Annotated in this window: 44 protein-coding genes; 3 read left to right on the forward strand and 41 right to left on the reverse strand. The window is 44.1% G+C overall.

The genetic code is table 11. The features are described 5' to 3' along the window. Positions 1 to 88: 88 nt before the first annotated feature. The 28 genes from BMW61_RS17565 to BMW61_RS17700 form a co-directional block, all read right to left on the reverse strand. Positions 89 to 829, reverse strand: coding sequence for a GNAT family N-acetyltransferase (locus BMW61_RS17565; RefSeq protein WP_091824641.1), 741 nt, complete (start codon positions 827 to 829; stop codon positions 89 to 91). Positions 830 to 850: 21 nt separating this feature from the next. Beyond that, positions 851 to 1,774: a ketopantoate reductase family protein gene (locus BMW61_RS17570; protein ID WP_091824644.1), complete on the reverse strand. Its 924-nt coding sequence runs from the start codon at positions 1,772 to 1,774 to the stop codon at positions 851 to 853. A gap of 1 nt (position 1,775) precedes the next feature. Then, the gene (locus tag BMW61_RS17575) at positions 1,776 to 2,300 is read right to left on the reverse strand and encodes a methyltransferase family protein (RefSeq protein ID WP_091824647.1); all 525 of its coding nucleotides are present in this window, start codon (positions 2,298 to 2,300) and stop codon (positions 1,776 to 1,778) included. A gap of 37 nt (positions 2,301 to 2,337) precedes the next feature. Next, positions 2,338 to 2,811 carry a hypothetical protein gene (locus BMW61_RS17580; protein ID WP_242876790.1) on the reverse strand — a complete coding sequence of 158 codons (474 nt, stop codon included), beginning with the start codon at positions 2,809 to 2,811 and terminating at the stop codon, positions 2,338 to 2,340. 19 nt (positions 2,812 to 2,830) lie between these two features. After that, entirely contained in the window at positions 2,831 to 3,658 is an 828-nt protein-coding gene (locus BMW61_RS17585) for a class I SAM-dependent methyltransferase (RefSeq protein ID WP_026499132.1), read from the reverse strand. Positions 3,659 to 3,676: 18 nt separating this feature from the next. Then, positions 3,677 to 4,303 carry a GNAT family N-acetyltransferase gene (locus tag BMW61_RS17590; RefSeq protein WP_091824650.1) on the reverse strand — a complete coding sequence of 209 codons (627 nt, stop codon included), beginning with the start codon at positions 4,301 to 4,303 and terminating at the stop codon, positions 3,677 to 3,679. Between the two features lie 20 nt (positions 4,304 to 4,323). Next, positions 4,324 to 4,827: a hypothetical protein gene (locus BMW61_RS17595; RefSeq protein WP_091824652.1), complete on the reverse strand. Its 504-nt coding sequence runs from the start codon at positions 4,825 to 4,827 to the stop codon at positions 4,324 to 4,326. A 14-nt stretch (positions 4,828 to 4,841) separates the two neighbouring features. Further along, on the reverse strand, positions 4,842 to 5,462 hold the full coding sequence (locus BMW61_RS17600) for a class I SAM-dependent methyltransferase (RefSeq protein ID WP_091824655.1): 621 nt from the start codon (positions 5,460 to 5,462) through the stop codon (positions 4,842 to 4,844). Positions 5,463 to 5,464: 2 nt separating this feature from the next. Continuing rightward, positions 5,465 to 6,229, reverse strand: a complete 765-nt coding sequence (locus tag BMW61_RS17605) for a class I SAM-dependent methyltransferase (protein ID WP_091824658.1) — start codon at positions 6,227 to 6,229, stop codon at positions 5,465 to 5,467. Between the two features lie 838 nt (positions 6,230 to 7,067). Further along, positions 7,068 to 8,123 carry a zinc finger Ran-binding domain-containing protein gene (locus BMW61_RS17610; RefSeq protein ID WP_022762463.1) on the reverse strand — a complete coding sequence of 352 codons (1,056 nt, stop codon included), beginning with the start codon at positions 8,121 to 8,123 and terminating at the stop codon, positions 7,068 to 7,070. A 574-nt stretch (positions 8,124 to 8,697) separates the two neighbouring features. Continuing rightward, the gene (locus tag BMW61_RS17615; RefSeq protein WP_091824661.1) at positions 8,698 to 9,462 is read right to left on the reverse strand and encodes a hypothetical protein; all 765 of its coding nucleotides are present in this window, start codon (positions 9,460 to 9,462) and stop codon (positions 8,698 to 8,700) included. 97 nt (positions 9,463 to 9,559) lie between these two features. Then, entirely contained in the window at positions 9,560 to 10,201 is a 642-nt protein-coding gene (locus BMW61_RS17620) for a hypothetical protein (protein WP_091824664.1), read from the reverse strand. Positions 10,202 to 10,219: 18 nt separating this feature from the next. Beyond that, positions 10,220 to 10,543, reverse strand: a complete 324-nt coding sequence (locus BMW61_RS17625; protein WP_091824667.1) for a WXG100 family type VII secretion target — start codon at positions 10,541 to 10,543, stop codon at positions 10,220 to 10,222. Positions 10,544 to 10,554: 11 nt separating this feature from the next. After that, positions 10,555 to 10,863 (reverse strand): WXG100 family type VII secretion target, encoded by a 309-nt coding sequence (locus tag BMW61_RS17630; RefSeq protein WP_091824669.1) that lies wholly within the window; start codon positions 10,861 to 10,863, stop codon positions 10,555 to 10,557. A 15-nt stretch (positions 10,864 to 10,878) separates the two neighbouring features. Continuing rightward, positions 10,879 to 11,169: a WXG100 family type VII secretion target gene (locus BMW61_RS17635; protein ID WP_175475284.1), complete on the reverse strand. Its 291-nt coding sequence runs from the start codon at positions 11,167 to 11,169 to the stop codon at positions 10,879 to 10,881. A 13-nt stretch (positions 11,170 to 11,182) separates the two neighbouring features. Further along, positions 11,183 to 11,506 (reverse strand): WXG100 family type VII secretion target, encoded by a 324-nt coding sequence (locus BMW61_RS17640; protein WP_091824674.1) that lies wholly within the window; start codon positions 11,504 to 11,506, stop codon positions 11,183 to 11,185. A 64-nt stretch (positions 11,507 to 11,570) separates the two neighbouring features. Continuing rightward, on the reverse strand, positions 11,571 to 11,873 hold the full coding sequence (locus tag BMW61_RS17645) for a WXG100 family type VII secretion target (protein WP_091824677.1): 303 nt from the start codon (positions 11,871 to 11,873) through the stop codon (positions 11,571 to 11,573). Between the two features lie 35 nt (positions 11,874 to 11,908). Beyond that, a complete protein-coding gene (locus BMW61_RS17650; RefSeq protein WP_091824680.1) occupies positions 11,909 to 12,163 on the reverse strand; it encodes a ubiquitin-like domain-containing protein in 255 nt (84 codons plus the stop codon). Positions 12,164 to 12,200: 37 nt separating this feature from the next. After that, entirely contained in the window at positions 12,201 to 16,793 is a 4,593-nt protein-coding gene (essC, locus tag BMW61_RS17655) for a type VII secretion protein EssC (protein WP_091824685.1), read from the reverse strand. Between the two features lie 12 nt (positions 16,794 to 16,805). Beyond that, complete coding sequence (locus BMW61_RS17660) at positions 16,806 to 18,161, reverse strand: hypothetical protein (protein WP_091824688.1); 1,356 nt, start codon at positions 18,159 to 18,161, stop codon at positions 16,806 to 16,808. A 15-nt stretch (positions 18,162 to 18,176) separates the two neighbouring features. Next, positions 18,177 to 19,544 (reverse strand): hypothetical protein, encoded by a 1,368-nt coding sequence (locus BMW61_RS17665; protein ID WP_139176431.1) that lies wholly within the window; start codon positions 19,542 to 19,544, stop codon positions 18,177 to 18,179. 14 nt (positions 19,545 to 19,558) lie between these two features. Next, complete coding sequence (locus BMW61_RS17670; protein ID WP_091824693.1) at positions 19,559 to 19,816, reverse strand: hypothetical protein; 258 nt, start codon at positions 19,814 to 19,816, stop codon at positions 19,559 to 19,561. A 92-nt stretch (positions 19,817 to 19,908) separates the two neighbouring features. Next, a complete protein-coding gene (locus tag BMW61_RS17675; protein WP_091824696.1) occupies positions 19,909 to 22,407 on the reverse strand; it encodes a helix-turn-helix transcriptional regulator in 2,499 nt (832 codons plus the stop codon). 319 nt (positions 22,408 to 22,726) lie between these two features. Continuing rightward, positions 22,727 to 23,626, reverse strand: a complete 900-nt coding sequence (locus tag BMW61_RS17680; protein ID WP_091824699.1) for a carbohydrate ABC transporter permease — start codon at positions 23,624 to 23,626, stop codon at positions 22,727 to 22,729. A 15-nt stretch (positions 23,627 to 23,641) separates the two neighbouring features. Further along, positions 23,642 to 24,580, reverse strand: coding sequence for an ABC transporter permease (locus tag BMW61_RS17685; RefSeq protein WP_026499136.1), 939 nt, complete (start codon positions 24,578 to 24,580; stop codon positions 23,642 to 23,644). 140 nt (positions 24,581 to 24,720) lie between these two features. Next, positions 24,721 to 26,475, reverse strand: coding sequence for a type 2 periplasmic-binding domain-containing protein (locus tag BMW61_RS17690; protein ID WP_022762460.1), 1,755 nt, complete (start codon positions 26,473 to 26,475; stop codon positions 24,721 to 24,723). 90 nt (positions 26,476 to 26,565) lie between these two features. Then, the gene (locus BMW61_RS17695; RefSeq protein WP_091824702.1) at positions 26,566 to 28,146 is read right to left on the reverse strand and encodes a response regulator transcription factor; all 1,581 of its coding nucleotides are present in this window, start codon (positions 28,144 to 28,146) and stop codon (positions 26,566 to 26,568) included. Positions 28,147 to 28,171: 25 nt separating this feature from the next. Continuing rightward, entirely contained in the window at positions 28,172 to 29,734 is a 1,563-nt protein-coding gene (locus BMW61_RS17700; RefSeq protein ID WP_091824705.1) for a sensor histidine kinase, read from the reverse strand. A 178-nt stretch (positions 29,735 to 29,912) separates the two neighbouring features. On the opposite strand from BMW61_RS17700, the gene BMW61_RS17705 reads away from it, so the two are divergent. Continuing rightward, positions 29,913 to 32,393, forward strand: a complete 2,481-nt coding sequence (locus BMW61_RS17705) for a methyl-accepting chemotaxis protein (protein ID WP_175475285.1) — start codon at positions 29,913 to 29,915, stop codon at positions 32,391 to 32,393. A gap of 80 nt (positions 32,394 to 32,473) precedes the next feature. Here BMW61_RS17705 and BMW61_RS17710 read toward each other — a convergent pair whose 3' ends face one another. The 11 genes from BMW61_RS17710 to acpP all read right to left on the reverse strand — a co-directional run bounded on the left by BMW61_RS17710 (position 32,474) and on the right by acpP (position 41,619). Then, entirely contained in the window at positions 32,474 to 33,535 is a 1,062-nt protein-coding gene (locus BMW61_RS17710) for an NAD(P)H-dependent flavin oxidoreductase (RefSeq protein WP_091824711.1), read from the reverse strand. A 1-nt stretch (position 33,536) separates the two neighbouring features. Then, positions 33,537 to 34,001, reverse strand: coding sequence for a MarR family winged helix-turn-helix transcriptional regulator (locus tag BMW61_RS17715; RefSeq protein ID WP_022762455.1), 465 nt, complete (start codon positions 33,999 to 34,001; stop codon positions 33,537 to 33,539). A gap of 36 nt (positions 34,002 to 34,037) precedes the next feature. Further along, a complete protein-coding gene (gene fabZ, locus BMW61_RS17720; protein WP_091824738.1) occupies positions 34,038 to 34,493 on the reverse strand; it encodes a 3-hydroxyacyl-ACP dehydratase FabZ in 456 nt (151 codons plus the stop codon). A gap of 84 nt (positions 34,494 to 34,577) precedes the next feature. Beyond that, entirely contained in the window at positions 34,578 to 35,852 is a 1,275-nt protein-coding gene (gene fabF, locus BMW61_RS17725) for a beta-ketoacyl-ACP synthase II (protein ID WP_091824714.1), read from the reverse strand. 29 nt (positions 35,853 to 35,881) lie between these two features. Beyond that, on the reverse strand, positions 35,882 to 36,619 hold the full coding sequence (gene fabG, locus BMW61_RS17730; RefSeq protein ID WP_022762452.1) for a 3-oxoacyl-[acyl-carrier-protein] reductase: 738 nt from the start codon (positions 36,617 to 36,619) through the stop codon (positions 35,882 to 35,884). 29 nt (positions 36,620 to 36,648) lie between these two features. Beyond that, positions 36,649 to 37,602 carry an ACP S-malonyltransferase gene (gene fabD / locus BMW61_RS17735; RefSeq protein ID WP_091824717.1) on the reverse strand — a complete coding sequence of 318 codons (954 nt, stop codon included), beginning with the start codon at positions 37,600 to 37,602 and terminating at the stop codon, positions 36,649 to 36,651. Continuing rightward, on the reverse strand, positions 37,599 to 38,498 hold the full coding sequence (locus BMW61_RS17740) for a DUF561 domain-containing protein (protein WP_091824720.1): 900 nt from the start codon (positions 38,496 to 38,498) through the stop codon (positions 37,599 to 37,601). Before BMW61_RS17740 ends, fabD begins: the two co-directional genes overlap by 4 nt. A gap of 5 nt (positions 38,499 to 38,503) precedes the next feature. Further along, the gene (locus BMW61_RS17745; RefSeq protein WP_091824741.1) at positions 38,504 to 39,451 is read right to left on the reverse strand and encodes a beta-ketoacyl-ACP synthase III; all 948 of its coding nucleotides are present in this window, start codon (positions 39,449 to 39,451) and stop codon (positions 38,504 to 38,506) included. Positions 39,452 to 39,455: 4 nt separating this feature from the next. Further along, positions 39,456 to 40,460: an acetyl-CoA carboxylase carboxyltransferase subunit alpha gene (locus tag BMW61_RS17750; protein WP_091824723.1), complete on the reverse strand. Its 1,005-nt coding sequence runs from the start codon at positions 40,458 to 40,460 to the stop codon at positions 39,456 to 39,458. A gap of 69 nt (positions 40,461 to 40,529) precedes the next feature. Beyond that, positions 40,530 to 41,378 carry an acetyl-CoA carboxylase, carboxyltransferase subunit beta gene (gene accD, locus BMW61_RS17755; RefSeq protein WP_022762447.1) on the reverse strand — a complete coding sequence of 283 codons (849 nt, stop codon included), beginning with the start codon at positions 41,376 to 41,378 and terminating at the stop codon, positions 40,530 to 40,532. Positions 41,379 to 41,391: 13 nt separating this feature from the next. Further along, complete coding sequence (gene acpP / locus BMW61_RS17760; RefSeq protein WP_026499145.1) at positions 41,392 to 41,619, reverse strand: acyl carrier protein; 228 nt, start codon at positions 41,617 to 41,619, stop codon at positions 41,392 to 41,394. Between the two features lie 378 nt (positions 41,620 to 41,997). On the opposite strand from acpP, the gene BMW61_RS22130 reads away from it, so the two are divergent. After that, positions 41,998 to 42,162, forward strand: a complete 165-nt coding sequence (locus tag BMW61_RS22130; protein ID WP_022762445.1) for a hypothetical protein — start codon at positions 41,998 to 42,000, stop codon at positions 42,160 to 42,162. Positions 42,163 to 42,289: 127 nt separating this feature from the next. On the opposite strand, the gene BMW61_RS17765 is transcribed toward BMW61_RS22130, so the two are convergent. Beyond that, positions 42,290 to 43,573 (reverse strand): putative bifunctional diguanylate cyclase/phosphodiesterase, encoded by a 1,284-nt coding sequence (locus BMW61_RS17765; protein ID WP_175475286.1) that lies wholly within the window; start codon positions 43,571 to 43,573, stop codon positions 42,290 to 42,292. Between the two features lie 28 nt (positions 43,574 to 43,601). Then, the gene (locus BMW61_RS17770; RefSeq protein WP_091824730.1) at positions 43,602 to 44,918 is read right to left on the reverse strand and encodes a GGDEF domain-containing response regulator; all 1,317 of its coding nucleotides are present in this window, start codon (positions 44,916 to 44,918) and stop codon (positions 43,602 to 43,604) included. A gap of 949 nt (positions 44,919 to 45,867) precedes the next feature. On the opposite strand from BMW61_RS17770, the gene BMW61_RS17775 reads away from it, so the two are divergent. Then, a partial coding sequence (locus BMW61_RS17775) for a transposase zinc-binding domain-containing protein (RefSeq protein WP_091824744.1) occupies positions 45,868 to 46,066 on the forward strand: 199 nt, incomplete at its 3' end.

Here is a 46,066-nt window from a genome sequence, read left to right on the forward strand (position 1 = left end):
GCGCACGGATGACCACAAAAGAAAATATGAAAGAACAGGACGATACAGCAAAGCGAAACGCTGAGGGCCAGCGATTCATCCCCACCGACTATGTCAGAAGGAGTTTTCTCGCTGATACATCATAATCCGTAGCTGTCATCTTTTTTGCTTCATCTGCAACCTGCCTTGCAATAACTCCGGGGCCTGTAGCAAGTTCAAGTACTTCTTTATCCGTAATCACTGCTTTTATGCGCTTGTACATGGACTCATATGCTCGCTTATTTCCGGGAGTTCCTGTGACGAAACTGCTGTAAACCGGTGCAAAGCGATCCCATACATTTTTATTAGACGAAGACAGTATTCGCATGTCCTCGAGAACAATCTCACTCTTCCACTCTTTCGGGATATTATCAGGCTCATATACCATTCCGTAAAGCTCGACCCCATCGGTAAAGTGCTGAGTCACTACACATTTCATTCCCAGATGCTCATATTTATTTTTCTTCAGCACCGCATCCGTATCCAATACCACAGGAACTGCCTGTCTTCGACCTTCCTCAAATGCAATCTCCAGGACCTTTCGCATGAAACCTTTGCCCTGATATTCTTTTCTTACTGCAACCATGCCTACATAAATGTACGGCACCTTCAGTTTTGACAGTATGGCTCCATAGCTCTTTCCAGAATTAAAGAAGCCCTTCGCTACAGCGCATATGTAATCACTCACGGCCTGTCTGCCTTTTCCAAGATACCCCATTCCGAATTCTGATTCAGCATACTGAAAATCTGCAAAAGCATCTCCTATATCACGAATCTCTTTTTCACTCAAAGAATTTATCTTAACTGACATAAACTACTCATCCTCCCTGTTTTATATCAGATATCCGTTTGTATCCTTTTCAAGGTCTATCCACGCTTGAGGAATATCGCCATATTCCTCAATGTATTCCTTGAAATCTCTGTTGAGTGCACTCATCTCATCGATTGCATTCATGGCATGATCTGAAGTGCAGAGTTTGCCAAGTTTTGTTGTGAAAATGAACTGATAAAACGGGATATATTTCTTCTTGAACTTGGGATTTCTGAAGTCTTTATCTGAATCAGGCATTATTTCATGCCCGTTGTCTTCCAATATTGCGTAGGCCGCGATAGTTGCGTCCATGATCCTGTTGATGTAGGCTTTGTCACGCTTAAGTTTTTTAATGTCTCCGTTCGCATAATAGCAGGCAAATGCTATTGGAATAACTGATGCCGCATGGCACAGAAGCCAATCTGTCATGTTAGGTTCATAAACGACTTTGAAGTTTGTTCCGGAAAAGACATTTCTTATAAAAGCCTCCCCCGATGGATTTCCTTTTAAATTACCTACGGTTATCTTATTCAGTGTTACAGATCTGATATAGCTCTTTTCCCTGTGACCTGCAGACATTGCAAATGCAAAAAGAACTGACTTCTCCGATAGTGCTTTTGTGAGTTCGTCTGTCTTGAGATTGTTCCCAACAAATACTATGTTCTTGGAGCCATTGTTATTTAGATCCTCAACAACACTGTCCACCTGGGTATATCTGACCACTACAAAAATAACGTCGTATATATCATCTGATTTCAGTTCATTGATCACAGGTATCTTCACATTGGTCTTCCTGCCAAAATAGTGATGTATACTGAGACCATTTCGTTTTATCTCTTCATACCATTTGCCGCGAGCAAGGAGTGTTAACTCTTTACCCTGCCTGTATAGGCTGTTCGCAAGGTTCCCCCCTAGTACTCCTGCACCATATACAAGTATTCTCATTTCATTCTCCTCTTTTTATATCCACACGCCTCGGAAACCACGGAATGCATCTATTTACATTTTTCTTATACTCTGCGTATTCTTCTCCGTATAAATCCAGGAGCCACTTTTCTTCTGTGTTGATCAAAGCTATTGTCATGATCAACCAATCGATAATCGGAAAAAGGAGCAGCCATACATTGTGCCACATCAAGGTTATTCCTGATAAAGCAATCCACCAACCGCTGTACATGGGATTTCTTACCCAGGAATATATTCCCTTGGTTTGAAGTCTGTTCTCCGTTATCGAGTCATCCATATCCGAGCGAAGCGCACCTATGTACCAAACAGCTGCTCCTAACACAATGAGCAATGCACCAACAATACGAAATATGAGAATCCATGGTTCATACAAAATTCCTATCTTAAAGACATAGCTAAATAGGATAATCCCCACAACATTTACCATGGCAATTCCATAGATTATATATGGTCCAGCTCCGAATAGCGGAAGCTTCTGTCCTTCTTTCATGTAGTTCTTTAACATTTTCTTATTACCTCGTCATCTCGAAGTATCACGCTGTCTAAAATAAAACCATCACAATCCCCGCCACAATAGCTGCACCGACAAGCCAAATCAGCGCAAGGATTGTTCTCTTTTTTATAACCTGTCCCCAGGTCTGCACATATGGTATATCTTCACATCCGGGCAGAACCCAAAATTTGCTGTGCCCAACCCAGATTTTATCTATAACAACACCATCATAAATGTTCATTGCTTCAAGAAATAAAAGTGCCTGTAAATATGCCGCCTTAAAATCAGATGTACTGTTCCATAACCCGATAATGAGTACCAGAGCTACCAGCATCACAATGAAGAACTCTGTCATAAAAATCCTGCGTTTTTTCTGCATGATTTCCCTTGTTGTCAGTCCTATCTCAAAAGCCCTCTCCTGCACCGGTTTTGGATAGAAATACAAACCATCAATAGCACCGCCTCTTACTGCGTACTTAACCATTACAGTGAACAATAAGCAATATAAAATCAGCTGGATCATAATAATCACCACAGCCACCTCACCCAAACGTAATCTTTATGATCTGCATTTTAACCAGGCTATCACAGAACTTGATCATAAGCTTATGAAAGAAACCGACTTCGTTATAGATATCTCTGTATCCCCTCATGTAACTCCGCGCAGTTACAGATGCGAAATTACTACTCCACGCTTCTATTTCAGATTTATCTTCAATAGAGAAAAACGCATTCACATCCGATATTCCCGCTTCCTTCAGCCATGTCTTAGTCATCATCTTTGCACCGCGCCGGTTACAGGAATCGAATACAATAACCGCACCGGGAAATCTTTTCGCCATCTTTTGGAACAACTCTCTTACAGCTTCAGTCTTAAAATAATAGAAAACACCTGATGCAAAGAAAACAACACCATGCGACGGATTTATTTCATCCATCCAGCAATCATCATTAAGATCGTATCCTAGATTATTCTCCCTCTCTCCTGCAGGAAGGATCTCATTCCTGACCTTTATCACATCAGGCATATCTATGTTGTAACCCTTACAAGTTCCGTTATCACATTTTCTGAACGTATCATCCAATCCGCACCCAAGATTTACGATCGCTGCATCCGGATGTTTCTTTAGATAATCCTTTACCTCCCATGCAAGATCATACTGCCTCTGAGCAACTTCAAGCGCGCCAAACAGTCCTACTGTGCTCTCCATCTTCTTGCCCTTTTCTTCAAAATCATAATCCAGCATAGAGCAAATACGCTCAGCCTCCGGATCCTTAAATAAATCTGGAAAATGTTCCGAGCATACTTTTCTTCCAAACAGCGGTATAATCAGTGTTTCCTGTACAGTGTTTTTCTCAATATGATACATGTGTCTTAACCTCTGTCATTAGGCTACTTTAGGTTCTCTTATCAGATCATACATATGAAATTTTTCGCCGCAGTTTCTGATTCTATCAAGCTTCATGCCAAGATGCTCGTACCTGTCACTTTTATCCTTATCATCAGTATCAAGAATGACCGGCACTCCTTGCTTATCAGCAAGTTCATACGCATAATCCATCATCTGCTTCATAAATCCTTGCTTTTGATATTCTTTTCTTACAACCAATACCTCAATTCTTAAGAACTTCCTCTTGGATTTTTTCATTCGTGTCTCTATGGAACCACCTTCAGAAAAACACGCAGAAATAAAATGCTTCATCTTCTTAAAACCACCAAGGGCCTTTTTCTCGGCAATTATCATCTTCATGCCATCTGAAAATCCAATAGAGTTCACGCCTTCACCTGAAAGCACCAAGAATCCTTCTCTGTTCTCAGATGTTGCATAAAGCATCCCGCTTTTATAAGCTGCTTTTACTATAGCACCGATGTAGATATACATGTTTTCTCTAGTGCCAATATATTTAATAAGGCCTTCGTCGCTCTCATTGTATGAATAATCGTAAAAAGCATCTGCAATTTGTCCGGATATTGTTTTAATATCCGTTTCCGACAATCCTCTCATCTTAATCATTTTTTCAGTCCCCCAGCAAATCACCAGATAAAAAACTTTAATATCCCATAAATAATCCCCGAAAATACAATTGCCATTATCGCTGTATATACGCATCCTATAAGGAATCCCTTAAAATGGAACATATAATCCTTATATCCCTTACATCCTTCTGTACCCTCTATGACTACAATCTTAGGTGTGATTGAGCATACTAGAATCCAGTCCATAACAAGAAGATCTATAGCATTCCATATCATACCTACGATAAATACATATACGAGTACCATTAGGAAAGTGGTCTGAGCAGAGGCAAATTTTGTCAGTCCAAATGCCAGCAGTGATCCAAATATCACAAGACATATGATTCCACACACAAGCTTTGCCTGCTTTTTCTGTTTATCTGTAGGTTCAGGAAGTGTCGCTGCCTCTTTAATATCTTCAGGATAATCATGAAGTAACTCCCACGGATACCATTTGAGAACAACAAATATATATCCTATCCACAAAACAGACCACATAAGTCCTGCTATAATCGCATTCATATAGCCTCCACTCCTCACTTCTTCGCAATAACAGTAATCCACGGTTTACTCTCATGATGATCCGTCTTAACCTTTGAAAAGCCGGCTCCTTTTAAAGCACCTTCAATCTCTTCTACTGTATGACACTTCATCCCGTCGATGATGCTTTCAAATTGGAGGCTCGCTTTGTCAGTGCCATCGGACTCATTCACGATCATGAAGGTTCCTCCGGGTTTAAGTGCCTTATTTACCTCTGAAAAGCACTTCTCGAGTCCCGGCCAGAAATAGATAGTCTCAAAGGCAGTTGCAAGATCATACTGCTCTTCCATTCCTAGTTTAGAAACATCTCCCTGTTGGACCTTACAACGTCCTTTCTTGATCATATCCGTATTGTATGCTGTCGCCTTTTCAACCGAAACATCAGAATAATCAATGGCTGTCAGCTTTGATGCAGGATACTTCTCCATAAGTGCGTGCGCATTTCTTCCTCCGCCGCAACCAACTTCAAGAATTTCTTCCGGTGCAATGGTCTTAAGATGTGCCATGCCCCAGTCTGCCATCTTGGCATGACCGCTGTTCATACCGTTAACCATCATCTGACCTAGAAAGCCTTCAGGTTTTCTTGTCTGACTAACAAAATATTTATAAAGTCCCATATTTATTTCCTCCCCATAAGAATTGCTGAGCCTGTAAGTCCCATCCATGTGGACTCCCACTTGTTCATGAACATGCCATTTGTTGTATCAATAAGTCTAACGTCTTCGTATCCCATAGTCTTAAGCTTCTCTACAAAGCTCTCCATATCTCCGTATTTGGATTTAGACATAATATCGTGAATAGCAAAAGTGCCGCCTTTCTTAAGTGTCCTTAATGTTTCAAGAAGGATTGCCTGCCTGTCCTTACTTGGAATGTTGTGATATACATAATTGCTTGTCACTGCGTCAAATGACTCGTCATTGAAATCCAGCTTACAGGCATCTCCCTGCTGAAAGGATGTATTATTTACGCCTTCGGCTACGGAATTACTTTCGCAAAGATTTTTGCTGAAGGATGCATACTCTTTTCCCCATCTGTCTATACCGATAATCTGAGCTCCCGGATTTTTCTTGGCACAGGCAATACTCAGAGCGCCGCTTCCACATCCGACATCAAGGCATTTACCTCCGTCAGGAATCTTAACGTATGACGATACTCCTTCAATGATATGCCTGGACATTTGTCTTGTTCCATTATAGGAAAAAGCCTTGTACATAAGGAACATCCATAATGTCCCCAGCGCGGACAACACCGTCAGCACAAGAAATACTATTCCCGGCACTGACTTAATCCCCAAAATCATAGCTATCACAAGCAACACACATGTTACAGCCAATGTCCCTAATACCATTCCTTTTGGTACCCAATTCTTATAATCAGCTTTCATATCATCCTCCTTTATTCATGTTAGCGTTTGCTAACTATGAATCATAGCACTACGCTTCCTTGATGTCCACATGCCTACATTTATTTGTCACTACGAGATTTCCCTTTGAATATCTTAATGATAACACTTCTCGTTAGTTATTGCTAACTTTTCTCAGGAAATATTTGGATCGCTCATCTTATATAGTATTATCTGCTGCAAAACCGATAATGCATAGTATCAGCAGTACGCATTGGGTGACAAATTCTGCCGCAATCACAAATATTTATACTTGCGGTAGTGGTGTTTTTAATCCATATACTGCCACAATATATAAAAATCATGTTTGCAGCAGTAATTTGCACATGTAATTATCTGCCTCAAAAGAGAAATATTGATAATGTGGCAGAATTATGATGCCACAATTGACTGCCTCAAACTTCCAGAATTGTAATTGCGGTAGAAGATTTATCCACATATAACTGCCGCAACTTCCCAAAAAAGAAATCGCGGCAGGTACTTGATGCAAAAATAGTCTGTGTCAAAAACGCTTCATACGCTTCATATAATCACTGCATGGAATCGTTACATATAAGTTCAGCTGGTGTATCGCGAAGAGCGTTCTTGCATCTGAAATATAGATCAGCACCTACACGAAACCATACGCTTGGATGATCTTGCAAATTCCGTAAAACTTAACAACAACTATCTCTCAACTCTTTTCAAAAAAGAAACAGACTATATGGATAGCGACATCAGCGTAATGCTACAGAAAAAGAGCCTTGATCTAAAAATCCCAGCCCCTTAAACAAATCGTAGGGCTGGGATTATTTTTATTTACTTTGGACTGGGATTATTTTTATTTGCTCCACTCGACAAGCTTGCCGTCTTTTATTGTTACATCGAGCTTATCTCCCGGTTTTAATTCTTTCCAAGTGGACTCATCTATCGTGTATTCTTCAGTCTTTTTCTTACTTTTTCCAAATGACTTATAATTCAGTTCACCGCTCATCGTATACTTTGATGACCTTCCGGCTTCTCTTTCCTTGTCAGTGAGATTGAGAGTTGGCCAGTAGGGATTCTTGTCAGTTCCCGTGGTCGTCTCGGTTCGTTCATCAACCCACCTGTCTATATCATAATAGTATTTCGTATCATAGATGGGTTCCTGCCTGTAAACGGGTTCCTCCTCCGTGTAATACTCAGTCGTATAATCCGGAACGTAATTGTTATGCTCTGTAAAAGTTCCGTCTCCGTTATCCGAATAGCTTGTCTCGTAATGCCCTCCGTCCTGAACCTGCCGTGATTTTGTCACTGTTTCATAGTGGTCAAGCACCGACTCATAGCTTCGGATTTCCCAGTTCGTATAGGCAAGTCTTGCATCGCTTGGAAGATTCCAGTCCGACTCCCGGAAAGTTTTGTTTTCCTCGATATCAATGGAGTTTTCCCAGGTCAGGGTCTTTACATCAAAGGTATAATTTTTCGGTCTCGAAACTATACTGTTTATCAGGATTATAATGAGAATAGCGATTGCGATAATCCCGATTAAGCGGAATCTTGAGAACGATCCTTTGTTTCCCGGCGCAGAAGTCGTGTTGTTCTGAGTACTGCTTGGCTTTACTTCGGGCTTTGGTTTTTTCAGTGAAAAATAATCATCTTTGCTGTCGCTCTTCGGCGATCCGCAATTTTCACAGGTAGTTCTTTCCGCAGTGTTAAGCGCTCCGCAATATTCACAGTACCAGTCTGCTCCCGTAACCTTGTGTCCCGGAACATATTCCACCGGCCCGGACTTCATGTAAAACTTGGTCTCTTTTCCCCTCTGTCTTCCACAATTCGGACAGTCATAAGTTTTTCCGGGTATTCCTGTACTTCCACAGGACGGACAGTCCCAGTAGCCCATTACAATCTTATCTTCCATTCGAAATTTTCCTCCAAGGTCGTGCTCTATTATATTATGAAAAAATATAGAATTTCACTCCTCCTTTAACGAGTATAGAATATACAAGCGCCTTTTAGAATAGTTAATATTGTAAAATAGAACTGCTTATTTTGTTATATTTTGTCAGCCTGCTTTATTGTGGTCTGGGATTTACCCGGACAATAAATTCTTCATGATTAACCTGATTTGTTGTATCGAAAATTCTCTCGAACAACAAATCAGGTAGATTGTAGTTGATTTGTTGTGCCTGCATTTTTTTCATGCAACAAATCATCTTGTTTTATATTGAATTGTTGTTCCAATCATTTTATCATGCAACAATGTAGCTATATTCATAACAATTTGTTGTCTCGCCATTTTTTCCGTACAACAAATCAGACCGAAATTGCCTGTTTTATTGTGACACCCCTTAAACAAGTGAAAACCACAAACATAATAGAGGGCAAATAGGTCAAGGCATAACATACTAAGCAAAAAATACATACACACAAGTAAGGCTCAGAGCTGATAGCCCTGAGCCTGTTACATTTTTGAGGATTACCAAGTGCATTTCTCACTCCGCCAGGAGCTCACTAATCTCATCATACGGAAGATAAGGAATTTCCTCTGTCTCCTCGAGCGCCATGTAGCCGTCCTTGAAGCTTACATTGTATTTCACCATATTGAGGGATTCGGGCTCAGCGAGCATGATGAACTCGCCTGATTCAAGGGCGTCATTGAGTTGGCTGTCATATTCGTCCTTGGTGACTTCCTCTTCATCTATCATGTAGGTTTCGACTTCATTATCATTGTCGTCTAACATCTGAAAATGACCTGCTGAGAAGAATTCCTCGGGCTGATTGTCTCCAATAACATAGAAGGTGTAGTATTCACCTGTAGGTGCGCCGCTCTTGATAAACACATTTCCCTTTTCGATGTATGCGATGAAATGTCCTTCCATACCGGGACCTATGTCACTTGCAAGAAGAACGGCTTTGCCTGCGTCTGCCGTGTACAGGAAAACCTGATCCTTATCCCAGGAGCCCTCTGAGCTTGAAGCGGCAAGTTCAGGAATATCGTCGTCATTGACATCAACAAGCGCAAACATATCTGCATCGCCTGCGGAAGAAAGATCATCTACAACCTTCTGATATGCCTTCTTGTATGAGCCCGCTGAATCAGGCAAGTCATCAGCCAGTGCAGTGTCCTCATCTTCAGCCTCTACAACAGCCTGAACCTTGTCTTCAATAGAAGAATCAACGGGCGTTCCATCTCCGCAGGCACACAAAGCAGTAGCCATTACGCCAACTAACATCACACTAATAATCTTATTTCTCATAACAAAATCACTCCTATCCACTCCTCAAAAACAGCGGATACTTCACTAATGTCCTTACAGAAGCATCCCTATAATTGCCCTTTGCAATAGTATACCCTTACGCCTTTGCCGCTTCCTTCTCTTTCTTCTTCTCCTTGATGGACGAAGCGGCGGCACTGCCTGCTGCGGCTGCAAGACCTGCTGCAGCTGCGGTAACGGCTACATTAGGATCAATATCAATTGAGCCCAGAGCGCTTGCAAGTCCCTGTCCTATTCCTCCGGCACCCGATACGCCCTCAGCTCCGCTGGTATAATTATTGGTGACATTTTGATTTATCACCGTGGAACTTACATTGACTGTCGTCTGACCTGCGCCGCCATTAACAACAGCAGTGGCCCCGGCAGATGCGCTTGCTCCCGCGCCTGCCCCGGCAGAAGCAACCACAACAGGTCTTTTGTAAAAATCTCTGTTGTGCGCTTTTGCGCGGTCAACTTTCTGAACTGTTTTCTTCTCAACATTGCTGTAGCTCTGAATGACTTCGCTAAGGACCTGTCCGGATAAATCGAGAACCGTTCTCTCTTCCTCGAGCTGCCTGATGAATCCCTTAAGATCATTCCTTATGTTTACGAGAAGCTCATCTCCCCCAAGCTTACCGATAATCTGATTAAGCTGGTTCACATAGTTATCCATATCCTTTGCAATTTTCTTTAGCTGTTCGCCCTGCTCGGCGACAACCTTGTAAGATACTTTATATGCCATATTTTCACCACCTCATATTCAACTAAAAACGTTGGTCGGGAGCTTGGGAATATCCTTTGAATTCTTGAGATCCTTAGCAACCTGGTCGTATCTGTCAGCTGAGTCGTAAAGTGAATTGACCATTTTCCCCATAGTCGTCAACGCTTCATTGCACTCATCCATCAGCTTCTGAAAACTTGTCTGATAAGTGTTCGCCGCTTCGCCTGTCCAGATATTCTTGAGAGAATCGATCTGTCCCTTGGCCGAATAGCAGGATTCCCTCAGCTCTGTCTGCACCTTGTCAACCGACTCAGCAAGCGCCCTGAGTTTTTTCACATCTACCTGAATATTTACGTCTGCCATAATCTACCTCCTCAGCCTCTGTGTGACAACTTCTGAACGATGTCCATGGCCTTGCTGTCGGCCTGATTGTAGGTGTTGCAGTTTTCCGTCAGTGCATCCGATGCGCCTCTTATGGCCTTCGCCATATTCTGAAAAGCGGTATAGTTTTTATCATACTGCTTCAGATAAGTAGTTGCGGCCTCTCCTGACCATACCTGCTTTATGCTTGACATTGTCTCATCCAGCTTTTTTATCTGCTTCGTCATTGATGCATGAATATTATCAAGTTCGGTTGCAGCAGACATCATCTTTTGAATATTTACTGTATTTTTCGTCGCCATAAATTACCTCTTTTCTTAGGATATTCCAGCTGCTGATCTCTTTGCTGCTTCCTCTGCCTGCTTGATCTTCTTTGCGGTTTTCTTTAAATAATCCGAAACATTCTTTAAGTACTTTGCCTTCGCGTCCATGTCTGATTCCACTTCTCCCAAAAACCTGATAAAGGCTTTTCCGGAATCTCCGGTCCAGGCAGCATTCAGATTATCCTTTACTCCGCCTATAGCGGGCTTTGTCTTACTTCTGAGGTCGGATGCAAGCTGCTCAAGATTCTGGGCCTGCTGCATCGTCTGCTGATAATTAAACTTCATATGCTCATCCCCCTTACGTAAATGTACCGTCAAACTTAAGTGATTTGCTGGTGTTCTCCACCTTCGTCTCTGCCTTATCATAGACACCTGCAAGTTCCTTCAGTCCCGTCACATAACCATTAAGCACTCTGATGATCTCAGCAGAGCTCTCCTTAAGCTGTGCTGCCGTATTTCTGATATCATCGGATCCGTCTCCCTGCCAGTTACTTCTTGAGCTCTTTATTTCCTGCTGAAACTGTTCGAATACATTTTCAAGATTTTTAATAAGCGGGCTGAGCGTATCCGCGGTGGACAGTAACAGCGCAGTATCCATTTTTGTATCATTTCCTGCCGCCATATTTTCCTCCTTCCACAGCCCCGGGAAAGGCTTTTTCACCTTCCCCGAAAACTGTATCAAGCTATCAGATCTTCAGTTTTCCTATAAGACCCTGTACTTCGTTTTCAGATGCTTCGTAATCATTGGCCAGCTCATTCATGAGATTTCCGACCTCCATGTACTGCTCTATCATCTCTTTGAGGGCCTCCTGGTCCGCCTGCCAGTTCTGCAAAAATTTTGTGGCAACATCAGACTGCCAGCCCTTAGCCAGACTTCCCAGCGCATCATTTATTTTTCCCACGTTGTTAGACAGATCTCCCGCAAGGTTGCTGACTTTGCTCGCTGTCTGTCTGAGTCTTTGTGCATCAACGTTTGTCATATCTGCCATAGCATTCTCCTTCCGGCAATAGCCATAATCTCATATCAGATCAGCATTATGCGTCCGCCGCTCTTAACTCCGATACTCCCCAAAGTCTCGTTGTCCTGCAGAAGGCCGTTCATATCTATGCTGCAGAACAGCACCTTATCAGGATTCGGAAAAATGTTAAGATTCTCGACAGCCGTTATCTGTCTTATCATCTCTTTTTTTACGGTTCCTACCGACATCACAGAGTCTGCTGAAAACTCGTAGGTCTTGGCAATGCTTGGAACCCTGGTTTCTAATAAAATTCTGCTCATAACCTTTCCTCCTTTAACAGTTAACAGACAAACTGCTTTATACAAGCGGTGTGATCATTCTTACGGCTGTGCCATCGTCCAAAAGTGCAAAGCCGAACCCTGCAGGGAGCTGCCTTACAGCATCCGCTGAGGACATTTCGAAGTGAAGGACACTTTGCTGATCAAACATTCCGCCGAGGTTAACGCCGCTTTCCATTTCCGTGAACTGTCTTGATACCTTGTACTTCGCACAGTCTGAAACGTCGTCGTTTGTCATGGCTGCTATGAAGTAGATCTTGTGATCTCTTCCCTTTTCAAGAGCCGTCTCAAAGAATCCGTTCATGCCATATTCCTCTGAGTAAACGGTTTCGATGAAGTAAGAATAATCATTTATGAGAACCATGATTCTCTTCTGATCCTTCATTGCATCAGAGATAGGTGTTCCTGAATTCTTTGCATCATTGACGATCTTATTTCTCTCACCGAACTTTGGAACTATTTCATTCTGCATCAGTTTAAACAGTCCTGCGTCATCCGTTATATACTCTGAGATTCCGTTTTGCGCTGCGAAGTCTTTGAGTTCTTCATTTTTCCCATCAAAAATGATTACTTCGCTTCCTTTGTCCTTAACCTCAAGAGCGATAGCCTTCAGGAGGTTTGTCTTGCCGGTCTCTCCGAGACCGATAAGGCTTATGCAGTATTCCTTATCCATATCGAAGGAAATAATGTTTTCACCGTCTACTGTTTTACCTACTGCAAGTCTGTTTTCGGGAAGCGCTTTTGCATCATTTAAAAGGTCCTTAATGCTAAGGGAATCAAGAGTCTGTCCGGGCTTTTTTGCACCCTTAGAATCTCCTTCCACCGACACCGCCGAGAGGCTCTTTTTGATGCTCTGCGCCTGTGAAAGGCCGTCTGTCTCCGGCACAGGAAGGGCTACCTGGAACTCTACGCAGCCGGGAGCCTTGATGAGACCTCGTCCGGGAGTTTTTCCTTCCGGAACGATCTCGGTGTGATCACCCACAACTGCTTCATACTCGAAGCGGTCGGGCATCTGAAGACCGATACCGGTGCCAAAGTTCTGACGGAGTCTGCTCCTTAGATCGCTAGAACCGTTGGTTGTTATAACTGTGTAAATACCGTAGCTTGCACCTTCTCTTGTGAGCACCGATAGGTCATCCTCAAACCTGTCATAGTTTTCATAGAATGCCACAAAGTTGTCTATTATGAGAAGAAGTGCCGGGCAATCGGATGCATGCTGAACATATTCCTTATAGGAACCGATACCCATTCCCGCAAACTTCTTCTTTCTCTCTGTGAGCTCTGTCATGAAGAATTCGAAGGTGTCATTGAGCTTCTCATCCTCGCCATCGAAGCATATGCTTCCGATATGAGGCATCGCTGAGAATACTGCCATTGTGCGAGATGAGAAATCAAGTATGTAGATATTCACATCCGATGCGCTGTAATTTGTAACCGCGCCATAAATAATGGTCTGCAAAAGAGTTGTCTTTCCTGATCCGGAAGCACCGCAGATGAGCAGATTTCCGTCTGAAAGGAAATCAACATAAGCTGTGTACTGGCTCTGAATCTCCGGATTATCCGCAATACCTACGGGGAGACGCAGGCTAAAGCCCTCGCTCTTCTCAGTTTCAAGGTCACTTAAGTAAATTCTGTTCTTAAGAGCGGGAAGCCATATCTGTCGAACCGCTGCTATATTGTGCTCCTTTGCGATCTCTGCCGTGTATTTTACGATTGCGTCAAGCTGCGTAAGCTTCTTGATATTATCCGACTTTTTATTCTTATCCTTTTTCTTCGGAACTCCGTTTTTACCGATCAGATTGATGAGTTCAACCTTCGCATTCTTCTCATCCGTGAACGGAACACCAGGTTCATACTCAGCGCCTGACCAGCCTGACTGGAATTCTTCGAAGATTTCATCGCTTCCTACCTGGAAGAATCCGCGGCCTGTTCCTGTGATGTAAGCTGCATCGGGTCTCTTCAGCATCTCATTGGAATCGCCCTTGTCCGCAACACGCAGGCACAAACGGAATCTTGTATTTGACCATATCTCATCATCAACAACGCCTGAAGGTTTCTGGGTTGCAAGGATAAGGTTTACGCCGAGTGAACGTCCCACGCGGGCTGCTGATACAAGCGAACGAACGAATTCCGGCTGCTCTTTTTTCAGCTCCGCAAACTCATCAGCGATTATAAGAAGATGCGGCATGGGCTCTGTTGCTATACCTGAGCGATAAAGCTCAATATAGGCATCGATATGCTTAACCTTGAACTCATTGAAGAGCTTCTGCCTGTGCTTAATCTCTGCATTGATGGACAACAGCGCTCTGTTTGTCGCATTACCGCCGAGGTTTGTAATGACACCCGAAACATGAGGAAGTCCCTCAAAGCTCTGTGCCATTCCGCCGCCCTTGTAATCGATAAGGATAAAGGCCACCTCATCAGGATGGTAGTTAATTGCAAGTGACAGGATATAACTCTGCAAAGTCTCTGATTTACCTGAACCGGTAGTACCTGCTACGAGACCGTGAGGTCCGTGATACTTTTCATGGATATCCAGGAAAAGCGGCTGATTGCCGGACTTATAACCTATCATTGCTCTCATGCTTTCATATGTGCGGTTTTCAAGCCACCTGTGATAAATATCCAGAGACTCAATGTTGGATGTCTTATACATATCGAGGAAGGTGAGCATATCCGGAATAGCTGTGGAAACGCCTGTCTCCCTGAGGTGTATGCCTGAAAGTTTTCTGGCAAAGGTCTCTGCCTTAAGCGGAGGAAGATTGTCAAAGCTCACGTTATGTCTTGCAGGGAAGGCATTTATTGTTGAAACAAAGCCGCACTCCTCCTGGCTTGCAGTTACTATGGTTGTGCAGCCGCTCGGAAGCTTATCGGGTGCATCTGCGAGCATAACAACGGAAATACCCATCTCCTCTGTGGGATTGAGCAGGTATTTACATATAGGCTCTTCCGCAACCAGTGAATAGTCTGCGATCACGAAAACATAGTGCGGAAGGATCTTCTTATGGTCGTCTTTTCCTGCTTCCTTACCTGTTTTCTCGATTCTGTCACGGATAATTCCGGACATGAAATACATAACATCACCAATGCTGTTTTTGTCGCAGCACATGAGACGAAGCTTTCCGTCAGGTGACCAGATATGGGGAAGGAATCTCATGTAGTTCCAGTTGTCTCTTTCCTTTGACGGGAAGACCATGCACATTCTCACATCCGTGTAAGGATGAGCACTTGCAATCTGGACAGTCATTGTCCTTGCAATTGCTATGGCACTTGGTCTGTCGGGCGATACAATGCCGACAAACCTGTTTTTATAAAGTGAAAGCGAAACCGGAACGCCCTTAAGTTCAGCCATTGCAAGCTTGATATCCTCAGTCCGTTTATTCAGAGGATCGTGCTCCTGCATCGCCTGTTCTTTCGAGGTCTCGATTTTATTAAATGAAGGAATATCGCCTGTTCCGAGACGAACATCCAGGAAATCATCGTGAACCCAGCTCTTCTCCCAGAGTCTGGAGGTCTCACCGATTCCGATATCAGCCGCTTCATTTACGGATGGATAAGTTCTAGCTAAAACTGCGGAGTTGTATTCCATCTTATCCTTGATTACGCCCTGCATTTCGACTGTGTAATTCTCAAAGTTCTTAACTCTCGCCATCTCTGCCTGACGGTAAACCTTATCCTGGTATCTCGTGTTAACAATAGCCCAGATTGCACCTACAACTGCAGCGCCCGCACTCATGACAACGCCTGCGCCTGCAAAGCCATCTCCCATCGCCAGAGTTGCACCAAGAGCCATGGGTATAATCATGGTAAAGGACGGTCCGATGGTGAGGAGCAACGGCTGCTTCTCCTGTTTCTGTTTAGGAGGACACTTTTCAAGTGTGATTGTCTCAGTGTCAAGCACCTCAAGTTTTCTAGGTGTACGGAGGAAATACTTTTCTTCTTCCTCTTCGAAGTTGTCATCTCCGCCACCGGTTGTAGTGATATTTATTTCCTTGATTCCGTTTACCTGGCAGGCTTCCTTGGGATTATTGATCGCCAGCGTACTTCCAAGGAAAATAATCTTAAGTCCGATGATATAAATGACATCACCGAAAATCAGCTTCTTTTCACCCTGAAGCATTCTGCCGTTTACAAAGGTTCCGTTCATGCTGTCGAGGTCCTTGATGATCGCACCATCAGCTGTAAAGGATATCTGCGCATGCTTCGGTGAAACGAACTTATTGTTATAGCTTATTGTATTGGAAGCATCCTTTCCGATCACTATGGGTGACTGATTGTTTTGTCCAAGGAGATATTTTTTAAACTGAGTATTGCCCTCAGCTACTTCTTCTGCGGTAAGTGAAAATACCTGGCCATCCTTGAATTCGCAGTTAACAAACAGACCGTCCACCAGTGTAACTTTATCAACCTTTGTCTCATTCTGGGTGATGGTAAATTTTCCGCCTCCCGTGAGAGTCCAGACTCCGTCCCACACCTCCAGCGGGAGGATTACATCATCATCTCTGCCGCTGATATACGGCTTGATTTCAAGAGGAACAGTTTTGTTGTCCACATCGGGAAGATACAATTCACAAAAACCGTTTTCAAATACGGTCGTTACTAAAAAACTCATTTTCCTCCTCCTTTATCTGCTTCCAAAGTCATGTATCATATTTGCGAAAACCAAATCATATGGTTCTAAATTTTCCATTGGAGCGAAGAATTCCATCTGTAAGAAATAATCCTTTCCGTTTACTGTATCTCTCCAGGTTGTCATATAGAAAATCTCGTAATACGTTCTCCCGCACCAGTCAAACGAATAGGTCCTATAGAAGTCCTCCGCGTTATTCTGCATATATCCCGGGCTTCCCTCTTTTCTTCCTGATATGTTCATCAGTAACATCTCTATACCGCTTTTCGCCATATTTTCGTAATATTCGATAAGGCTCTCCTCGGTGACATTGAGATTATCAAAGCCCTGTTCTACCTCTATCCTTTGTATCATTATTCCTGCGCCGTTTGTGTCACTGTATACCCTTAAGCCGGTTTCCGGTCTTTCATCCATATAAAACAGGTCTTTCGGCGCCTTCATGGTTAAATCTATTTCCGGATATTCAAGCACACCATCCAACGGAGCATCGGCTGAAGGAGGATTTGCACCTGGTATCAACATCGCATCCTCTGAGTTGGCATTTACAAATCCATCACGAAGTGTATTACCTTCTGCCACATCATCACCTGGTCCCATGCATAATACACTCACTAATTCCAGAACACCTTCATCGGATATTTCGAGCCATATTCCTCCGCCTCCGCTCTTTTCCTTGGAAGTAAAGCTGCAGGTGTAGCAATACTTCTCCGGTGTTCCTGTCGTAAGATCGGGTTCCACCTCATCGGAAATGACTGCTCCCGGCACAGTTTTGTCCAGATTTTCCTTCAGTGAGTTCTTCAATATATTTATGAAAGTATTCGTATCTGTGTAAGCAATACCGCCCCTCATGTAATTCCTTGACCCGTTATCAGTTGTCATACACTCGACACCCGCTCTTGTAGACACATGCGTGTCTTTCTCAGGTGCAAAGTCCACAAAAGTTGCGTTGCTGTCTTTTTCGGTCTCGGAAATCTCCGAATAAAATCCTCCGGGATACTTAATGGCTATCTTGTTATAATCTGCATTTGGTGTATATTCGGCATCAAATGAAAGGCCAGCATAATCCACTTTTCCGATATTTGATGCGGCATCAAGCAGGGAAACTACGATAAAAAGTGTAACAATAACTGCTACAACTCCTACACCTATGGCAATCAATTTTCCCTTTGCCGCTTTTTTCTTACGCTCCGCAATTTCGGCTTCCATCCTTTTGACTTCCGCCTCTTTTAAGTCTCTCTCTGCCTGCTCTTCGGCAGCCTTTTTCTCCTCCTCCTTTTTCTTCTGCTTTGCTACAAATAGCGCCGCAGTTTGTTCAGTTTCTTCATTTTCATTCAAAAACTCGTCGCTCATAAATTCTCCCCCTTTTTAGTCTTCCTTGTACATATGCTGAAATATCTGCTCATATTCGTCGCTCTTATTCTTCGGAGCCAGCATGTAAAAGATCGTGGAATACACGTATTCGTCTGTGGGATACAATGACATGTAATCCCCTTCGATATACTCGCGCCCGCTTACTTTCAGATTATAATGTGATGCATAATCAATATCATTGGTCTCAGCCGGTTTCTCATAGGCAAGAGTTCTCTCCGAATAAACAACCTTTCCCTCCAGGAACTTTTTTATTGCTTCCCTGTATATCTCATAGAGAGCCGGAAGCTGGCTTTGCTCAATCGGAACGAACGATGCCTTGTCAGCGTAAACACCTATGTAAATAAGTATGATAGCGCCGTTCTCATCCACGGCCTTGTACCATTTTCCGCCGTTATCCGTAAAACTATCCAATTGGGTGAACATATTCTTGGGAATACGGACTCCCGCATTTAACTCATCAATACTTATCCTGTCATAGTCTCCTAAATCTTTGGCCTCAGCATACCCGGGCATCTTCAATTTGCTTTGTGCGTTAATCTCTCCAAACTGATTGCAGAGTCTTGCCGCACTTTCCAGATCATCCTTACCGGCCTTACAATCGACTGCTTCAACAAGTACATTTCCGTCACTGTCCTGTGTGCACCATCCTAAATATGCTCCGCTCTTGTCATCTAATTTATAAGTGCACTGATACTCATATACCGTGCTGTTTAAATCCGTGGGATCGCTGACGTTTTCCGTAATCAGTTCCGCTCCCTGCAAGTGTTCCTCTGCAACGGCTTTAAGCTTGTCATTTATTTCCGTCCAGGAAATGTTTTTCATTACATTGTCATAACCGGTCTTAGCTACGATTACATCCATTTCCGGACTTGAACTTTCTTTTCCGCCAAATACTATATCCACTCCGTCACTTGAAGCATTCTCGGTAACCTCTCCAAAAACCGTATCAGGATACATTATCTTCAGCCCGTATCCTGCTTCTGCCACTTCGTATTCAGCATTAAAATCGGCAAGCTCCTCGTAAGCCTTCTTAGGTTTAATCCCCGATACAACCATCGCTATTATCAGGATTACAACAGCTAATCCTGCCCCTATGAAAATAGGCATAAGCTTATTCTTGGTTTTATGCTTATCTCTCTCCTGCTGCTTAATATCAAGATTCTTTTTAAGATCCTCTGCCTTGCTTTTTCTGGAAGCCACCGCCTCTTCCTGTCTTCTAATCTCAGCTTCCCTGGCTTCCCTCTCCGCCTCCTCCTGCTCAGCTTTTAGTCTGGCTTCTTCCTCAGCCTTTTTCTTTTTTTGACCGGATACAAATAACACCGAGGTATCTTCTTCAAGGTTGTTCATATTTTCATCGCCCATTGCTTCTTCCTCCTTCATCCCTGTTCATATGCTCCGTCGCCCATTTCAGCCATACTAAGAATCTCATCATGACTGATTTCCACATCTCCGAAGCGGACGAATATTCCATTTGTTACAGCGCTGTTCCATACTCCCTCATCCGCAAGTCTCTTGAACCGTACCTTGTCCAGATGGGGTTTCATATCCAAGAGCATACTTGAACCGGACACAAAATTTACCCTCAATATAAAGTCAGCCATCGGCTCAACATCCAAAATGTATTTTCTTTTCACATAAACCCCCTCCTTAATGAAATAAAAAAACAAAAACCACCGTACAAATTGTACGATGGTTAAAAAAATATAAACATTAACTAAAAGTTAGGTTATTTATTTTCGATTAGGGAGAAGAGTTTTTGGCGTTTTTTACGGCGGTCGCCTTCTATCTCGAGTTTTGAGTAGATCTGGTTTACATACTGCTTGACGCTGCCTTCGGAGATGAAGAGCTTTTCTGCGATCTCTCTCCCGCTCATGCGCTCATGCATAAGAATGACAATCTCGTACTCGCGATTTGTGAGACCGCTCAGGGATGCAGGCTTTGAGACTTCTTTCTTCTGCTTGTTTATGCGCTGCTCCATCATCATACCGAGAGTGCAGATTACATCCACAAAGGATGAATTGTCTTCAGTAACACACTCTTTCAGGAGCTTCTTTATATAAGAGTAGTTCTCAGCAAAAGGAAGTGCAAGCTTGTCAGGCATAGCACCTTCCAGAGCCTTTTTTAGCATCTCTTTTGCTTCTTTTCTTTTGTTCATCATCTCATAGGCTGCTGCCGACTGAATATTTATGTGTATTGCCACCAGCGCATAATGCATACCGATGCATCTTCCCATAAGCTCTGCATTTCTCGCAATTACCTTAGGATATGCCCCCTGCAGAAGATATACCTGGTTTTCAATCATTTCATTCATCGGCTTACCCGGTGCCAGGAGATTCACGGAAGAAAGTGCATGATCCCTAAATACCTCCGGAATTTTGTCCTCTTTTCCCAAAAGAGCATAGTAATACGCGAGGGTTGCGCTCCATATATTAATCTGCGCAATATTACGCTGCTTTATCAGCTCGTTGTATCTGTTTTCGAAGCTGCATCTGATATCCGTATCAGCAAAAAGTGACAGCCTTCTCGCTGCAAAATCCGCACATAAAACCATGTTCTCCTGATTCGCGGACTCCGCCATGTTGTAGGCCTCCTCGAGGAGAAGCTGCGCATCCACAAAATCTCCCTGCATCATGCAGGCCTCTGCTCGCATTATTTTCTCAGCACCTTTGCCATGTCCGTCGGTTATCTTGTAATAATGAGGCATGCACTCATCCATCTCCGCAAGGTACTTGACGAGTTCACCCGGCTGTCTGTAATACATCATGAAAACCGAAGGCGAAGAAAAAGTCCATCCGCCCTTATTACTCAGACTTATCGCGCTGTGCGTCATATGCTCACTGGCGCTTCTGTGGAGCCTGCTCATAGCGCTGATATCGTTATACATAAGAAAACTTGTTATGAGATCACACTCACCAAGAAGATTGTCACGCTCGGCCTTGTCCATTTCGGGATGATTCTCGATAGATGCAAGGAGAAGGCCCTTTAGCTCCATCATTTTCGGAATTCTCTGCCAATTGAACATACACCTCATCATTACGAGAAGCGCCAGTGGATGCCTGTCCAGAATCTCTTTTGGGCACTGGTCCAAAGTTGCTATAGCCTGATCAGGATTCTGTGTTGCCAGTAATATTCCGGCATCCGCCTGAACAACATCGAGTATCGCATCATAATTTCCACTCTGCTTATAAGCTACCAGAGCATGAATGTACTGTTCATGTTCTGTATACCAGTCACCATATCTGTTTCTGTAAGTGAGCTGTTTTTCCATAGGGAGTTTCGCAAAAGTTCTCTCCGCACACTCCTTCATCATATGATGGAAGCGGAAGTGAACGCCATCAGGAAGTTTTGTCACAAAGGCATTCTGCTCGGTCATGGATTTTATCAGAGACTCTGACATATCGAGCTTCGTTATATAGTTCGCCATCTCTACCGTAAACTCGTCCGCAAGCCCCATTGCCGCAAGAAATTCCTGCTCCTCCTCTTTAAGAGGATCAATCATCGCAGCACTGAACATGGCATAGATATCCGAGTTACTGTCCGCGAGCATTCCCTGCTCCGACAGCGTACGCAGATTAAGATATATTGCAGAAAACCATCCCTCACTTGAATACAGAAGTTTATCTGCCTGTTCCGATGATAAATCTGTCCCACATTTATGTGCATATACAGTAAGCTCTGTGTGATTCAGTCTGAGGTTCCCTACTCCTATCTGATGAACCTTGTTTCCAAGCCTCAATATCTCTCCTGCCGGAATAAAGCGATCACGGCTGGCGATGATAAGATGCACATTTGAAGGAAGTCTTCCTACCAGAACACATATAAACTTAGTCACTTTATGATCTGTCATAAGGTGGAAATCATCAAGAAAGATATAACAGGGTTTCTCTCCCTGCAATTCATGACAGACAGCATCAGCTAACAGACTTCCGCTGGCGGGGTCTGTAGGATAAGGATACTCCTGAAGGAAATTGTATCCGGCGAAGCTGAACGCATCCTGAACACTTTTCCAGAAAATGGTAACATTATCGGAATACACACTGATACGAATGGTATCAATTTTTTCATCATGCGATTTTTCAGAAAGAAACCAGTTTACGGCAGTAGTCTTCCCGTATCCCATCGGCGCCACCACTGTAGTCAATGGGCAAAAAGCAACCTGCCTCAGGCATTCCTGAAGGCGTTCGGAAATATAAATAGTGTTTAAATTTCCTTTGCGTTTTGGCATGATATTATTCCCCTCTATTTGACTTTTGCACTTCCTTGCAAAAGTCCAAGAAATAGACAGTGCTTCAATTTAATATTCTAAATGATGTATCCCCTCCTGTGCCTACGAATTATGCACTGAATTGTTCATAATTCGTACTTGACAAAAATTAAATTGCGCGCTTTGGGTTTCTTGTTTGCGGTAGGTATTGTCGATTTTTAGAGTCATCTGGTTGATTCGTTTCCCAAACAAAAAACTCCGCACCGGCCATAACCGATGCGGAGTTCGCATATAAGGAAAGTATTATCTATTTACACCATAAGGTGTAATGGTCTTAGTATCACTCCTTTACGCCACCGATTGTAAGACCGGTAACGAAGTACCTCTGTAAGAAAGGATAAAGAAGTACGATAGGAAGCATTGTTGCAACTGTAACTGCTGCACGGATTGTGATAGGTGTGATGGTGTTTGCACCATTCTTAGCACTATCTGCACTACCACTCTGCTGCATTACTGATGACAGCAACTTCATCAACTCATACTGAAGTGTGGTGTATTCTGTCTTCATACGGTTGTACAGCATTGCATCGAACCATGAGTTCCACTGCCATACCGCAATGAACAGAGCAACTGTTGCGTAAACGGGCTTACTTAAAGGAGAAATGATATCCTTGAAGATTGTCCAGTATCCTGCACCATCAAGCTGTGCGGATTCTTCCAAACTTTCCGGAATTCCTTCCATGTAAGTTCTCATAACCAGCATATTGAAAGCACTGATCATGCCGGGAACCCAGTATACATGGAATGTTCCTGTAAGTCCAAGATTCTTGTAAAGGAGGAATGTAGGAATCATACCACCGTTTACATACATTGTGATAACCCAGAAAAGTGAAAGCTGGGACTTAAATAAAAATCTCTTTCTACTTACTACAAATGCAAGAAGTGCATTTGCAAAAAGTGAAGTGAGTGTTGCAACTACGGTTCTTAATACTGTTACTCTGGCACCTGTCCAAATGTTCTGCATGGCAAATACTGTATTATAGTTTTTCATTGTAAACTTACGAGGCCACAAGTAGATACCGCCTCTTACAGCATCAATACCATCATTAAATGAAAGTGCAACCGTATTGAGTACAGGGTAAAGTGTTATTACTACAAAAAGGAAAAGGAACACTACGACAAATATCTCAAATATGACGTCACTCACCGGTCTTCTTACTTTATACTCTTTTTCGTTCATCGCTTTGCTCCTCCCTTAGAATAATCTCTGCTCGCTGTATTTCTTAGCAATAGCGTTGGCAATAACGATGATTGCAATACTTACAGCACTCTTAAACAAACCAGCAGCAGTACCAAGAGAGTAATCGTTCTGCGAAATACCCCATTTCAGTACATAGATATCGATAGTCTGTGATACAGACTGTACAAGTCCGTTACCAAGCAGGTACTGTACTTCGAAACCTGCATTAAGTACGTTACCGACATTCATAAGAAGAAGAATCATGAATGTGGGCTTTATACCCGGGAAAGTAATATATCTGATCTTTTGTAATCTGTCTGCTCCATCGATGGATGCTGCTTCATATAAAGCAGGATCTATAGCTGTGATGGCTGCAAGATAGATTATTGCGTTCCATCCCGTCTCCTTCCAACAGTTTGCAAATGCAACTATCGGCCAGAAATAACCGGGGTGCGCAAAAAAGTTGATTGCCTGTTTAATAAATCCAAATCTCATCAGCAGGTCATTAATAATACCGGTTGATGACAAAGATACATGGAGAATACTGGTAACAACAATCCATGATAAGAAGTGCGGAAGGTAGGATATTGTCTGAATAGGTTTCTTTATCCATCCTCTTCTTACTTCATTTAAGACAATTGCAAAAAGCACTGCCATTATCGTTGTTGTTACAAGGTTGATCACACCCATTGCAAAGGTATTTCTTATAACCTTAATAAATACTTCATCTTCAAACAGGAACTTAAACTTCGCAAGTCCTACGAAGGTAGATCCCAAAAATCCTTTTTTAGGCTTGTAATTCTCAAAAGCCATAATCCAGCCTGCTAAAGGCAGGTAGTAGAATATAATACCGTACAGCACAACAAAGAATGACACACCCAGAAGAAATTTCTGACGTTTCAATTCTTTAATTGTGATCTTCTTGTCCTTTTTCATATTTTCATTTCGAGCCATAAGACACTCCTCATTAGGTTTTCTGCAAGAACTATATCTCTTTTTTTCTTAAGAAAAAGGCAGTAAACATTATATGAATCGCGTTTACCGCCTTTTCCTCTTTTTATAATATTTTCTTTGTAAAAATATCTAGCTTTTTATTACTTGAATGTATCAAGAATCTCCTGCATCTCGCCAAGGAAGTCCTCAGGCTTGCATGCATTGTAAGCATCCATGTAATCTGACCATCCCTTTTCGAAATCGTCAGCCATAACTACCTTAGGAAGCCACTCATGCTTAACTTCACCCATCTTAGCCCAAGCTACACCACCGGGTGTCTCAGTTGTGAAGTTGTTAGAGTATGAGTACATCGGGAACCAAGGTCCGTTTGTCTCCTGTACAGAACCGATCAGCTGAGGATATGTTGTTGCACCATAAGCATCGAAGCATGCCTTAAGAGGCTCAGCCATATCATACATGAATTCGGAGGGCTGCTCTTCAGGCTTGTTAGCATTCTTTCCATCATCAGATGTACCATGCCACTGAGGGAAGTATGAATACTGACATCTGTGTGAAGCCTGATATGATGTGTCTGCCCAGTTCTTTCTCTGCTCATCTGTGCGGTAGTATAATCCGTCGTCGTCTACTTCATAGTCAACGCCCTTAACACCCCAGAATCTGAGATCATGGAGTTCCTGGTCCATTGCACAATCTACAAGGAACTTGAAGGCCTTATCAGGATCCTTACAATCTGTTGTAATAGCGATACCTGAAGCCTGGTTAACTGTGTCATCATATGTATGCCATCTGTTCTCCATACCGGGCTTTGTTGTAAGTCCAAGCGGAACATAGTTGCAGCCCTTAGCATCAAGGCCTGTCTGCTTGTAAGAATCGTTAACGTTGTTAGCGAAATCCCACCACTGGTCAACCATACCAAGAACACGACCAGTTGAAAGCTTAGCAATATACTCATCATATGTCTGAGTGAAGGACTCAGGATCTATCATGCCCTTCTTGTACTCTTCGTTGAGCTTCTTGAAGTATGCGATAGTATCCTCAGATGTGTTGTAATCCTTGATTGTCATGTCTGTCTTGTCAACGATTACAGAACCGTCATTGGGATATCCTGCAAGGAACTGACCTGCGTTCTCAAGGCAGAAGTATCTCCAGTCTTCGCAAAGGATTGTGTAAGCAATGTTCTCTGTACCATCTTCCATTGTAGGATTAGCTGCAATGTAATCCTCAAGGAGCTGGAAGTACTGATCAAGTGTCTCGATCTTCGGGTATCCTGCCCACTCAAGAACTCTTACCTGAATCCAGAATGCTTCGTCATTATGAGTTGTTGTCTTTGTTTCGCCCTTTGTATTTCCGAAAGGATTGATCCAGTAGATGTGTCCATCAGGCTGACGGAACTTCTCCCACTCTTCCTCTGTGAACCACTTCTCCTTGAATTCAGGATACTGGTCAATGTAATCATCAAGGGGAATGAGTGCATCTGCATCGATCAAAAGATTCATTTCATCGGAATCGATGAAATCAGGATACTCACCACCTGCAATAAGTGTACCTGTAGCCTCGGAAGCTGTCTGGCCTGTAAGCCATGTTTCCTTAACCTTTACACCATACTTGTCAGCGATCATCTGAGCAATTTCATTGTCATCATTGATCTCTGAACCGGGCATTGTGATGAACATTGTGAAGTCTGTAACCTCACCGTCAGATGTTGCACTGCCTGCATCTTCGCTGCCTGCGTCTGCACTGCCTGCATCTTCGCTACCAGCTTCTGAACCAGACTCTGTAGCTGTGCCTGCATCAGTTGTTGTACCTGCATCATTGCCGCCGTTAGAGCCGCAACCAGCAAGTGTAGCACCGAGCATGCATGTTGCCATCAAAATGCTAACCACTTTCTTTTTCATACTAGAAATCCTCCTTTTCTTAATGATTAGCATTTTACAAAAATACGGTTTTAAGTTCATGGGATAAATTATTAATAAAACCCCGAAAAATTATTGTTCCTGTTTTCTATATTTTGCCGGGGTACAACCCTTGGCCTCGATAAATTTATTAACAAAGTAGTCAACATCGCGGTATCCGACCTTTTCAGCCACCTGATAAATTTTCAGATCGGTCTTTCGAAGAAGGAGCGATGCCTCATCTATCCTCTTCTGATTGAGGTAATCCTTGAAGGAACATTTATATCTTTTTCTGAAAAGCTGCCCCAGATACGCACTGTTAACATAATATTTTTCACTGAGCTCTTTTAATGTGAGGTTACTTGCATAGTTCTCCCTAACCTCATTTTCAATATCCGCCAAAACACCCTTGGATACATTTTTGCGCAGCTGCGCAAGATAATCACCGTATTCACAGGACATTCTGTACAGATGGCTTTTACTTCCGCGGCTTATACCTTCCTCGAAACTGCTCTCCGATATAAGTCTCAGAATCTCCTCCTGATTAACATCACTGTCCTGCTCACTGGCTATATGAATGAGCTGGAAAAGAAGATAGTTGATATTGAGATTCATGGTTTTCCCGGTTATTCCGGTCTTTAACATTTCTTCGTGGAACTCATCTACCCGCTGTCTTATCTGAATTTTTTCATTAAGTTCAATTGCCGCTATGAGATTATCGAGCTGTTTTTTACAAAGAGTTATTCCGCTATCGCGGATCTGATATTCCTCCTCATAAAAGTATATATCTCTGCTCTCGCGAAAGCCCTGCAGTGAATGGAGCATGCGCACCGTTGTGTATGATTTTGATATAGCTTCAATTCCGTGCACCATCTTGCCGACCAGCATTGTTATGGGAAAATCGCATACTCTCTCGATTCGTCCGAGCATCTCTCGCAGATAACTTTCAGGAGAAAGATTCTGATCCTTTGCAAGCGCTTCATGGAACAAGAATCCTATATCATAGATCTTCTCTTCACCAAAAGCATCCTTAATTACAAGTTCTGAATTTGCCTTCATATCCTCCTGAGTCACCAAAAGAAGCTTATCAAGGAAAGCTGCTTTTTCCTCATCGGATACCTCTTCCTGATCGAGACTGGGCGAAAGTTCAATTCCGACATAGCACATATCCTCATTTTCCGGCAGATGCTTTTTCAGATATCCGATATTATCATTGCTGTACCTGCCCATGAGCGCAGCCTTAAGATTCTGGTCAAAAAAGGCCTTCTCTCTCTCCATACTTCGTCTTTGCGCAAAAACCTTGTCAGCCTTGCTCGCAGCGACTTTCCGAAGGACCTTCAATATGGCATCCTTCTCAACCGGTTTTAATATGTACTCCGCGCAGTCGTAGTGAAGCGCCTTCTGCGCATAGGAAAATTCGGCATAGCCGCTAAGTATCACAAAATATATGTCGGGATAGCGCTCCCTGACATTCGCAAGGAGCTCTAAGCCGTCCATTTCAGGCATCTTGATATCGGAAATAATAAGATCAATATTTGTAGTCTTTATGAGATCAAGCGCATCCTGACCATTCGAAGCGGTATAGACTTCATATCCCTCGTCCTCGTAATTCAGAAGGACCTTAAGTCCCTGTAATATAAACGGCTCGTCATCCACCAGTAACAAATTAAGCATAAAACGTAAATCCTCTCGTTATTTGTCAGCTTATAAGCTTATCTATCGGAATCGCAATTGAAACGATTGTGCCAACACTCTCCTCGGACTCAAGCTCGAATTCCACAGTGTTATCGGTCATCATCTTAAGTCTAAGGCACGCATTGACAATGCCGACTCTTCCCGGCTCATTCAAAAGTTCCATATCGGCATCTCTCATCTTATGAAGAAGAGTCTCCGTCTCCTCAGCGGACATTCCGCTTCCGGTATCCTCTATTTCGATAATGAGCTTCTCATCCTTTTTGAATATGCGGACAAAAATCCATCCGTTTTTATTCTTGTTTTCAATACCGTGAATGCAGGCATTTTCAACAAAAGTAACCAGAGTAAGCTTCGGTATCAGATAAGCTCTGCAATCATCATCCGCCTCAATTGAGTACGAAAGCCTGTCTCCGAATCTGTACTTCTGAAGCCCAAGGTAGTTCTCCGCAAAGGACAATTCCTTTTCTATCGAAATGTTGTCTTCGTTCCACTCGGTGTACTGGCGCTGAAGCTTGGCCAGTTTTTCGACCATCTCCGCTGTTTCGGTCTCCTGCTTAATAATGCTGTGCATGCGAATACTCTCAAGAGCATTGAAAAGAAAGTGCGGATTGATCTGGCTGTGCAGCGCATGTAGCTCCGCATGCTGCCTCGTCACAATCATCTCCTGCTCTCTGAGCCTGTAGGAATATACAAATCGGCTGATCCTCGAAATCACGAAAATCGGAAGCAGTATATTGATGATAACAAGAAATAAAAGCTGCATTCCCCATCTGCTTATCCACATCTGTCCCATTCCGTTTTTATTTGCAACACGGATTGTGAGCTGCTGGTTAAACGCCTGGAACTCCTTGACATAGCCGATATTTTCAAGGGTTTTAATACTCTCATAAGGCTTTCCCGCATTTATCTCGCTCTTATTGGACATGAGGATTTTTTCATCATCACAGACATAGACGTCCAGATCGTAATTTGTATTCTGTAGAAGCTTGCTCAAATAGCTGTAATCAATATTTACAAGGAGAAGGTTCCTGGATCTGTGATCGTACATATCCAGTATCTCATAGAAATAAACTCTTCTCTCATCCTCCCTGACGCCGGTGATTGCTCCGCCATAGTCAAACATGAGTCCGAGCTTTCTGCCGCTCGCCATTATATATTCATACCAGCTTTGCCCCTCGGCTGTCTCCAGTCTATGGAACTGCGCTCCGTTAATAATGCTGTCATTGTCCACATAGAATGTGTAGGATATATTGTTTGCCCCATCCACCATGTCGATAAGAGTATCCTCGAAAAATGAGTAATACGCTTCATAGTATTCAAGTCCCGACTGGTAATGGCGGTCGATGAAATCATAGATGTATTTATTTGTATAAACACTCTGAGTCAACTTATCCGCGCTATCCAGCTCATTCGCCAGCGTGTACTGGATTGCGCTTGCGGCATTTTCCATCTCATGAATTCTTTCTCTCTTTTCAGATCTCACGATGGCTCCGAGAGCCGCCACGTCCATGATCAGCAGCGGTATTATAGCCACGATTATGTATAAAAATAGAACTCTGTTTTTCATTGTATTCCCTGCAGATATTGATTTTTGATTTATTTTTTACAGTACTTCACTTAACAAATTCTTTAGAAAACTTTTAGCTTTCCATACGTTGTTAACTTTTATATTAATAGTATACAATTAATTATCAATTCTTTATTATATGCACTCACTTCTCAATATTATACGGGGGTATATTACTATGAGCAAGGTTCGAAACACAAACAAAAAAACGGGCAGTAAAGGAAATTTCTTTCAATCGGTAAAAGGTAAGATACTTTTCATGGGTGTCCTTGGAATAGCGGCAGCTCTTATAATCGGTGTTGTCGGTGCTACATCAATAAATAAGAACGCTCAGAATAGTGAAATTGTATCTCTTGTGGATGAAGTAAACGTACTTCAGGCGCAGAATCTGGCTAATGATGCGCTTTACCAATATTATGTTGATGAAAATTACCTGGATGCCACTCTCACCAATCTTGATGAAATGGGTCAAAAAAGCGGAAAACTGCAAACTATAGCAGGTCCCGGGTACCAGGAATCCATCTCAGCCATTATCAGCAATGTAGATAAGAGTAAATCTAACTATAACGAATTAAAGAAAATCCATTCCTCCCGCGGCTATGAATCTTCAGCGGGAAAATATCAGGAATATACAAAATCCAGCCAGGACCTTGCGGACAGTTTTACAAGTCTTGTCAACAACAACGACTGGATTGAAATACACTGGATTGATGCCACTTTCGGTGAAGGCGGAAGCTCTGTGTCAGTCGACGGTAAAAACTATACCAAAATGATTTACAAGTATGCTCTGCCTGAGGCAGGAAAGCGTAACAATCTGATTTTCCGTGTCGGTGGAACCTTTTCATATAAAGGCGCTTACTATATCAAAAACATCAAGCTTATGAACGGCTCCGAGGAGCTCCCTCTTGATCTGTCACAGATGGAGATCGCTGAGATGTCGGGGGATGGTCTTGAAAGCGCAGAACTCGCTGATTTCGGCGGTGAAACAGCAATTAAGGTAAACGCTAAATACGATGAAGCAAATGCTACCTGGGAAGAAGTTTCAACAGCTATTTCCGTCGTCGACTATGATATGGAAAACTACCCCGACCTTTATTATGAGCTTTACATCGATCCTTCCATAATTACTCCCGGTGTCGCCTTCAAATACGGCGGCGCTATTTCAGGCGTCTATGGCTTTGCTTCCGAGCTTGAAAACCTCGACAGCATGGTGGCTACTTACAGTAAGCTTGTAGTTGAGGGAAAAGATGTTTCCGGAAATCTTTCGGATATCGAAGCTCTTATGGCAGAGATAGAGGAAAATATTCCGAAATATACGACAGATCCTTCTCTGGCGGAAATATCTCAAGGATTTCTTAATTCGAAAAAGGCTCTGTTCGAGGAGCTAAAGACAACCGACCAACAGACACTTGCCCTTAAGGCCGACAATCTTGCGATAAACACTGCTCTTTCAGAATTATCGGAAAGTGTTCAGGGGCAAGCAGTAAATGATATGAATTCTGTCAGATCCAGTGTGACGGTCATTATTCTCGTCGTTTTGATAATAAGTGTGGTTGTGCTGCTGATCATACTTGGCCGCATCAGCCTTGGAATAAATAAGAGTGTTAAATCTTTCCAGTCCGCTATTGAAGAGATTGCCTCCGGAAAAATCTCCTCAAGAGCAAATGACTCAGGAAAAGACGAATTTGCCGATTTTGCCTCAAGTCTCAATAACTTCCTGGATACACTTGAGGGTACAATCGATAAAGTCAAGGAAGTAAGTGATATCCTCGCCGATACAGGACTCAACCTGGAGGAAAGTGCTTCAAAGACCAAACAGGTTGCAGGTGAAATCAGTGAGACAATAAGTGAAATCTCAAAGGGCGCAGGAGAACAGGCAAAGGATATCGAGACTTCATCTCAGAAGGTTGTTGATATCAGAAGCAATATCCAGCAGATTCTTGACAGTGTATCCAATCTCTCCGATAAATCTGAGAGCATGAGTACCAGCGGAAAAGAAGCCAATAGCAACATGACTAATCTGACACGTTCCAGTGATTCAACCACCGATGCTTTTACAAGGATTGTTTCACAGGTTCACAAGACCGATGAGTCCGTTGGAAAAATTCAGGAAGCTGTATCCCTTATTGCATCTGTTGCTGACCAGATTAACCTTTTGTCTTTAAATGCCAGCATAGAAGCAGCAAGAGCAGGTGATGCGGGACGCGGCTTTGCGGTAGTTGCAAGCGAAATCTCAAATCTGGCTGATCAGACCAATCAGTCTACTAAGATAATAGAAGATATAATTCATAACCTTTCCGAGGAGTCTAATAAGACCGTCGCTACTATCAATGAAGTGACAGAGCTTATTGACGAACAGAAAACCAGTATTGATGAAACCAGCAACATATTCGAAGACGTAAGTATCGGCATCGATTTCACCAAGGAATCTGTTGTGGATGTACTTGATCAGGCCAAATCCTGTGAGACCTCCGGAGAGACAGTCGTTGATCTTATGACGAATCTGTCCGCGATATCTCAGGAAAATGCCGCCTCCGCAGAAACAACCTCAAGCTCCATGGCAGAACTCAACAAAGAAACAGCAAGACTTGCGGATGCTTCCGTAGAACTTAAGCGGCTTGCAGATGAACTAAAAGAAGATCTTGAGTTCTTTAAATAATTATTGAACAGACAATTTTCATTATTATCTTCTCCATAAAACGTTCTGACAGCGCACGTAAAAGCAGCCACTGTATTTTTTTACAGTGGCTGCACGCATGTCAGTTCATCAATCAATTCTTTTACAGTTACTATGTCCTTTACTCTGGGAGCGTTCTCCCCGCAGAAAAAGAGGCCTTCTTCCTTATTTCCGTGAGCAGCAGCGATGAGTGCTCTGCTGATGCAATAGGGGATGTTGTCGCCCTTGGGACAAGCTGTTAAGCAGCTGTTGCACTTCTTTGCAAGGAAGGATTTTCCTTCATCAAGTTTTTGTAAGAGAGGTGTGTAAATAGCTCTGGCCGGCATTCCCACAGGGCTTTTGATGATGCGGATATCTTCCTCTTTGGAGTCAACGATCACCTGCTTGAAGGCTTCGTCCACATCACATTCCTTTGTGGCAATGAAGCGGGTTCCTATCTGAACTCCGTCGGCGCCTGCTTCGGTAGCTTCCTTTACATCTTTACTGTCAAAGATTCCACCGCCGAGAAAGACGTAAATCTTCTTTTTAAACTCCTCCTCAAAGGGTTTTATCGCTTCCTTAACCTCTTTTAATATCTGGAGATTGGGCTGACAGGTGTCACTTTTTAAATCGTCAGCGGAAAAACCGAGATGTCCGCCGGCCTGATGGCCTTCTATAACAAGAAAATCCGGGAGAATTCCGGCCTTTTTTACAAAGCTTTTGCAAAGGAGCATTGCCGCTCTTTTGCTGGATACGATAGGTGCAAAGAGTGTATCGCTTCCCTTAACAAGTTCAGCCAGCTTAAGGGGAAGGCCTGCACCGGATATGATCGCATCAGCTCCGGCTTCTATGGCTGCCTTCACGGTCTCCTCATAGTGGCTTACCGCGACCATGATATTTACGCCTATAAGGCCGTTGCCTTTGGATATCTCCTTAGCTTTTTTGATGTGCTCCTTAAGTGCACGAATATTTGCCTCAAACGGATTTTCCATAAAATCCGGCTCATTAAAGCCGATGTTCACAGAGCTTATCACTCCCATGCAGCCTTCCTTTGCGACACTACCCGCAAGTGATGACAGGGATACTCCAACCCCCATTCCGCCCTGAATGATTCCATGGGCGAGCTCTTTACCACGTATGTTCATTTTAATTTCCCCACTGTTTTTTAAACTCCTCTATGTCAAGCTCCGGCATCAGTTCATTGTTGATGATATCCAGCATCTCGTTGAGCTTCGCAAAGTCCTCCTTGGAAAAGCGCTTTTCGCATCTTTTCATGATGATCTTGAGATAGTCCTCATTGATTTTGCAGAAGTCCAAATACTTCTTAGTGGGACGAAGGTGGAATTCTCTTCCGTCCTCCGGGGACTGAACCTTCTCAACATAGCCTTTATTTACAAGACACTTGACTCTGTGCGCAGCATTCGGAGATGAGATATCAAGCATCTTAGCAAACTGAGCAACCGTAGGCTCCTCCATCGCCATGATGACCTCCATACTGAAGGTCTCAACTGCTGAGAGTGTCGCCTCGCGATTTTCAAAACGTGAATATATCTTCATGTACAAATGAAGACGGAGCTTGTCATAAATATGACTTATTGCATAATCAAACATGGGCAGAAATCCTTTGAATATTTTTTCTCAATTATATCACACAATCGAGAAGGTAATTTCTGCCTTCGTTACTGTAACACCGTCCACGAGTGCCTCGGCCTCCGCTACACCCACAGGGCCTTTGCATCTGACCATTTCACAGCGAAGTTCAAGCACATCTCCCGGGGTAACGGGCCTTTTAAAGCGCGCATTTTTTATGCCGCCGAAAAGTGCAAGCTTTCCTCTGTTCTCCGGAAGCGCCAGAGCTGCTACGGCTCCTGTCTGGGCGAGTGCCTCAATTATGAGGACTCCAGGCATGATGGGCTTTCCAGGGAAATGTCCCTGGAAGAAGGGCTCATCCATGCTTACGCACTTTCTGCCGATGGCCCACACTCCGGGCTCGTGATCTATGATTCTGTCCACCAGGGCGAAGGGATAGCGGTGCGGTAATATCTGTGCTATCTCTTCGGCGGTGAGTGAATTTTTTGCTTCGCGTATTTCTAATTTTTCCATGGGCTTCCCCTCATCCGTCAGCTCCGCTGACACCTTCCCCCCCTAGGGGAAGGCTCTTATTATCTCCTCCCCAAGGGGAAGGCTTCATTGTTCATACTTTTTAAAAATCAGGCAGGCGTTGTGGCCGCCGAATCCCAAGCTGTTGCTAAGTACGTAGTTAAGTTCTTTCTCGATTCCTTTGCCGGGAACGTAGTTGAGATCCATCTCGGGATCTGTCTCTTTGAGACCCGCTGTTGGCGGAACAAAACTGTCCTCAAGGGCTTTTACGCAAAATACCGCTTCAACTCCGCCGGCACCTCCGAGAAGGTGACCTGTCATTGACTTTGTACTTGATACGTAGAGGTCCTTAGCTTTTTCACCAAACACGGTCTTAATCGCAGCTGTCTCATATTTGTCGTTTAGGCTGGTGGAGGTACCGTGTGCATTGATGTAATCGATGTCGCTTTCTGTGATGCCCGCATCCTTTATTGCAAGCTTCATGCAGGCAGCGCCGCCCTCTCCGCCGGGTGCGGGAGATGTGATGTGATAAGCGTCGCAGTTACTACCGTAGCCAACGATTTCCGCATAGATATGAGCTCCGCGGCTCTTCGCATGCTCATATTCCTCGAGCACGAGAATTCCGCTTCCCTCACCCATTACAAATCCGTTTCTGTCCTTGTCGAAAGGAATGCTTGCACGGGCGGGATCTGTAGTCTCTGAAAGAGCCTTCATGTTCTGGAATCCTGCGATTCCAAGAGGCGTTATTGAACTCTCGGTACCTCCACAGATCATGGCATCCTCGTAGCCATCCCTGATTCTGAAGAAAGCATCTCCGATTGCGTTACTGCCACCTGCACAGGCTGTTACGGGACAGGTACACATACCTTTAAAGCCGTGAGCAATCGCTATGCGGGCAGCTGCCATATTTGTAATGGACATGGGCACAAAGAAAGGACTTACAAATCCGTTGCCCTTATCGAGTGACTTGCTGTGATTCTTTTCAATCTCATCAAGACCGCCGATTCCGCTTGAAATGATGACTCCGCATCTGTCAGCTGCAATCTCCGATACCGGTGTATCGTAGCTGTAGTCGCCTTCCGCGCTTTTACAAAGTCCCGAATCTTTTATGGCTTCTTCAGCCGCACACTGTGCAAGGAGTGTAAATCTTGCGGTGTGGCGAAGTTCTCTCTTATCAACTTTTCCTGTCGGATCAAAATCCTTGACCTCTGCGGCCACCTTCACCTTATAGCCCTCGGTATCAAAGCAGGTAATCTCTCCGATTCCGATCTTTCCGTTTTTAATGCTGTCCCAGCTTTCCGCAACGCTGTTTCCCGTGGGATTAACAGTGCCGATGCCGGTTACTACAACTCGTCTTTTCATCTTTACCTCTTTCTAAGGAAGTTCTGCTCCTACGCACCCATTCCTCCGTCTACTCCGAGCACCTGCCCTGTGATGTAACTGCTGTTTTCATCTGCAAGGAAAACAACTGCATTTGCAATATCCTTTGGCTCGCCCATTCTCTTCGCAGGAATCTGCGCGTTTATGTTCTCTTTCTGAGCATCGCTTAGTGCACCTGTCATGTCGGTCGCGATCATTCCCGGCGCCACTGCATTGACTGTGATATTTCTGGAAGCAAGCTCTTTTGCCACGCTCTTGGTCATTCCGATAAGTCCGGCCTTACTTGCGCAGTAGTTGGCCTGTCCGGGATTTCCGTGAACTCCGACTACGCTGGAGATGTTTATTATTCTTCCGTAGCGATTTTTCATCATGGGCTTCGTAACAAATCTGCTCATCAAAAATGCACCGCGAAGGTTTGTAGAAATAACCTTGTCAAAATCCTCCGTGCTCATTCTTGCAATAAGTCCGTCTCTGGTTATTCCCGCATTGTTGACAAGAACGTCCACCTGTCCGTACTTTTCAAGCGTCTCCTTCACGAGATTCTCAGCCACATTTTCATCGGAGATATCCCCCTTGAAAAGGGTTACATCCAAAGCTCCGCATTCTCTGCAGAAGCTCTCGGCCTTTTTTGCGGCTTCGTCATTACCGGCATAGCTGATAACAACATTGTAATTTTTTTTTGAAAATTCCAGCGCAATCTCACGTCCTATTCCGCGACTCGCGCCGGTAACTATTACTGTTCTTGCCATATCCTGTCCTCTGTCTCTAAGCCTTCGCCTCACGCCATCTCAAGGAAATTCTTTATATCTTCGGAGGTTTCAAGTGTGATGCATTCGATATCATCTACCTGCATTTCCTTGGCTGTGCGCTTAACAAAGCCTGTGAGTGCCTTTCCGGGGCCGATCTCGACGAAGCGTCTTACGCCCTTATCCAAAAGGTACTTGATTGTCTGTGTCATCTTAACGCCGCTCTGAACCTGCTTTACAAGCAAGTCTTCGACTGTTTCCGCCTCTGATCTCTCACGTCCTGTAACGTTGAAAACCACAGGAATCTGCTCTTTTCCGAATTCAATATCACTGAAGTATTTCTTTAGTGCATCGCCGGCGCTGCTCATATATTTTGTATGAAAAGGGCCGCTGACATTAAGCGGAATGCATCTTTTGGCGCCGCTTTCCTTTGCAAGCTCAGTTGCTCTCTCAACTGCCTTCTTCTCGCCGCCTATAACAATCTGCCCCGGGCAGTTGTCGTTGCAGATGGAAACAAGTCCGTCGTTGCCATTCGAGCTTTCCTCTGATGCCTTGTCGACACAGGCCTGCAGTTCCTCTTCGGAAAGTCCCATAACCGCTGTCATAGCTGACTCAACACCCTCTGCTGCCTTGGTCATGGCTTCGCCTCTGAAAGCAGCAAGGCTTATGGCTTTTCCTGAATCCCAGACGCCTGCTGCTTGAAGAGCTGAGTACTCACCAAGGGAGAGTCCCGCAAGATAGTCGGGCTTTTTGCCATATTTATTTAAAATTGCGGTAACTCCGGATGCAAAGGCAACCATGCAGGGCTGTGTGTAGCCTGTCTTTGAGAGGTTTCCGTCCGGATCTTCGAAACACATCTTTTTAAGATCAAAAGAGGTCTTTGCATTGTCATAAACTCCTCTGAATTCTTCGAAATCGCGGTAGAGATCCTCGCCCATTCCTTTGTGCTGGCTCCCCTGGCCCGCATATAAAAATGCAGTTTTCATTCTTCCATCAGCTCCTCTAAAATTTTCTTAACCGGTTTGATTTCCTTAACCTGTCCGCAGGTCTGACCCGCCATGAGACTTCCCGTATCGGTATCGCCTTCAAAAACAGCTCTGCGAAGGCTTCCAAGAGTGAATTTTTCCAGGGTGAGCATATCTGCTCCCGCCTTTTCCTGCTTGATGTACTCGCGAGTCATCTTGTTCTTGAGGACTCTGACCGGTGTTCCGCCGATTCTTCCTGTCACAATCGCATCTGTGCCCTTGGCTTTGATAACGGCATTCTTGTAGTTTTCATGGATAGGACATTCATCACTTGCAAGGAGGCAGGTTCCGACCTGAATTCCGCTGGCTCCGAGTGCAAAGGCTGCCTTGACCTGTCTCTTATCGGCAATTCCACCGGCTGCGATAACAGGAACATTAACCGCGTCAACTGTCTGAGGGACCAGTGTCATTGTGGTCATCTCTCCCACGTGGCCGCCGCTCTCACAGCCCTCTGCGATGATCATGTCCGCACCAGCTTTTTCAAGGTGCTTTGCAAGTATAGGCGCTGCCACAACAGGGATAACCGTTATGCCCGCAGCCTTCCATTTTTCCATGTACTTGCTGGGATTGCCGGCGCCGGTAGTCACTACCTTGACGCCTTCCTCCACCACGATGTCGGCAAATTCGTCCGCATCGGGGTGCATCAGCATTATGTTCACGCCAAACGGCTTGTCTGTCTTACTCTTGCAAATTCTTATCTCTTCCCTGAGCATCTTGGGATTCATCCCACCGACGCCGATAAGTCCGAGGGCTCCGGCATTTGAGCAGGCTGCAGCAAAAGAGCCTGTTGCGATGTTCGCCATGCCGCCCTGGATTATGGGGAACTCCGTGCCCAGGATTTCATTGATTTTTTTCATAATATTTAAACTCCTGCATATCGAATCACTGCTCCGGCCCAGGTGAGGCCTGCGCCAAAGCCAACCATCATCAGCATGTCTCCGGCCTTGATGTCTCCTTTTTCCACAAGCTCGTCGAGTGCGATCGGCACCGAAGCCGCGCTTGTATTGCCGAAGCGGTCCATGTTTTTGTAAAACTTGCCGGGATCTGCCTTCATCCTTCTGACAACAGAATCGATAATCCTTTCGTTAGCCTGATGGCAAACCACTCTGCTTACATCCTCCACCGAAAGGCCGCTCTTTTCCTGAAGCTGCCTAATGCAAACCGGTATGATCGATGTTGCAAACTTGAAAACTTCCTGTCCCTGCATGTGGATGTGGCTGGTACCGTGTCCCGCGCCTTCAACATTTATCTCAAAGCCGCCTCTTGCACCGAGAGTCGATGCGTAAGTCGCATCCTCAGAGAGCCTCACGACCGCAGCTCCTGCGCCGTCTCCGAAGAGGACGCAGGTACTTCTGTCAGTCATATCAAGAAGCTTTGAGAGCTGTTCACAGCCGACAACAAGTGCATACTTTTCACCGCAGCCATTCAGCAGTCCCCTTGCAACCTCGATTCCGTATAAAAAGCCGCTGCAGGCAGCATTCACATCAAGTGTGGGTATAGGCTCCCTTAAGCCGAGCTCTCTTTGAACCAAACATGCCATGCTTGGAGTGGCATAGTCACCGGAAATTGTGGCGCAGATGCATGCCCCGATATCGGATGGTGCAAGATGCGAAGCTTCAAGAGCTTTTCTTGCCGCCTCCACTGCGAGAGTGGTCGCACTTTCTTCCTCGCTGCAAAAGCGTCTCTCACGAATCCCGGTTCTGGTGCTTATCCACTCATCGTTGGTGTCCACGATTTTCGCAAGATCATCGTTGGTAACGACCTTCGAGGGCACAGCCCTTCCGGTAGATATTATTTCAATATTTTTCATAACCTCATCCGATCTTCCTGTATTTCTCAAGTCTTTGTCTCTTGCAGCCGGATGGCGACAGTGTCATCAGCTCCTTCAGAGTTGAATAGAGGACGCGGTCCAGATTTTTGAAAACTTCACCATAATTTCTCTGCGCTCCCCCCACAGGTTCCTTTACAATCTCATCGGCAACTCCTGCCTCATAGAGGTCGTCTGCCGTGAGCTTCATGAGCTTGCAGGCTTCCTTGTGTCTCTCAGCATCCTTCCACAGAATGCTCGCAAACCCTTCAGGACTCAAAATGGAATAAACCGCATTTTCCAGCATCAAAACCTTGTTGGCAACGCCTATTGCAAGAGCTCCGCCTGAATTGCCCTCACCTGTAACTACTGAAATTACCGGAACATGGTACTGGCTCATCTTCGCAAGATTCATTGCAATGGCTTCGCCCTGTCCGTGCTCCTCAGCCTCAAGACCGGGATAAGCGCCGGGCGTATCAATAAAAGTAATGATCGGTCTTCCGAATTTTTCAGCCTGGTTCATTATTCTAAGAGCCTTGCGATATCCTTCGGGGCAAGGCATTCCGAAGTTGTACTCCATGTTTTCCTCCATGGTGTGTCCCTTCATATGCCCCACTACCGTCACGGGTATTCCGTGGAATCTGGCAATTCCTCCGTAAATGCTCTTGTCCTCATCAAAGAGATGATCGCCCTTTTGCTCGAAGAAATCCGTAAAAAGTCCGCCGATAAAATCATCAATATGCGGTCTCTTAGGATGTCTTGCAAGAAAGACCTTTTCATCAGGTGTGAGATTCTCACATTCGCTAAGGAAGTGATCCCGCATGTCCTTAAGCTTATCGAGCTCATCTTCACTCTCGGACCAGGCTTCGTAATCTTCCCTGGTGTCTCTAAGGACATCGGGCGCTTTTAAGGACTCCTTTACAAGCGTCTTAGTCGCGCCGATTGCCCTCTGTTCAAGGGAAGAGATTTTTGCGTCGAGTTTGTCTATTTTGGTTAGAACTTTCTGTATCATGGGTTACCCCCTCATCCGTCGCTTCGCGCCACCTTCCCCCCAGGGGGAAGGCATTTATTGTTGCTGTCTTTAGGCATGCAGTTCGATCAGCTGCAGGAGCGTATCTCTCATCTCGCTTCTGGGAACGATTCTGTCCACAAAACCGTGGGCCTCAAGGTATTCGCTTCGCTGGAAGCCCTTGGGCAGCTTTTTATGGATAGTCTGTTCAATTACTCTTGGCCCCGCAAATCCGATGAGTGCGCCGGGCTCGGCCAGGGTGATATCACCGAGGGATGCAAAGCTCGCCGTAACGCCGCCGGTTGTGGGATGTGTAAGAAAGCTTATGTAAAGTCCTCCCGCTGCGTTGAACTCCTCAATTGCCGCTGCGGTCTTTGCCATCTGCATAAGACTATAGATACCCTCCTGCATTCTGGCACCGCCGCTGGCAGAAAAGATGATTAGCGGAAGCTTTTTTTCAGTGGCATACTCAATTGCCCTTGTCACCTTCTCACCCACAGTACTGCTCATACTTCCCATAAAGAAGCGGCTGTCCAAAACCGCGCACACTACCTTATGGCCACCGATTTTCCCTGTCGCTGTAACAGCTGCTTCGGGAAGTCCGGTCTTCTGCATCTGACCCTTGAGCTTGTCCTTGTACTCCGGAAAGCCCATCGGATCCTTCGCCGTCATGTCCTCGTTGAGTTCCCTGAAGGTCCCCTTGTCGAGGATGAGTGAGAGTCTGTAGTAAGCCCCTATCGGTCTGTAATTGCCACACACAGGACATACATAGAAGTTCTCCTGCCAGTCCCTCTTAAGGGCACGTCTGTTGCAGGATTTGCAGGTTATGAAAACCGGCTCCTTATCTTTTTTCAGGAAAACCTCTCCAATATCCTTCCTGACTCTTGCAGGAAAAGATAACGTATCAAGAAAAGTCCCCATCGCAGACCTCCTATTATTTGTGTGCTTCGATTGCAGTCAGCACGTCCTGAACAGTCTTAAGATTTGCAACTTCCTCATCGGGAATCTTCACGCCGAGTCTCTCCTCGATTTCCATGTGAAGTTCCACAACGCTGAGTGAATCAGCTCCAAGATCGTCGATGAGCTTTGAGTCCTTTGTGATCTTGTCCTCATCTACTGCAAGAATTTCTGCTATAAGTTCCTTGATTTCCTCGAATGTCATTTTTGTTTCCTCCATTTTAACTAAATTCTTTTTAACTAAATTACTTTGAAATAATAGCGTGCAAGTTTCCGTTTGTCAATATGTTTTCAGTGTTATTTTTTCAAAATCCCAAAAACGTTTCTCATTGCATCAAAAAAGAACCTGTACTTCTTTATTGCATGAAGTACAGGTTCTTTTGCATTTCCCGACCTATCAAGACACCCTCCTCCGAATATAATTTTCAACTGAAATCGCCCTAAAATGAAAGTTAAAAACATTTGTTCTAGCTATAAACTTTTCATATTCCCATATCGATAATATTAGTGAACAACAAAAAACATGCACAAACGGCCGAACGCATGAAACAAATCACAAGAGTTTTACGGAGGTAAATGACTTATGTATATGTACGAATTGTTTCTTGCAAAAGATGTAAATGGAAAAAGTATTCACTTCATAGAGACAGCACACAAGGTAGACGACCTGGAGAAATGGCTTAAGAAACTCGTAAAAGACAACACAATCACAGAAGACGTAGCAGAAGCAGTTACTTTCGTTTGGTAATTAAAAAGAATATAACAAATCCGGAACTCGACAGTCTAAGAACAATAAGATCAGTCCACAGAGCGCAGGGAAATTTAAAATAAACAAGAACCTGTACCCCCGCGAAGTACAGGTTCTTTTATTATGTTCATTCCTTCTTGGGATAAACCTTATTCTTCAGTCTCTCCTCAAATTCCTCCACCGGCAGTGGTCTGTCGTAGAAGAATCCCTGAATAACAAAGCATCCAACCTTGTTTATAAATTCGAGCTGATCAGATCTCTCGACACCCTCGGTGACGACGTTCATTCCCAGCCCCAAAGCCATGTGGATGATATCCTTTAGAATTACCTCATCCTTCCATGAAAATTCATCGGTATTGATAAATGAACGGTCGATTTTCAGAGTGTGCACCTGGAATTCACGAAGTGTTGCAAGAGAAGAATATCCTGCTCCAAAGTCGTCAATTGCGGTCATAATTCCGCGGTCATACAGGTCTTTGATGAACTTGGATAGTTCACCGTGCTCCTGTTCGTCCACAGTCTCTGTAACCTCAACCTCGATGAACTTCTTATCAATTCCGGAGTTTGTAATGATCCTGTCTATATTCTCTGCCAGATCAACGTCCAGCAGGTCTTTTCTTGAAAAATTGACCGAGATAGGTACGGGTGTGAGCCCCTCTTCTACCCATCTTTTAATATCCTCGCAGGCGCGGCGAAGCACATAGTAATCAAGCAGCACTATCTCGCCGTTCTCTTCAAGCGGTGGGATGAAAACACCGGGTGAAACCATCTCTCCGCCATGCTTCCATCTGACAAGTCCCTCTGCACCAACAAGCGTGTTGGTCTTAGAATCCACCTTGGGCTGATAGAAAACAAGAAACTCTCTGTTTTCAAGCGCACTCTGGTATTTTTCCAAAACCTCCTTATTGCTGGCAACCTTTTTGAGCATCGCATCGGTCACCTTTACGACAGGCACGTGCAGCACATGTTTTGCATGCTGAAGCGCTACGGATGGTCTGCCGATGGCATCTCCGGGATCCTCGAAAGTCTCCTCGATATCCCAAAGTCCTATTGTCGATTGGATTTTCAGCTTGGTATCATTTTCCAGATAGACTTCTATTCCGTTCAAAAGGCGGCAGAATTTTTCCTTCCTCTCCTTATTTATGAGCGCGACAAAATTATCTCCTCCCAGATGTCCCAATATCTCATCATCCAAAAGAAAATCCTTCACTTTTTCAGTAAACTGGACTAAAACCTTATTGCCGCACTCCATTCCGTATCTGCCATTGATGTTGCCAAAACCCTTCAGATTGAAATAGAAAGCTGTGTAATTTGTGATAGTCCCCTGATTGATGCGCTCTGCAATTTCCCTGATATATCCCCCTGCATTTGGGAGCCCCGTCAGGTAATGCATCATCTGCTCATCTCTCATACTTTTACCCCCGTTCGTCGACATGTAGCTATCCCTTTACCATTTCCATCTCGTAGGTAATAACGTACTTGCTTTCCGGATCCTTAGCCTTCCAATTTTTAATAATTCGCTTTATAACCATGTCAGTGTTCACATCCTCTGACTCCAGTAAAAGCAATCTCACATGGTTCTTCCCGTTCTGCGATACTACATCGCTCCCTCTTAAGGAATCTTTCACCACCTCAAAAAAGGCATCACCGATTTCCTGTGGAATCTTTGTCTCTCCCTCTTTTTCGGAGCTTATGGTAAACACTATGAAATGATTGCCAACCTGATAATTCTCCTGTACTCTGCATAAAAATCGATAAATGAGCTTGAACTGATCACCGTCAAGTGAATAAGCGCCTTTTCCTTTGTTACGCTCCCCGAGAATCATCATTTCCTGAGCAATATCCGAAGTGACTGATACCTGCTCTTCCTCTTTTTTACCGGAATCCACAAACATGCTGTGTCCGTGCTTTCCATTCTGCTTAACTGCGTAAAGAGCTTTATCGGCCTTTTTATATAAGGTGAGAAAATCAGTGCCCTCCTCGGGAGCAAGAACCGCTCCAACCGAAGCTCCAAGCGGAATATTCATATTCTCCCCCATAAACTCCTTAGCGGATTTGAGGAGTTCTTCATTGATAAATCTGGTCTTTTCGGCGACGATTTTTTCATCCAGGATATTCTGACAGAAAGCTATAAACTCATCACCGCCCATTCTGCCCGCGATATCGTTGGTTCTGATCGCTGCTCTTATTATCTCCGCAAATCTGATGAGGATCTTGTCTCCCATGCTGTGGCCGTAGAGGTCATTTACAAGCTTGAAGCTGTCCAGGTCGATCATCATAAGGACGCCGCGGGTATTTCTGCACATGGCGCCAATCTCGGTCTGCGAAGATGCTTTATTAAGGAGTCCTGTCATGGGATCAGTCTCGGCGGCTGCCTTAAGTCCCTGAATCTGCTCCACATGGTTCAAAATGTTCTCAACACGCTTAAGCAGTACATCTGCCCTGAACGGTTTTCTGATAAAGTCAACCGCACCCTGCTCAAAGCCTTTTCCTTCCGTCTCCTCGTCGTCATCAGCAGTCATAAACATAACCGGAATATGTTCGGCATACTGGTCCTGAAGTGTATTCTGAAGCTCAAAGCCGCTCATTCCGGGCATATGAAGATCCGTGAGGATCATGTCAGGTCTCTCACGTTTGTATGCCTCAATGGCCTCACTTCCTGATGTCACACAAATTGTGTCATATTGAGAAGCGAGTATATGCTGCGTCATTCGCAGTGTAATTCTTTCATCATCTACGATCAGGATTTTTTTCATAAAAAACCTCGCGCATAAATCATACCTAATATCATTATACGCGACTAATTGTGAAAAATGCGGCGATATACGAATTTTTTATGATTGTTTATCGATTATTAATATAAGATTGGTGCTGGCACGAAATTTGCTTGAACGAGCTTGTCTTTTACCAGCTAATCTTATTGGTCTAACTTGTTTTTGCTCTTACTCATTGCGTATTTCTTTGGTATTTTGCTTTCATTCATCCACTTGGTAAACCTGATTAGGAATTGATGTCTCACGGTTTTATCAATTTTGCTCTATTTTCTTCTACACGTAAATCCAGCATAGACTTTTCCCTCCTTAGATTTATCAGTTTGTCTCTATTTTCTTCCGCTCGTAAATCCCACCAAGCCTTTTCCCTTCCTGGATTTATCGATTTTTCTCAACTTTCTTCAATGCGTAAATCCAGCTTGGGCTTTCCCCTCCTAAGTTTTATCTTTTACTCCTCCACTTGAATCAACAGGTAAATCTCACCAACAATTGTTCGCGATTAGATTTATCTCAGGCCTAAACTTAGCTCCCGCGCATAAATCCTACAAGCTATTCTCCTTTGGAGGATTTATCTTTTCTCCTCAACTTACTTCAATGCGTAAATCCCCCCAACAATTGTTCGCGATCAGATTTATCTCCGCCCTCTACACACCTCCCACGAAGCAAACAGCACAAAATCACTCCAATGCAGATAGCCACTCCGCTCCTGCTAACCATTCCAATCATGCTAATCACTCCCCCTGATATCCCTAGATTTTCCTGAGCTGGCATAGCTCAAGGACTGAATAACCAGCCACCACTTTAGTGGCTTGGCCTTGAAAGCAGTCATATACGCGATAAAATAAAAAAGTGCCTACGGCACCTCAACTCCCCTGCCCCTCAATCATGAGGGGTGGGGGTTGTTTTTTGCCTCAACTCATTCATAATGATTTTTATGAAACGAAACATACTACAAAATCTGTTCCGCGATCATTACGAAGAAATTCAATATACTCTTCACCCCCGCAAAACTGAAATTGAAAACATCGATAAGATGCTCAATTGCGGAGATCCTGCCTATGGCGGCGCCATGTACGGCTGCCCTGATTGTGGTACTCTCAAATTCATTCCCTTTCGTTGTCATTCAAGATTCT

It is taken from the genome of Butyrivibrio sp. ob235 (assembly GCF_900109475.1).
Lineage (GTDB): Bacteria > Bacillota > Clostridia > Lachnospirales > Lachnospiraceae > Butyrivibrio.

Coding starts and splice junctions, on each gene's coding strand:
- BMW61_RS17565 (WP_091824641.1), bottom strand. CDS start 829: ATGTCAGTTAAGATAAATTCTTTGAGTGAAAAAGAGATTCGTGATATA.
- BMW61_RS17570 (WP_091824644.1), bottom strand. CDS start 1,774: ATGAGAATACTTGTATATGGTGCAGGAGTACTAGGGGGGAACCTTGCG.
- BMW61_RS17575 (WP_091824647.1), bottom strand. CDS start 2,300: ATGTTAAAGAACTACATGAAAGAAGGACAGAAGCTTCCGCTATTCGGA.
- BMW61_RS17580 (WP_242876790.1), bottom strand. CDS start 2,811: ATGATCCAGCTGATTTTATATTGCTTATTGTTCACTGTAATGGTTAAG.
- BMW61_RS17585 (WP_026499132.1), bottom strand. CDS start 3,658: ATGTATCATATTGAGAAAAACACTGTACAGGAAACACTGATTATACCG.
- BMW61_RS17590 (WP_091824650.1), bottom strand. CDS start 4,303: ATGATTAAGATGAGAGGATTGTCGGAAACGGATATTAAAACAATATCC.
- BMW61_RS17595 (WP_091824652.1), bottom strand. CDS start 4,827: ATGAATGCGATTATAGCAGGACTTATGTGGTCTGTTTTGTGGATAGGA.
- BMW61_RS17600 (WP_091824655.1), bottom strand. CDS start 5,462: ATGGGACTTTATAAATATTTTGTTAGTCAGACAAGAAAACCTGAAGGC.
- BMW61_RS17605 (WP_091824658.1), bottom strand. CDS start 6,229: ATGAAAGCTGATTATAAGAATTGGGTACCAAAAGGAATGGTATTAGGG.
- BMW61_RS17610 (WP_022762463.1), bottom strand. CDS start 8,123: ATGGAAGATAAGATTGTAATGGGCTACTGGGACTGTCCGTCCTGTGGA.
- BMW61_RS17615 (WP_091824661.1), bottom strand. CDS start 9,462: ATGAGAAATAAGATTATTAGTGTGATGTTAGTTGGCGTAATGGCTACT.
- BMW61_RS17620 (WP_091824664.1), bottom strand. CDS start 10,201: ATGGCATATAAAGTATCTTACAAGGTTGTCGCCGAGCAGGGCGAACAG.
- BMW61_RS17625 (WP_091824667.1), bottom strand. CDS start 10,543: ATGGCAGACGTAAATATTCAGGTAGATGTGAAAAAACTCAGGGCGCTT.
- BMW61_RS17630 (WP_091824669.1), bottom strand. CDS start 10,863: ATGGCGACGAAAAATACAGTAAATATTCAAAAGATGATGTCTGCTGCA.
- BMW61_RS17635 (WP_175475284.1), bottom strand. CDS start 11,169: ATGAAGTTTAATTATCAGCAGACGATGCAGCAGGCCCAGAATCTTGAG.
- BMW61_RS17640 (WP_091824674.1), bottom strand. CDS start 11,506: ATGGCGGCAGGAAATGATACAAAAATGGATACTGCGCTGTTACTGTCC.
- BMW61_RS17645 (WP_091824677.1), bottom strand. CDS start 11,873: ATGGCAGATATGACAAACGTTGATGCACAAAGACTCAGACAGACAGCG.
- BMW61_RS17650 (WP_091824680.1), bottom strand. CDS start 12,163: ATGAGCAGAATTTTATTAGAAACCAGGGTTCCAAGCATTGCCAAGACC.
- essC (WP_091824685.1), bottom strand. CDS start 16,793: ATGAGTTTTTTAGTAACGACCGTATTTGAAAACGGTTTTTGTGAATTG.
- BMW61_RS17660 (WP_091824688.1), bottom strand. CDS start 18,161: ATGAGCGACGAGTTTTTGAATGAAAATGAAGAAACTGAACAAACTGCG.
- BMW61_RS17665 (WP_139176431.1), bottom strand. CDS start 19,544: ATGGGCGATGAAAATATGAACAACCTTGAAGAAGATACCTCGGTGTTA.
- BMW61_RS17675 (WP_091824696.1), bottom strand. CDS start 22,407: ATGCCAAAACGCAAAGGAAATTTAAACACTATTTATATTTCCGAACGC.
- BMW61_RS17680 (WP_091824699.1), bottom strand. CDS start 23,626: ATGAACGAAAAAGAGTATAAAGTAAGAAGACCGGTGAGTGACGTCATA.
- BMW61_RS17685 (WP_026499136.1), bottom strand. CDS start 24,580: ATGGCTCGAAATGAAAATATGAAAAAGGACAAGAAGATCACAATTAAA.
- BMW61_RS17690 (WP_022762460.1), bottom strand. CDS start 26,475: ATGAAAAAGAAAGTGGTTAGCATTTTGATGGCAACATGCATGCTCGGT.
- BMW61_RS17695 (WP_091824702.1), bottom strand. CDS start 28,146: ATGCTTAATTTGTTACTGGTGGATGACGAGCCGTTTATATTACAGGGA.
- BMW61_RS17700 (WP_091824705.1), bottom strand. CDS start 29,734: ATGAAAAACAGAGTTCTATTTTTATACATAATCGTGGCTATAATACCG.
- BMW61_RS17705 (WP_175475285.1), top strand. CDS start 29,913: ATGAGCAAGGTTCGAAACACAAACAAAAAAACGGGCAGTAAAGGAAAT.
- BMW61_RS17710 (WP_091824711.1), bottom strand. CDS start 33,535: ATGAACATACGTGGTAAAGAGCTCGCCCATGGAATCATTCAGGGCGGA.
- BMW61_RS17715 (WP_022762455.1), bottom strand. CDS start 34,001: ATGTTTGATTATGCAATAAGTCATATTTATGACAAGCTCCGTCTTCAT.
- fabZ (WP_091824738.1), bottom strand. CDS start 34,493: ATGGAAAAATTAGAAATACGCGAAGCAAAAAATTCACTCACCGCCGAA.
- fabF (WP_091824714.1), bottom strand. CDS start 35,852: ATGAAAAGACGAGTTGTAGTAACCGGCATCGGCACTGTTAATCCCACG.
- fabG (WP_022762452.1), bottom strand. CDS start 36,619: ATGGCAAGAACAGTAATAGTTACCGGCGCGAGTCGCGGAATAGGACGT.
- fabD (WP_091824717.1), bottom strand. CDS start 37,602: ATGAAAACTGCATTTTTATATGCGGGCCAGGGGAGCCAGCACAAAGGA.
- BMW61_RS17740 (WP_091824720.1), bottom strand. CDS start 38,498: ATGAAAAAAATCAATGAAATCCTGGGCACGGAGTTCCCCATAATCCAG.
- BMW61_RS17745 (WP_091824741.1), bottom strand. CDS start 39,451: ATGAAAAATATTGAAATAATATCTACCGGAAGGGCTGTGCCCTCGAAG.
- BMW61_RS17750 (WP_091824723.1), bottom strand. CDS start 40,460: ATGATACAGAAAGTTCTAACCAAAATAGACAAACTCGACGCAAAAATC.
- accD (WP_022762447.1), bottom strand. CDS start 41,378: ATGGGGACTTTTCTTGATACGTTATCTTTTCCTGCAAGAGTCAGGAAG.
- acpP (WP_026499145.1), bottom strand. CDS start 41,619: ATGACATTCGAGGAAATCAAGGAACTTATAGCAGAAATTCTTGCAGTA.
- BMW61_RS22130 (WP_022762445.1), top strand. CDS start 41,998: ATGTATATGTACGAATTGTTTCTTGCAAAAGATGTAAATGGAAAAAGT.
- BMW61_RS17765 (WP_175475286.1), bottom strand. CDS start 43,573: ATGAGAGATGAGCAGATGATGCATTACCTGACGGGGCTCCCAAATGCA.
- BMW61_RS17770 (WP_091824730.1), bottom strand. CDS start 44,918: ATGAAAAAAATCCTGATCGTAGATGATGAAAGAATTACACTGCGAATG.